67 protein-coding genes (2 of these 67 only partly in view) are annotated in these 57,671 nt (G+C 43.1%); 59 read left to right on the top strand and 8 right to left on the bottom strand.

The genetic code is table 11. The annotated features are described in order from the left end of the window. The 4 genes from cysI to V3851_RS08675 all read left to right on the top strand — a co-directional run. On the top strand, positions 1–540 hold the final stretch of the coding sequence (cysI, locus tag V3851_RS08690; protein WP_331846130.1) for an assimilatory sulfite reductase (NADPH) hemoprotein subunit. It extends 1,182 nt beyond the left edge of the window; only the last 540 of its 1,722 coding nucleotides appear in the window; its start codon lies beyond the left edge, outside the window; its stop codon occupies positions 538–540. A gap of 243 nt (positions 541–783) precedes the next feature. Next, complete coding sequence (locus V3851_RS08685) at positions 784–1,464, top strand: FHA domain-containing protein (RefSeq protein WP_331846129.1); 681 nt, start codon at positions 784–786, stop codon at positions 1,462–1,464. A gap of 49 nt (positions 1,465–1,513) precedes the next feature. Continuing rightward, positions 1,514–2,497 (top strand): glycerophosphodiester phosphodiesterase family protein, encoded by a 984-nt coding sequence (locus V3851_RS08680; protein WP_331846128.1) that lies wholly within the window; start codon positions 1,514–1,516, stop codon positions 2,495–2,497. A gap of 624 nt (positions 2,498–3,121) precedes the next feature. Beyond that, positions 3,122–4,873 carry a proline--tRNA ligase gene (locus V3851_RS08675; protein WP_331846127.1) on the top strand — a complete coding sequence of 584 codons (1,752 nt, stop codon included), beginning with the start codon at positions 3,122–3,124 and terminating at the stop codon, positions 4,871–4,873. Positions 4,874–4,893: 20 nt separating this feature from the next. Here the strand turns inward: V3851_RS08675 and V3851_RS08670 are convergent, their stop codons facing one another. Then, positions 4,894–5,754, bottom strand: a complete 861-nt coding sequence (locus V3851_RS08670) for a helix-turn-helix transcriptional regulator (RefSeq protein WP_331846126.1) — start codon at positions 5,752–5,754, stop codon at positions 4,894–4,896. Positions 5,755–5,870: 116 nt separating this feature from the next. Here V3851_RS08670 and V3851_RS08665 point away from each other — a divergent pair, with 116 nt between their 5' ends. From V3851_RS08665 to V3851_RS08650, 4 genes are all read left to right on the top strand, one after another. Continuing rightward, positions 5,871–6,713: an NAD-dependent epimerase/dehydratase family protein gene (locus V3851_RS08665; protein ID WP_331846125.1), complete on the top strand. Its 843-nt coding sequence runs from the start codon at positions 5,871–5,873 to the stop codon at positions 6,711–6,713. Positions 6,714–6,837: 124 nt separating this feature from the next. After that, positions 6,838–7,896, top strand: coding sequence for an ABC transporter ATP-binding protein (locus V3851_RS08660; protein ID WP_331846124.1), 1,059 nt, complete (start codon positions 6,838–6,840; stop codon positions 7,894–7,896). Further along, the gene (locus V3851_RS08655) at positions 7,889–8,692 is read left to right on the top strand and encodes an ABC transporter permease (protein ID WP_331846123.1); all 804 of its coding nucleotides are present in this window, start codon (positions 7,889–7,891) and stop codon (positions 8,690–8,692) included. Before V3851_RS08660 ends, V3851_RS08655 begins: the two co-directional genes overlap by 8 nt. Before the next feature lie 10 nt (positions 8,693–8,702). Then, positions 8,703–9,491, top strand: a complete 789-nt coding sequence (locus tag V3851_RS08650) for an ABC transporter permease (RefSeq protein WP_331846315.1) — start codon at positions 8,703–8,705, stop codon at positions 9,489–9,491. Positions 9,492–9,896: 405 nt separating this feature from the next. On the opposite strand, the gene V3851_RS08645 is transcribed toward V3851_RS08650, so the two are convergent. Beyond that, positions 9,897–10,271, bottom strand: a complete 375-nt coding sequence (locus V3851_RS08645; protein WP_331846122.1) for a hypothetical protein — start codon at positions 10,269–10,271, stop codon at positions 9,897–9,899. Positions 10,272–11,013: 742 nt separating this feature from the next. Here V3851_RS08645 and V3851_RS08640 point away from each other — a divergent pair. The 7 genes from V3851_RS08640 to V3851_RS08610 all read left to right on the top strand — a co-directional run bounded on the left by V3851_RS08640 (position 11,014) and on the right by V3851_RS08610 (position 16,268). Beyond that, positions 11,014–11,514, top strand: coding sequence for a DinB family protein (locus V3851_RS08640; RefSeq protein WP_331846121.1), 501 nt, complete (start codon positions 11,014–11,016; stop codon positions 11,512–11,514). 243 nt (positions 11,515–11,757) lie between these two features. After that, positions 11,758–12,789 carry a DUF4917 family protein gene (locus V3851_RS08635; RefSeq protein ID WP_331846120.1) on the top strand — a complete coding sequence of 344 codons (1,032 nt, stop codon included), beginning with the start codon at positions 11,758–11,760 and terminating at the stop codon, positions 12,787–12,789. Positions 12,790–13,000: 211 nt separating this feature from the next. Further along, complete coding sequence (locus V3851_RS08630) at positions 13,001–13,225, top strand: hypothetical protein (protein WP_331846119.1); 225 nt, start codon at positions 13,001–13,003, stop codon at positions 13,223–13,225. After that, entirely contained in the window at positions 13,204–13,689 is a 486-nt protein-coding gene (locus tag V3851_RS08625) for a hypothetical protein (RefSeq protein WP_331846118.1), read from the top strand. Before V3851_RS08630 ends, V3851_RS08625 begins: the two co-directional genes overlap by 22 nt. A 411-nt stretch (positions 13,690–14,100) precedes the next feature. Continuing rightward, positions 14,101–14,196, top strand: coding sequence for a putative holin-like toxin (locus V3851_RS08620; RefSeq protein WP_331846117.1), 96 nt, complete (start codon positions 14,101–14,103; stop codon positions 14,194–14,196). A gap of 495 nt (positions 14,197–14,691) precedes the next feature. Then, on the top strand, positions 14,692–15,372 hold the full coding sequence (locus tag V3851_RS08615; RefSeq protein ID WP_331846116.1) for a DUF4145 domain-containing protein: 681 nt from the start codon (positions 14,692–14,694) through the stop codon (positions 15,370–15,372). Positions 15,373–15,662: 290 nt separating this feature from the next. Next, complete coding sequence (locus V3851_RS08610) at positions 15,663–16,268, top strand: hypothetical protein (RefSeq protein WP_331846115.1); 606 nt, start codon at positions 15,663–15,665, stop codon at positions 16,266–16,268. 238 nt (positions 16,269–16,506) lie between these two features. On the opposite strand, the gene V3851_RS08605 is transcribed toward V3851_RS08610, so the two are convergent. Continuing rightward, positions 16,507–16,779, bottom strand: coding sequence for a hypothetical protein (locus V3851_RS08605; RefSeq protein ID WP_331846114.1), 273 nt, complete (start codon positions 16,777–16,779; stop codon positions 16,507–16,509). Between the two features lie 155 nt (positions 16,780–16,934). Between V3851_RS08605 and V3851_RS08600 the strand changes: the two genes are divergently transcribed. The 24 genes from V3851_RS08600 (at position 16,935) to V3851_RS08485 (ending at position 37,260) form a co-directional block, all read left to right on the top strand. Next, positions 16,935–17,147, top strand: coding sequence for a helix-turn-helix domain-containing protein (locus tag V3851_RS08600; protein ID WP_270407262.1), 213 nt, complete (start codon positions 16,935–16,937; stop codon positions 17,145–17,147). Positions 17,148–17,496: 349 nt separating this feature from the next. Further along, positions 17,497–18,024: a hypothetical protein gene (locus tag V3851_RS08595; RefSeq protein WP_331846113.1), complete on the top strand. Its 528-nt coding sequence runs from the start codon at positions 17,497–17,499 to the stop codon at positions 18,022–18,024. 489 nt (positions 18,025–18,513) lie between these two features. Further along, positions 18,514–18,906: a hypothetical protein gene (locus tag V3851_RS08590; RefSeq protein WP_331846112.1), complete on the top strand. Its 393-nt coding sequence runs from the start codon at positions 18,514–18,516 to the stop codon at positions 18,904–18,906. Between the two features lie 568 nt (positions 18,907–19,474). Continuing rightward, complete coding sequence (locus V3851_RS08585) at positions 19,475–20,275, top strand: CPBP family intramembrane glutamic endopeptidase (RefSeq protein WP_331846111.1); 801 nt, start codon at positions 19,475–19,477, stop codon at positions 20,273–20,275. Between the two features lie 449 nt (positions 20,276–20,724). After that, positions 20,725–21,156 (top strand): NUDIX hydrolase, encoded by a 432-nt coding sequence (locus V3851_RS08580; protein WP_331846110.1) that lies wholly within the window; start codon positions 20,725–20,727, stop codon positions 21,154–21,156. 180 nt (positions 21,157–21,336) lie between these two features. Continuing rightward, entirely contained in the window at positions 21,337–21,687 is a 351-nt protein-coding gene (locus tag V3851_RS08575) for a VOC family protein (protein WP_331846109.1), read from the top strand. A 278-nt stretch (positions 21,688–21,965) separates the two neighbouring features. Beyond that, on the top strand, positions 21,966–22,136 hold the full coding sequence (locus V3851_RS08570) for a DUF4240 domain-containing protein (RefSeq protein WP_331846108.1): 171 nt from the start codon (positions 21,966–21,968) through the stop codon (positions 22,134–22,136). A gap of 400 nt (positions 22,137–22,536) precedes the next feature. Then, positions 22,537–22,965, top strand: a complete 429-nt coding sequence (locus tag V3851_RS08565; RefSeq protein ID WP_331846107.1) for a hypothetical protein — start codon at positions 22,537–22,539, stop codon at positions 22,963–22,965. A 286-nt stretch (positions 22,966–23,251) separates the two neighbouring features. Continuing rightward, complete coding sequence (locus tag V3851_RS08560; protein ID WP_331846106.1) at positions 23,252–23,755, top strand: hypothetical protein; 504 nt, start codon at positions 23,252–23,254, stop codon at positions 23,753–23,755. Between the two features lie 492 nt (positions 23,756–24,247). Beyond that, complete coding sequence (locus V3851_RS08555; RefSeq protein WP_331846105.1) at positions 24,248–24,706, top strand: 8-oxo-dGTP diphosphatase; 459 nt, start codon at positions 24,248–24,250, stop codon at positions 24,704–24,706. A gap of 101 nt (positions 24,707–24,807) precedes the next feature. Beyond that, positions 24,808–25,233, top strand: coding sequence for an NUDIX hydrolase (locus V3851_RS08550; protein ID WP_331846104.1), 426 nt, complete (start codon positions 24,808–24,810; stop codon positions 25,231–25,233). 200 nt (positions 25,234–25,433) lie between these two features. Then, positions 25,434–25,919, top strand: a complete 486-nt coding sequence (locus tag V3851_RS08545; protein ID WP_331846103.1) for a GNAT family N-acetyltransferase — start codon at positions 25,434–25,436, stop codon at positions 25,917–25,919. A gap of 178 nt (positions 25,920–26,097) precedes the next feature. Beyond that, entirely contained in the window at positions 26,098–26,565 is a 468-nt protein-coding gene (locus V3851_RS08540; RefSeq protein ID WP_331846102.1) for a hypothetical protein, read from the top strand. Between the two features lie 128 nt (positions 26,566–26,693). Continuing rightward, a complete protein-coding gene (locus tag V3851_RS08535; RefSeq protein ID WP_331846101.1) occupies positions 26,694–27,374 on the top strand; it encodes an ornithine carbamoyltransferase in 681 nt (226 codons plus the stop codon). 242 nt (positions 27,375–27,616) lie between these two features. Further along, the gene (locus V3851_RS08530) at positions 27,617–27,979 is read left to right on the top strand and encodes a hypothetical protein (RefSeq protein ID WP_331846100.1); all 363 of its coding nucleotides are present in this window, start codon (positions 27,617–27,619) and stop codon (positions 27,977–27,979) included. Positions 27,980–28,919: 940 nt separating this feature from the next. Further along, on the top strand, positions 28,920–29,453 hold the full coding sequence (locus V3851_RS08525) for a gluzincin family metallopeptidase (RefSeq protein WP_331846099.1): 534 nt from the start codon (positions 28,920–28,922) through the stop codon (positions 29,451–29,453). Between the two features lie 120 nt (positions 29,454–29,573). Further along, entirely contained in the window at positions 29,574–30,506 is a 933-nt protein-coding gene (locus V3851_RS08520; RefSeq protein ID WP_331846098.1) for a sugar-binding transcriptional regulator, read from the top strand. A gap of 165 nt (positions 30,507–30,671) precedes the next feature. After that, positions 30,672–31,337, top strand: coding sequence for a deoxyribose-phosphate aldolase (gene deoC, locus V3851_RS08515; protein ID WP_331846097.1), 666 nt, complete (start codon positions 30,672–30,674; stop codon positions 31,335–31,337). 28 nt (positions 31,338–31,365) lie between these two features. Beyond that, a complete protein-coding gene (locus V3851_RS08510) occupies positions 31,366–31,761 on the top strand; it encodes a cytidine deaminase (protein WP_331846096.1) in 396 nt (131 codons plus the stop codon). A gap of 86 nt (positions 31,762–31,847) precedes the next feature. Then, positions 31,848–33,032 carry a NupC/NupG family nucleoside CNT transporter gene (locus V3851_RS08505; protein WP_331846095.1) on the top strand — a complete coding sequence of 395 codons (1,185 nt, stop codon included), beginning with the start codon at positions 31,848–31,850 and terminating at the stop codon, positions 33,030–33,032. 27 nt (positions 33,033–33,059) lie between these two features. Next, positions 33,060–34,241, top strand: coding sequence for a phosphopentomutase (gene deoB / locus V3851_RS08500; RefSeq protein ID WP_331846094.1), 1,182 nt, complete (start codon positions 33,060–33,062; stop codon positions 34,239–34,241). A gap of 107 nt (positions 34,242–34,348) precedes the next feature. Continuing rightward, on the top strand, positions 34,349–35,650 hold the full coding sequence (locus V3851_RS08495; protein ID WP_331846093.1) for a pyrimidine-nucleoside phosphorylase: 1,302 nt from the start codon (positions 34,349–34,351) through the stop codon (positions 35,648–35,650). 229 nt (positions 35,651–35,879) lie between these two features. Beyond that, positions 35,880–36,650 (top strand): class I SAM-dependent methyltransferase, encoded by a 771-nt coding sequence (locus tag V3851_RS08490; RefSeq protein ID WP_331846092.1) that lies wholly within the window; start codon positions 35,880–35,882, stop codon positions 36,648–36,650. 88 nt (positions 36,651–36,738) lie between these two features. Further along, positions 36,739–37,260 (top strand): GNAT family N-acetyltransferase, encoded by a 522-nt coding sequence (locus V3851_RS08485; RefSeq protein WP_331846091.1) that lies wholly within the window; start codon positions 36,739–36,741, stop codon positions 37,258–37,260. 244 nt (positions 37,261–37,504) lie between these two features. Here the strand turns inward: V3851_RS08485 and V3851_RS08480 are convergent, their stop codons facing one another. From V3851_RS08480 to V3851_RS08470, 3 genes are all read right to left on the bottom strand, one after another. Next, positions 37,505–37,618: a YjcZ family sporulation protein gene (locus tag V3851_RS08480; protein WP_331846090.1), complete on the bottom strand. Its 114-nt coding sequence runs from the start codon at positions 37,616–37,618 to the stop codon at positions 37,505–37,507. Positions 37,619–37,729: 111 nt separating this feature from the next. After that, positions 37,730–39,667, bottom strand: coding sequence for a TOMM precursor leader peptide-binding protein (locus V3851_RS08475; protein ID WP_331846089.1), 1,938 nt, complete (start codon positions 39,665–39,667; stop codon positions 37,730–37,732). Further along, positions 39,664–41,205 (bottom strand): hypothetical protein, encoded by a 1,542-nt coding sequence (locus tag V3851_RS08470; RefSeq protein ID WP_331846088.1) that lies wholly within the window; start codon positions 41,203–41,205, stop codon positions 39,664–39,666. The genes V3851_RS08475 and V3851_RS08470 overlap by 4 nt, the downstream gene beginning before the upstream one ends. Positions 41,206–41,468: 263 nt before the next feature. On the opposite strand from V3851_RS08470, the gene V3851_RS08465 reads away from it, so the two are divergent. The 10 genes from V3851_RS08465 to V3851_RS08420 all read left to right on the top strand — a co-directional run bounded on the left by V3851_RS08465 (position 41,469) and on the right by V3851_RS08420 (position 49,651). Further along, positions 41,469–41,990 carry a hypothetical protein gene (locus tag V3851_RS08465; RefSeq protein ID WP_331846087.1) on the top strand — a complete coding sequence of 174 codons (522 nt, stop codon included), beginning with the start codon at positions 41,469–41,471 and terminating at the stop codon, positions 41,988–41,990. Between the two features lie 546 nt (positions 41,991–42,536). Continuing rightward, positions 42,537–43,241, top strand: coding sequence for an ABC transporter ATP-binding protein (locus tag V3851_RS08460; RefSeq protein ID WP_331846086.1), 705 nt, complete (start codon positions 42,537–42,539; stop codon positions 43,239–43,241). 2 nt (positions 43,242–43,243) lie between these two features. Then, positions 43,244–45,568 carry an ABC transporter permease gene (locus V3851_RS08455; RefSeq protein WP_331846314.1) on the top strand — a complete coding sequence of 775 codons (2,325 nt, stop codon included), beginning with the start codon at positions 43,244–43,246 and terminating at the stop codon, positions 45,566–45,568. Positions 45,569–45,680: 112 nt separating this feature from the next. Beyond that, positions 45,681–46,145, top strand: a complete 465-nt coding sequence (locus V3851_RS08450) for a VOC family protein (protein ID WP_331846085.1) — start codon at positions 45,681–45,683, stop codon at positions 46,143–46,145. 6 nt (positions 46,146–46,151) lie between these two features. Beyond that, entirely contained in the window at positions 46,152–46,622 is a 471-nt protein-coding gene (locus V3851_RS08445) for a phosphotransferase (protein WP_331846084.1), read from the top strand. Then, on the top strand, positions 46,619–47,125 hold the full coding sequence (locus tag V3851_RS08440) for a phosphotransferase enzyme family protein (protein ID WP_331846083.1): 507 nt from the start codon (positions 46,619–46,621) through the stop codon (positions 47,123–47,125). The genes V3851_RS08445 and V3851_RS08440 overlap by 4 nt, the downstream gene beginning before the upstream one ends. Before the next feature lie 42 nt (positions 47,126–47,167). Continuing rightward, entirely contained in the window at positions 47,168–47,650 is a 483-nt protein-coding gene (locus V3851_RS08435; RefSeq protein WP_331846082.1) for a tetratricopeptide repeat protein, read from the top strand. A 59-nt stretch (positions 47,651–47,709) separates the two neighbouring features. After that, the gene (locus V3851_RS08430; RefSeq protein WP_331846081.1) at positions 47,710–48,234 is read left to right on the top strand and encodes a GNAT family N-acetyltransferase; all 525 of its coding nucleotides are present in this window, start codon (positions 47,710–47,712) and stop codon (positions 48,232–48,234) included. A 43-nt stretch (positions 48,235–48,277) separates the two neighbouring features. Then, entirely contained in the window at positions 48,278–49,075 is a 798-nt protein-coding gene (locus tag V3851_RS08425; protein ID WP_331846080.1) for an aminoglycoside phosphotransferase family protein, read from the top strand. A 48-nt stretch (positions 49,076–49,123) separates the two neighbouring features. After that, positions 49,124–49,651: an NUDIX hydrolase gene (locus tag V3851_RS08420; protein WP_331846079.1), complete on the top strand. Its 528-nt coding sequence runs from the start codon at positions 49,124–49,126 to the stop codon at positions 49,649–49,651. 123 nt (positions 49,652–49,774) lie between these two features. Here V3851_RS08420 and V3851_RS08415 read toward each other — a convergent pair whose 3' ends face one another. After that, positions 49,775–50,008 carry a hypothetical protein gene (locus tag V3851_RS08415; protein WP_331846078.1) on the bottom strand — a complete coding sequence of 78 codons (234 nt, stop codon included), beginning with the start codon at positions 50,006–50,008 and terminating at the stop codon, positions 49,775–49,777. A gap of 168 nt (positions 50,009–50,176) precedes the next feature. On the opposite strand from V3851_RS08415, the gene V3851_RS08410 reads away from it, so the two are divergent. After that, positions 50,177–51,160 carry a DUF4339 domain-containing protein gene (locus V3851_RS08410; RefSeq protein ID WP_331846077.1) on the top strand — a complete coding sequence of 328 codons (984 nt, stop codon included), beginning with the start codon at positions 50,177–50,179 and terminating at the stop codon, positions 51,158–51,160. Positions 51,161–51,236: 76 nt separating this feature from the next. Here V3851_RS08410 and V3851_RS08405 read toward each other — a convergent pair whose 3' ends face one another. Then, positions 51,237–51,986: an SDR family NAD(P)-dependent oxidoreductase gene (locus V3851_RS08405; protein ID WP_331846076.1), complete on the bottom strand. Its 750-nt coding sequence runs from the start codon at positions 51,984–51,986 to the stop codon at positions 51,237–51,239. Positions 51,987–52,203: 217 nt separating this feature from the next. Between V3851_RS08405 and V3851_RS08400 the strand changes: the two genes are divergently transcribed. The 9 genes from V3851_RS08400 to glpX all read left to right on the top strand — a co-directional run. Beyond that, positions 52,204–52,488: a GNAT family N-acetyltransferase gene (locus V3851_RS08400; RefSeq protein ID WP_331846075.1), complete on the top strand. Its 285-nt coding sequence runs from the start codon at positions 52,204–52,206 to the stop codon at positions 52,486–52,488. Between the two features lie 3 nt (positions 52,489–52,491). After that, on the top strand, positions 52,492–52,941 hold the full coding sequence (locus tag V3851_RS08395; protein ID WP_331846074.1) for a hypothetical protein: 450 nt from the start codon (positions 52,492–52,494) through the stop codon (positions 52,939–52,941). Between the two features lie 320 nt (positions 52,942–53,261). After that, positions 53,262–53,585 carry a DUF3139 domain-containing protein gene (locus V3851_RS08390; RefSeq protein ID WP_331846073.1) on the top strand — a complete coding sequence of 108 codons (324 nt, stop codon included), beginning with the start codon at positions 53,262–53,264 and terminating at the stop codon, positions 53,583–53,585. Between the two features lie 69 nt (positions 53,586–53,654). Beyond that, positions 53,655–54,188 (top strand): HAD-IIIA family hydrolase, encoded by a 534-nt coding sequence (locus V3851_RS08385; RefSeq protein WP_331846072.1) that lies wholly within the window; start codon positions 53,655–53,657, stop codon positions 54,186–54,188. A gap of 123 nt (positions 54,189–54,311) precedes the next feature. Then, positions 54,312–55,001: a DinB family protein gene (locus V3851_RS08380; protein ID WP_331846071.1), complete on the top strand. Its 690-nt coding sequence runs from the start codon at positions 54,312–54,314 to the stop codon at positions 54,999–55,001. A gap of 30 nt (positions 55,002–55,031) precedes the next feature. Next, complete coding sequence (locus tag V3851_RS08375; protein ID WP_331846070.1) at positions 55,032–55,466, top strand: GNAT family N-acetyltransferase; 435 nt, start codon at positions 55,032–55,034, stop codon at positions 55,464–55,466. Positions 55,467–55,773: 307 nt separating this feature from the next. Then, entirely contained in the window at positions 55,774–56,385 is a 612-nt protein-coding gene (locus tag V3851_RS08370; RefSeq protein WP_331846313.1) for a helix-turn-helix transcriptional regulator, read from the top strand. A 22-nt stretch (positions 56,386–56,407) separates the two neighbouring features. Next, positions 56,408–57,220 carry a pyruvate, water dikinase regulatory protein gene (locus tag V3851_RS08365; protein WP_331846069.1) on the top strand — a complete coding sequence of 271 codons (813 nt, stop codon included), beginning with the start codon at positions 56,408–56,410 and terminating at the stop codon, positions 57,218–57,220. A 14-nt stretch (positions 57,221–57,234) separates the two neighbouring features. Continuing rightward, positions 57,235–57,671 carry the start of a class II fructose-bisphosphatase gene (glpX, locus tag V3851_RS08360; protein ID WP_331846068.1) on the top strand. The gene runs 538 nt beyond the window's last position, so the window shows 437 of its 975 coding nt (coding positions 1–437); it begins with the start codon at positions 57,235–57,237; its stop codon lies beyond the right edge, outside the window.

Raw genomic sequence — 57,671 nt, 5'->3', positions numbered from 1 at the left:
ACCGCGAATCAGAACCTGATCATTGCCGGTGTGACGACCGCGAAGAAGAAAAAGATCGACGCGCTGATCGCGCAGTACGGCATCACTAGCGGGGAACGTTATACGGCGCTGCGGCGCAATTCGATGGCCTGCGTGGCGCTGCCGACCTGCGGGCTGGCGATGGCCGAGTCCGAACGGTATTTGCCGACTTTGCTGAACAAGATCGATCTGCTGCTCGGCGAGTCCGGGCTGCAGGACGAGGAGATCGTCATCCGCATGACCGGATGCCCGAACGGATGCGCCAGACCGGCGCTGGCCGAGCTGTCTTTCATCGGCAAGGCGCCGGGCAAGTACAATATGTATCTCGGCGGGGGCTTTGCCGGGCAGAGACTGAACAAGCTGTACAAGGAGAATATTGGGGAAACGGAAATACTGGACTCGTTACGGGTTATTTTTAACCGATATGCCCAAGAACGCCTGGAGGGCGAGCATTTCGGGGATTTTACGATCCGCGCCGGGTACGTGAAGGAAGTTAAGTCGGGGTTGGATTTTCACGCATAATTAACATGATCAATTACCGGGGAACAAGAGAGCCTGTGCCGCAATTCGCGGTGCGGGTTCTTTTGTATGCCGGAGGAGTCTTTTGTAGGAAATGCGGTAGATTCGGTAGCGGATGGTGCGGGCGCTTATCAGTGAATTATGAGGGTTTTATCATGTTGCGGCGATTTTGTTAAAATAGGAGTTAAGTTAAGATAAGTCAAGACAGGGAGTCTGGAGGGAACGAAGCTGGAAACATACGCTTGCTTGTATATTATCCGCGGGGAACCGTACCGCCCGGGCACATGCATCAACCTGAGCGAGCCGGATACCGAGGTGGGCAGGGCATCGAAAGACAATTCGCCGGATGTGGCGTTCAGCAATATTTTCATTTCCCGCAAGCATCTTCAAATCCGCCGAGAGGGAGAGAAGGCGGTGCTCTATGATTTGGGCAGCCGGCACGGGAGCGAGGTCAACGGAGTGCGGGTGATTCCGTACGCCCCTTATGTGCTGGAAACCAACGACCGGATCGAGCTGGCGCGGGGAACGGCGGTTCTGCATTTTTCGTATACGACGGGGGAGCAGACGCTGGAATTCGATGCGCTCAGAACGGAGCCCGAAAGGGTGGAGTCGGAAGCCGGGCATGTAACGATTCTGTGGGAAAAAAGGGAATGCCATATCGACGGACACAAGATTCCAATGTCGGAGAAGGAGTTCCTGCTCATCCAACTGCTGCATCAGCATATCAACCGGCTGGTGACGATGGCGGAGATCAAAAGCGTCGTCTGGCACGACCGGGCCCTCGGCAATGACGGGCTGCCCGATGTGACGGCCGATGAGATCAGCGCCTTGATCTACCGCATTCGCAAAAAATACGGCAAAGACGCTTTCCGGATTACCGCTGTCCGCGGAAACGGCTATATTCTCGAAGGGGATTCATATACATAAGACCAACGGGATAGCTTTCCGTCGTAATGAATGATGGAGGACGGCTGGTATGCAATTTTTAAAAAGGCTTGTGCGACGCAAACGATTCTGGATTATTTTGGGATTCATCCTGTTTATTTATTTGAACAATACTTCGCTGTTTGTCGGAGGGTCGGGTGAGGGGCCGAAGCTGCTGGCGCATCGGGGGCTGGCGCAAACCTTCCCGATGGAAGGGATCGAGAACGACACCTGCACGGCGCAGCGGATCTATAAGCCCGAGCATCCTTATCTGGAAAATACGATCCCGTCCATGGAAGCCGCGTTTGCGGCCGGGGCGGATATGGTCGAGTTCGACGTCAAGCCAACGAAGGACGGGCAATTCGCCGTGTTCCACGACTGGACGCTGGATTGCCGGACCGAGGCGCAAGGAACGACCAAGGATTACACGATGGCCGAGCTTAAGCTGTTGGATATCGGATACGGCTACACGGCTGACGGAGGAGCTACTTTTCCTTTTCGCGGCAAGGGGGTCAACATGATGCCTTCGCTGATGGAAGTGTTGAATAATTTTCCCGACCGATCGTTCCTGATTCATATTAAAAGCAATGACGCGGAGGAAGGGGTTCAACTGGCGCAGTATTTCACGGATATGCCTGCGGATAAGCTGAGGCAATACACGGTGTACGGCGGCGACGAGCCGATCGCGGCGCTCAAGGAACAGCTGCCGGACATGAAGGCGATGTCCAAAGCGAGCCTCAAAACATGCCTCATTTCCTACGAGGCTTCCGGCTGGACCGGCTATGTTCCGGCGGCTTGCCGGAATACGGAGCTGCATATCCCGGAGAAGATCGCCCCCTGGATCTGGGGCTGGCCGGAGAAATTCGTCGCCCGGATGGAGCGCGTGGGAACGCGCGTCATCGTCGTAGGGGGAGACGGGAGCGATTTCTCCAGCGGCTTTGACAGCCTGGAGGATGTGGAGCGGCTGCCGGACTCGTACAGCGGGTGGATCTGGACGAACCGGGTCGACCGGATCGGAGGCATTCAGCTGGAGTAGGGAGCGGGGAGCAGCTTAATTGAGAATGTTTATTTCTCCTTGACTAATTTTGGTTTTTCTTGTAAATTGGGCAATAAACTTATACTATAACGCTAAAAAGCTTTGACCAAGGCCCCATCGTTACAGGATTCGCCGTCCAGAGAGGAAGCCCTCGGGCTGAAAGGTTTCCCGCCGCGAAGTAACGTTGACCCTACCTTGCGAGCTGTGACGGAGATCGACACGAGATTCTCCGCCGACCGGCCCGCCGGCCGTTATCCGATGAAGGACCGCATAAGGGTATGGGTTTAGGTATGCCTGCATACTGCTGCGGTCGAAATAAGGGTGGTACCACGACACATTCGTCCCTGACGGATGTGTCTTTTTGTTTTGCTGGAGGGTTCGGCTCGTTGCCGATGGCAATTGGATAAATCCACTTAACGAGCGCGGGAAGGGGATCGTTTGCGATTGTGGTTGGAGAAATCCAATAAGAAATGCGACTTCTGGCTGTTTTGGGCGAAAATTTCGCCTGTTGATTGGAAATTTCCAATCAGGCTGGAGGGAGGAGCTTTTTAAGTCCGGTTTTATTGGAAATTTCCAATGGGACGAGCGAATACAATTTCCATATTTTAAAAGGAGAGATGAAGTATGCATCAAAGCCAGTTGTTATTAAACACCCTGCGCGAAGCGCCGGGGGATGCGGAAGCGGTCAGCCATCAGCTGCTGCTACGAACGGGGTTAATCCGCCAGCTTGCCGCCGGTATTTACACCTATCTGCCGCTGGGCAGAAGGGTGCTCCGCAAGGCGGAGCAAATTGTGCGGGAGGAAATGGACCGCGCCGGGGCGCAGGAGCTGCTTATGCCGGCGTTGCAGCCGGCGGAGTTATGGCAGGAATCCGGCCGTTACGAAGTATACGGGCCGGAGCTGATCCGCCTGTCGGACCGGCACGGCCGGGAATTTGCGTTGGGGCCGACCCATGAGGAGGTCATCACGACGCTGGTGAAGCAGGAGATCAGCTCCTACCGGAGGCTGCCGGTCACGCTGTACCAAATCCAGACGAAGTACCGCGACGAGCGGCGTCCCCGCTTCGGCCTGCTGCGCGGGCGGGAATTCCAGATGAAGGACGCGTACTCGTTTGACCCGGATTGGGAGGGGCTGGACCGCTCCTACTGGAGCATGTATCACGCGTATCACCGGATTTTTGAGCGGTGCGGGCTGAATTTCCGCCCGGTCGAAGCGGACGCCGGGGCCATCGGCGGCGAAGGAGGAACCCTCGAGTTCATGGCCCTGGCGGACATCGGCGAGGATACGATCGCGACTTGTACCTGCTGCGGCTATGCCGCGAACCTGGAGAAGGCCGAGTCGGGAACGGTCTTGGCTTCGGCCGGCGAAGCGGGTGTGGGCGCTGCCGGGGGGTACTCCGCGAATGAGAGCGGGAAGCCGCAGCCGGAAAAATTCCATACGCCGGGGATCAAAACGATCGGTCAGTTGACGGAGGCCTTCGGGATCCGGGCATCCGATATTCTGAAAACGGTCATGTTCATGGCGGACGGCGAGCCGGTGGCCGTGGTGATTCGGGGAGATCAGGAGATCAACGAGCTGAAGGTAAAAAATTACCTGGGCGCAAACGAGTTCGAAATCGCCGATCCCGAAGCCGTGCAGGCTTTGACCGGGGTTCCGGTCGGATTCGTCGGCCCTTACGGGTTGAACCTGCCCGTGTTGTTCGATCATACGGCCGCAGAGATGGAGCAGGGAATCGCCGGAGCCAATGAGCCGGATTATCATTACCGCTATCTCGTTCCCGGGCGGGATTTGGAGCTGACTCGGGTCGGCGATTTCCGTACCGTTCAGGAGGGCGATCCCTGCCCGCGCTGCGCGGAGGGCGTGTTGAAATTTCACCGGGGCATCGAGATCGGGCATGTTTTCAAGCTCGGCACGAAATACAGCGAGAAGTTGGGCGCGACTTATCTCGACGCTTCCGGCCGGGCGCAGCCGATGATTATGGGCTGCTATGGAATCGGCGTGTCGCGGATCTTGTCCGCGGCGATCGAGCAAAACCACGACGAGCACGGCATCATCTGGCCGCTCGCGCTGGCACCGTACCAGGTGCATGTGATCCCCGTCTCCGCCAAGGATGAGACGCAGATGGCGCTTGCACTGGACTTATATGAGAAGCTGCAGGCCGAAAGGGTCGAGGTGCTGCTCGACGACCGCAATGAGCGGGCCGGCGTTAAATTCAAGGACGCCGATCTGATCGGGCTGCCGCTGCGGATCGTGATCGGCAAGGATGCCGCGCAGGGCCGGATTGAATGGGCCGAGCGGCGCGATCCGGCCGCCAAAATGCTGCTTACGGCTGAAGAAGCGGTGGAGCGGGTTCTTGAGGCGGTGGCGGGGAAATAGAAGCATAAATGCTAGCTTTTCTATATAATACGGTTTTCCGAATTGTCTTTAACAGTCCGGGTGCCTATAAAACTTTGCAAACGGTCAGCCGTATCCTTTGAAGCGGTATAAATCATGAGCTTCAGCTCGGGATCGGTTGGCGGTTGCAAGGATACATGTTCAAATTCCATCTCCCCAATCCTCGGGTCGGACCAATGTTTGTGGCAATCCGTAACAACCTGAACGCCATGCTGCGGCCATATCTCGCGGAATAGCTCACTAATCTGCATAAACTCCTCAATAAGCTCCTTAAACCTCGCATCATTAGGAAAATGTGCGTAATCCGCACGAAAACGAGCGATCATGATTTGCGCTTTGGCTTCCCACTCCATATTTTTCGATTTAAGCGATATGTCCATTAAAAACCGTCTCAACCAATTGGGTTTCTGTTGTAAATCATTTGAGAATGCCGGTAATCCAAACACAATCTCTGCCGCTTGGTTCCAAAGCAACAAATCCCAACTTCTTCCCATAATGAATGCAGGATTCGGTTCAAGAGCCATAATCGTTCGCTCCAAACCGATATTCAGTTCTTGTTCTTCTACTTTTACCTGTTTTATCGGCTTCGCCAGTAGATGGAGATGACAACGTTCATCCTCAGTCAAACGCAGTGCTTTTGCTATATTATTCAGTACATCCTCTGATGGATTGATATTTCTGCCTTGTTCCAAAGAGGTATACCAGGATGTTCCAATATGAGCAAGCTGGGCTACTTCTTCCCGTCGAAGTCCGGGTGTACGACGTCTTCCATAGGATGGTAACCCGACTTCCTGTGGAGCGAGTCGTTCCCGACGCGAACGCAAAAATTCACTTAACGATATGCTAGAAGAGATAACTTCCATTGACTACCCTCCTTATCCTAACACTGTCAATCATACGATAAACACAGGAAGGAAGCCACGCGCACATTCTGTCAGACTGCCATTATAGATCTGAAGAACTCAGGAGGGATTTTAAAATGAACGTTTTCGTAACAGGAGCAACAGGCAAAATAGGAAGCCGCTTTGTTCCGCGTTTGTTACAACATGGTCATCACGTCAAACTTTTGATTCGGGACACTAGAAAAACGGAGTGGTTTCGCGAGCAAGGGGCTGAAGTTTTAGAAGGTGATCTTTTGCAGACAGACAGTTGGAAAGCCGCTCTCCGGGGTACGGATGTCGTAGTTCACTTGGCTGCGCAGTTCCGCGGTGTTGACGAGAACACTGCCAGAATGTCAAACATCGATGCCAGTATAGCATTAGCTCACGCTGCGTTGAAAGCGGAAGTGCCAAGGTTTGTTTTTACCAGCACCAATTTGGTATACGGTTCAGGAAATCAATCGAGACCTAGTCGTGAAGATGACGAATTAAGACCGGTTTTGCCATATCCTCAAACCAAAGCAGTTGCTGAAGATGCGCTGCTGAGGCTTCATCGCGATAAGGGTTTGGGACTGCGCATTTTGCGGCTTGCTTTTGTCTATGGTGAGCGTGATCCCCATATCAAGGAATTTCTACCGTTCATGAGTAAATGGAATCCTGCCAAACGACTCCATATGGTGCACCATGCGGATGTAAGTCAGGCCCTTCTGTTAGCTGCTTCCACACCAGGTATAGACGGCCGAATCTATAATGTTGCCGACGACGCACCGTTCTCCGTAGCAGAGTTGTACCAGCTTCATGACAACCCAATTTCGCCGGAAGCGCAACAGCAGGATTTTAATCCATGGGACATGATCGTAGATACAACGCGTATAAGAGACGAATTACATTATCGTCCAATTTTCCCGTCGTTCTATACGGCAAGAGATGCTGGAGCTATATAACAGTTATAATGATTGTTCGCGCCTACTGGCGCTTTTTTGTTAGCTGCTATATAATTTTTAAGCGGTCTTGTCTATAGGCTCACGCCGATCCGCCTATTTTAAGTATAGCGAGGTACAGCACAACATGAACGCAATTGAAGTGAAGGATCTACGCAAAACGTTCAAGGTCCAGAAGAACCGCGAAGGGTTGAAGGGTGCTTTTCAGGACTTGTTCAAGCGGGAATATAACGAAGTCGCCGCGGTCAAAGATATTTCGTTCAGCATCCCGCAAGGGGAAATCTGCGGATATATCGGCGAGAACGGCGCAGGCAAATCGACCACGATCAAAATGCTGACCGGGATTCTCGTGCCGACGTCGGGGAAATTGTCGGTAGGGGGTTTTGTTCCTTACGAGGAACGCGAGAAATTCGTACAGCATATCGGCGTGGTATTCGGACAGCGCAGTCAGCTCTGGTGGGATATCGGTGTAATCGAATCGTTCCAGCTGCTGCGCAAGGTGTATAAGGTATCCGAGCAGGATTACAAACGCCGGTTGGACGAGCTGGTGGAACGGCTGCAGTTGCAGGATCTGTTGAACCGCCCAGTCCGGAAGCTGAGTCTCGGGCAGCGGATGCGCTGCGAGCTGGTGGCGGCGCTGCTGCATAATCCGTCGATCGTGTTTCTGGACGAGCCGACGATCGGGCTGGATATCGTGGTGAAATCGGAGATACGCGAGTTTTTGAAGGATATGAACCGGGAACACGGCACGACGATTCTACTGACGACGCATGATCTCCAGGATATCGAGGCGCTGTGCTCGCGGGTCATTATGCTCGACGATGGCCGGATTATTTACGATGGCGGGCTCGAAGAGCTGAAAAACCGCTGGGGCACCGGACGCGAAGTGCAATTCCAATTCGGCACGGCCACGAAGCTGGCGCAGCTTCAGGGCTGGACGGCGGGGCTGCCGGTAGCGTGGTCGGCGGAGAACGAGCTCGGGGCGAAGGTGTGGATTCCGCTGGAGATCAACGTATCCGACGTGCTCGGGCAAGTGGTCGGCAAAGCGGACATCACCGACATCAAAATCATCGAAACGAATACGGACGATATCGTGCGCAGCATTTACCAATCCGGATCGGCGGAAAAGCAAGGTGACGCACCATCGGAGGTTCGCAACGACGAGGATGTGGTTGTCCATGTTTAGCGGGGCCGGGGCTTACCTCGATTTTATCCGGGTACGCTTTTTAACGATGCTGGCTTACCGGGTGAACTATTATACCGGCATTTTGATCTATACGCTCAATATCGGGGTTTACTATTTTACCTGGAAAGCGATTTACGGCGGCGGCGGAGAGCTCGGCGGGTTCACGGCGTCGCAAATGACGACTTATCTGGCCGTGTCGTGGATGGCGCGGGCGTTTTATTTTAATAATCTGGACCGGGAGATTTCCACCGATATTCGCGATGGAAGCATCGCGATCCAGTTTATCCGGCCTTATAACTATTTGATGGTGAAAATGATGCAGGGCTTCGGCGAGGGCTTGTTCCGGTTCATGCTGTTCATGATTCCCGGAATGGCGATCGCGATGCTGTTCTTTCCGGTGAAGCTGCCGACCGCGCCCGAGGCGTGGGCAGGGTTTCTGGTGATGCTGTTTTTCAGCTTCCTGATCAATTCGCAGCTCAATATGATCACCGGGCTGATGGCATTTTTTGTGGAAAATAATGAAGGCTTCATGCGCATGAAGCGGGTCGTGGTGGACCTTTTCTCCGGGTTGATCATTCCGATCAGTTTGTTCCCGGGCTGGCTTGCCGATATTATGGGCTTCCTGCCGTTCCAGGCGATCACTTACTTGCCGGGGTCCGTGTTTACGGGCCGGATTCAAGGGGTGGGCATTTGGAATGTGCTCGGCATCCAGGTGTTCTGGTTCCTGCTGCTGCTGATTCCGCTGTTCTGGCTGTACCGGCAGTCGCGCAAGCGCCTGTTCGTGCAGGGAGGTTGAGCCGATGAATATGGGATATTACTTGGGACTGATCGTCGAATATTTGAAAAACTATTTCAAAACCCGCATGACCTACCGGGCCGATTTCTGGGTCGAGGTCATTTCCGATCTGCTGTTTCAGGCGACGAACCTGATCTTTATCTTCGTCATCTTCATGCATACAGAAAGCCTTGGCGGTTGGAGCGAGGCGGAGGTCGTGTTTGTTTACGGGTTTTTCATGGTGCCGTACGGCGTGTTTAGCTGCTTCATCAACCTGTGGAACTTCAGCGAACGCTACATCGTCAAGGGCGAGATGGACCGGGTTATGACCCGGCCGGCGCACAACTTGTTCCAGATTTTCCTGGAAAATGTCGATCCCCCGGCGCTCGTCGGCTCCGTCATCGGGATCATTATTATGATCGTCAGCGGCGGGCAGCTCGGCCTGTCGTTCGAGTGGTGGACCATACCCGCGCTGATCTTGCTGACGCTGAGTGCGGTGGCGATTTACACCGGCATATACACGGCGCTCACGTCGCTGTCGTTCTACTCGGACGCGCCGACCGGCATTCTCCCGCTGATGTACAACGTCCAAGGTTACGGGCGCTACCCCGTCACCATCTACAACCGCGCCATCCAGGTGCTGCTCACCTGGATTCTGCCGTTCGCCTTCGTCGGCGTCTACCCGGCCGCGCTGTTCCTTGAGCGCGAGGACATGCGAACGATGGCGTTGATCACCCCGCTCATGGGCGCCGTCTTCCTCGCCATCGGCCTGACGCTCTGGAACTACGGCGTCCGGCGGTACCGCGGGGCGGGGTCGTAACAACGGGGTTAGGTTCAAACCCTGGAATGTAAGAGTTTGAAATGTTAAGCCCAAGAAGGGGAGCCTTCTTGGGCTTTTTGCTACTCTCGGAATTTTCGTTTCGGCTTGTTATTTCACACACAAGTACTGTTGAATTTCAAACGATAAATCAAATCACGACAGAACTACTTAAGAAAACGATTGAAGCTGGCGGGAATTATGATGGTCAGCGTTGAGAGGCTAAGAACGGCTTAGCCGCCCGGTAACCTTGTCGAGTAACTGGTAAATTAACCGAACACGATTAAACAAAGACTCAGGGCATAGAAAAAGCAACCCTGAGTCTTTGTTGTGTTCAATAATTTCGGCAACCTTTGTCGATTAATATGTCCTAGGCAGCCGATTATTCCAAAACCATATAATTTGGTGTTATTGTCTTATAATAAGAATGTCACGTGGTGGTACTCCAGTGCTTTGAATTTGAGATATTTGTGTGTTAGTAAGATTGCGGCCTACCAAAATGAACGAGGAGGTGACGTTATTGAAATTGAAATTACCCAAGTTAGCCACATTTTGACTGCCACGGAACACGCGGAAGGACCCCTGAAAATTAGTTCCCGAAAACAGTACAAGTGTTACTTGAGTGCTTTGCACAACATTTCTGAGTCGGAAGCTTGAAAGCGCATTGTTAAAGCGAAACGCTCCAAGATCACGAACCGCAACCCCTCCACGTCTGAAGAGAATCCGACGACCAGAAAAATTAGTACCTGACCAAAGTGCAAGACGTACATCACTGTTTGCCAACTATATCACTCCTTTTTTAAGGTTGATATAGTGTATTGCAGCTTTTAAAGATTGGTATAGACAATAAGAGCAGGGAAATAGTTTGATTTTACTAAAAGTAGGATAGATGTCGTATGAAGATAGCAACAAAGAAGTCGGGCGTATGGCATTAGAAGTTAATATGAACAATTGGATCTCAACCAAGTCATTACCAGTGGTTAGTTTTGAAGATCCCTTAAGTAATGCATAGTCTTTCGGTCGTTTTCTATTAAACAATTTTAAAGTGGAAATCGTTCGTCCAACTGCTACTTATGACTACAGGTTTATGGGAGAACGGTCCATTGATTTGGTCATATATAAAGCACTTTGTTCTTGAGGGCACGAGTAATCCAGTAGTACCCCTAGGAATTCAATTACATACAAATAAAAAGGAACCTTAAGGATAGGATCGAGGACATAATTAATGTTTTTAGGAGAGAAGGATACGATTCAGAATTACTTAAGTTATCACTTAGTGAAGAGAACCACCTGATAATAAAGAGGTACCTGTAGAAGGCGCTGACATTATATTCACATATCGGGCCTGACGGCCCTCGGTCAGCCAGAAGTATTTAACAAGGAAGAATATTCAGTTTACACATCCGCACCGACTAACCGCATCGCGGCCGGTTGCTGGGCAGACTTAAGTCTGTGGGACGTCGTGAATACAGGAACGTTATAAGAAATCCCGGCAAATATAAAAATAGAAGCAGGTGAACTCAAGGTGATAGACTTTTTTAAGTACAACTGGATGGTTAGAGAAGAATGGTTTAGTCTATGTTCCCAATTATCAGAAAACGAACTTGTTCAGGAGCGTCAAGGAGGACTTGGATCAATACTCAAAACTTTCTTTCATATAGTTGATGTTGAGTGTAGTTGGATACAAGCTATAAACGGTGATGTGGTTTCGGAACCGAATTACGAACATTACAAATCACTAGAACTGATTCGAGAATTATCAAGGGAAAGCCAGGATGTAGTAAATAAAAGCCTATTGAACTGGACTCCAAAAAATGAATATAAGTCTGTATCAGTGCCGTGGTCATCAAAAACTTATTATTATGGTGAAGTATTAAGACATGTAATCGTACACGAAATTCATCATATAGGCCAATTATCTATTTGGTCAAACGCTATGGGACTCAAAGCAGTAAATGTAAACTATATAGGAAGAGGATTCATGGATAATGATAAGCGAATCATAGAAGGCCGGGACATTATATAATACAGCATTCACGCTGCGGGGCTATCGTCCCTTGGTTGTTAAGATGTATAATCATGGAAGAGACACAGACAACAAGCGCCCCAGCCTAAGTATAAGAGCAATATAAGGCTGGGGCGTTTCGTGAATACAGCAACAATGGGAGATAGAGCGAATTCGATAATATTGAGAGTGAAGAGATATTGGTGAATTCGGGGAAAGGATGTTATATGCAATCGACAGAACATAATTAGGGGTGAACATATCATGGAGAATTTAAAAACGTTTGAAGATCTTATAAGTATAGATAAAATATATCTAACAAACCTATTGTTTGGAAACGGCTTTTCTATTAATTTTGGTACCAAGTTTATGTATAGTAATTTGTTTGAAGAAGCAAAAGAATTGTTTTTGAAAGAGGACATTGATTTATTTGAAAATCTAAATACAACCAATTTTGAGTATGTTCTCCGCATCTTAGGTATTTCAAGTAACACCAATAGAATTTTTAATATAGAATACAATCCAATTGAAAATAGCTACCAAAGAATTAAAGATGCCTTAATTGAAACAGTAAGGAAAGTTCATCCTGAACCTAATGAATTGACTTTTGAACAAGATAATGATCTTAAAGCAACATTCAGATTATTTCAAGAAAAAGTCTTTACTACAAATTATGATCTATTGGCATACTGGGCACTTAATAAAGTTAATGGTGTTAGGAAAGTTGCAGATGGTTTTGGTTATGATAAAGATTCTGAAATGATAATTTTTGGTGCCGGACCAGGAGTTACTCCTAAAGATAATCCAATAAGACTATATCACCTTCATGGTTCATTACATTTGTATATGAATAAAGGTGAAATAATTAAAATAACAATTAAAAGAAATCCAGTTGGTAGAACAGATTTACCTTTGCTACAGACTATTACAGAGACGTATGAGTCAGGATATTTTCCACTATATATATCAGAAGGCACTTGGAAACAAAAACTAAACAATATCTTGAATAATAAATATTTAAGTTTTTGTTACAGTGCGTTAACTACAGCTTCTAAAGGACTGACAATATACGGACAATCTCTAGATAAAGATAGCGATAAGCATATTATTGATGCAATCAAACACTCATCGGTACAAAAGATCGCATATGGTATATATGATGTGGATAATCACGAAAAAATTATACGTGAAGTTAGAGAGAATTTTGAAGGTAGTTCAATTGAATTAGCATTTTTTAATGCAAGATATTTTTTTGAATCCTTAAGAAATATTGAAATGGAAGAAGCATTTAAGTAGATCGTTAAGGCGTCGACAGCATATAACACAGTATTCACGCTTCAGGGCTATCGCCCCTCGGTTGTCAGACGTATAATCGTGGAAGAAGCTCAGACAACAAACGCCTCAGCCTAAGATAAGAGCTATCTAAGGCTAGGGCGTTTTGTGAATACAATAACGTTATGCGAAATGATTTCAAGACTTTTAGTATTGTATTTCTGGAGGTGACTTCATGAATGACTTAAGTGATTGTATTAGATTAGCGGAAATCGAATGGAGCTATGTAGAAATTAAAGTTGAACACTACGGAACTTTAAATACTATAACATTTCAAGTTTCACCTAGTAGATTTTTAGAGTTAGCCTATACTGACTTTAGACTGGGAACAGAAGATGGATTAATTAACTCTTTAACTAATGCAAAGAGGGCTATTGATTGTCAGATCGATACATATTAGCTAATCTTGGATATGATTTTAGAGCGTTTAACAATATCAACACATATAAAGGATTAAAAGGACTTATAAAACAGTATCAGGATCAGCATGGAAAATTCGATGGTGTGCCTTTGAAACTACAATTTCTCCAATCACTAAACATTGCACCTCACTTCATTATCTCAAAGATAAGAAAGTTAAGAAATAATTTGGAGCATGAGTATTCCCTGCCAACTTTTGATGAAGTTAAAGAGGCTATTGAGGTAGCAGATTTATTTATAAATGCAACGGAAAATAAAGTTTTTAATAAGTCTGCAAGCTTATTCCACTTCGGAACAAAGGTCAATAAGCATTTTTTTAAGAAATTCGTTTCAGTTAAATTTGATCATTTAACAGGATTCAAAGTATCAGTAAAAGACAAAGTCGATGCCTTTAAAACCCTAAGGGGGAATTGCTTGTACCAATTTCACACAGCAATTATATAGATTTTTTATTTTTGTTTATTAATAGCAATTGGTCTGGTTTGCCTTATCTTTTCGGTAATGAAGGAGAAAAAATTAATTATAATTTCTTTGTTAAGCAGTTCTAGAAGGGAATCACTTCGCATAACACCGTATTCACGCTGCGGCCCCTCAAGGGGCCTTGGTCTACAGAGGCTTTTTCGAGGAAGCGGAATCAGCAGACAACCCTGCACTAGCTAAGTCCGTCGGACCCGGGGCATTCGCCCCTTAAGCCAGTGAGGGTTTGTGAATACAAGAACGTTATAGGAAATTCCGGCATATTGAAACATAAAACACGAACAAACATTCTATTAATGAGTTATTATATGTGGTAGTATAAGGAAGTACAATTGAATCTTGGGTGGGCATGGTTTCCCTTCGAAAGGAGGTGAAGCCATGGAGGTTAAAGATGCATTGACAATAATGTTCCTTTTCGAAACGTTTTTCCTTGCCCTCTTAACATACATTAATTCTAACAACAAGAGAAAGTAAAAACCCACCCCAAGGTTGACGGCCGAAGGTGGGTTTTGTTCCTTAAATGACTTAGAGGGGAATAAACCATCCAAGCCAATTGTATAGCCGAGTGTTCTCAGCACTCGGTTTTCTTATACAAATGATACCATATCAAAAAGGCAATGAAAACTCTAGTTGTAATGAAATGATAAAGACCTGTATAAAGACCTGTATAAAGACCTGTATAAAGACCTGTATAAAGACCTGTATAAAGACCCTTACCTGTCTAAAACAGACAAGTAAGCAAATCGATGAAGGCCTGAACATCCTATAACACCGTATTCACGCTGCGGCCCCTGGCGGGGCCTTAGTCTGCAAGAGGGTTATCAGCGAAGTAGAATCACCAGACAACCCTGCACTAGCTATGTCCGTCGGCACCCGGGACTAGCGCCCCTTAAGCCAGTGAGGGTTCGTGAATACAAGAACGTTATCGGAAATTCATGTAAATATAAAAATTGGGAGGTACAGAATGTTATGATTTGCCCATATTGTAATATTGGAATTCAAGTCCAGTTCAAGAACCAAACAATAATTCCTTATATTTGGGATGATGAAGATTGTGACTATGGTAAAGGTTATGAACTTAAGAATGGTCTTTGTCCAGCTTGTGATGAACTGATTATTATATTAACAGATGGAAGAATTGCGAATACTAGAGATGGAATCGAAATATATGAACTTGGAGCAGAATTTATTATTTATCCAATGCATAGGAACACAAGAGATTTGCCTATTGAAGTACAAGGGATATATAGAAAAGATTTTCTTGAAGCTTGCCAAGTTCTAGAAATTAGTCCAAAGGCTAGTGCAGCAATTAGTAGAAGACTGCTGCAACATTTATTAAGGGAAGAATTTAATATTAAGAGAAAAAATCTAGTTCAGGAGATTGAAGAATTTATTTCTAAACATGATGTTCCAACATATTTAAAAGAATCAGTAGATGCTGTTCGACATATTGGTAATTTTGCAGCCCATCCTCAAAAAAGTATTACTACAGGTGAAATAATTGATGTTGAACATGGTGAAGCTGAGTGGTTACTTGAAGTTTTAGAAGCACTCTTTGATTTTTCAATAGTTCAACCTAAAAGGTTAGATATTAGGAGAAATAAATTAAATAAAAAGCTTAATGAATTGGGAAAACCAGAGATGAAGTAAGATTAGTCAGTGACTGAACATCCGATAACAATGTATCTACGGTGCGTCGCATTCGCTCCTTGGTCTACCCAATGGATTTCGGAGAAGTGGAATCAGGTAGACAACCCTTAAAGGCTAAGTATGCTAGACTTGGCGCGTACGTGCCTTAAGCCTCTCGGGTTCGTAGATATAACAACGTTATACGAAAATTCGCAATTACTTGTAGAATGGAGATTTCAATGAAGGGTAAATTTAAGACTTTTTTTCAGAAATCTAAAAAAGTAATATCCTGGTTAGAGAGTCCGGGCTTCATGGAAATGCAAAAAGCAGGTAATATTATATTTATAATGTTTTTGCTTATTGGAACCCTTATTTCTTTGTTGAATAATGTTAGTGAAGTAATTAGCAGTATACTTGTTGGTATCTTAATGATGGTGTTATACACACTATTTTTTATATTAAGCCTTAGATTTTTTTGGATTAAACCTCCTAAATTTATACGTAAATCTGCGCAGAATCCTGCGCAATTATTTGATGAATTCGGCCATTGGCCTTTTTTGTATGGTATTTTTGTTTATTCATTTTTTGCTTCAATATTTATTGGAGCTATTTTCTTGGCTGCCATAAAAAAAATTCTTAATTTGGATTATGATACTAGCGGATTATTTTATAATTTATTTTTTATAACAACAGCAATTTATTCAGTATTTTATTTTATGTATCATGTTGCTGAAAAGGATATCTCAACAAAAATAATAAAGGCTAGAATAAGACTTTACTTAGCAATAGCAACTACAATCACCGTCGGATTATTTGGAATTGCAACAAAGGAATTTTTGACACCACTGATAACCTATCTAGGAATGGGATTTGCTTGGTTATCCTTCTTCGTTGAAAAAATAGAAAGTGAAAGTTAATGAGGGGGATATCGATGAAGGCGAATCTTCGTATAACATCATATTCACGCATCGGAACCTGACGGTTCCTCGGTCCGCGAGAAGAGTTTGGCAGAGAAGCAATTTCAGCGGACACATCCGCACCGACTAACCGCATATCGGCCGGCTGCTGGCGCAGCCTTAAGTCGGTGGGACGTCGTGGATACAGGAACGTTATACGACAGGGTCTTAAGAGTAAAAGAAAGGGCCCATAGGGCCCTTAATTCATTTGAATATGTAGTTCATTAAAAAGATATAGTGCATCTTTAAATCCTTGCAAATACAATTTGCTTTCCAAAACAGTTTGTAATGAAGATAGAGCGTCTTCATAAAGAAATAGGGTGTGTTGAAGGTTATCGGGAAGCGATTCTCGAATGATTTTTAGATACTGCTCACATTTAGAAGAAAATTGTTCAAGTTCTGAGTTTGAGTATAACGGTTCTAAACGATGGCGAATTAAAGGCTCAGCTAAAACTTCTAAAGATTCAATCAATGACTTCCCTCCTTTTATTAACTCTATAAGGTTATTATATATCCCTATAGAGTTAATTGTAAAGATAATTATTAACTCTATAAGGTGAAATGATGACTTCTAATTGATAAAAATAATTTTGAGAGATAATATATTGATCATAGGAGGGAGTCTGTTTGATAAAGTGCAATATTAGAGTACTAATGGCTGAACACCGAATTGATGATATAACAGAATTAATGAACAGATCAGGACTGAGTAGAAATTCGATTAACAAACTGTATAAAGAAATAAATATTGAGACAACAAAATTAGAAACATTATTAAAGCTATGCGATACATTTGAGTGCAAATTATCAGATTTAATTGAATACACACCTGATAAATAATATCAGTAAACGATGTGGGTATACTCATAGAAGGACCCCGTCGTATAACAATGCATCTACGCTGCGGGGCATCCGCCCCTTGGTTGTCATATGTGAAATCAAAGAAGAATAATCAGACAACACACGACCCGGCCTAAGATAATAGCTATCTAAGGCCGGGTCGCGTCGTAGATGCGGAAACGTTATATGAAAGACTGCCTGCTAAACAAAATTTTAATCTGCAAGCTTGAGACAGTTATGAACAAAACATTACTGATGTATTAACAAATCTACATAATGATTTTTATGCATATGATGACGTATTTCAAAGATGAAAATGAATCTTAACTAAGGTAATAGGAGGTGTCATATGGCGAATAGAGGAGAGCGATATATTATTTTAATATTTTTAATTTTTTTATTTGTCCTATCAGCTTGTACGAGTACTAAATTTGATTTATACGAAGGAAAGTCTTTAAATATAGCAGTTATTGGAGAACCACCACAAGTAAGAGAAAAGGAAGTTAACTTCAATAAAATCTTATTTGATGATTTGAATAAAGTCGACCTAGAGGACTATGATGCTGTTTTTGTTATGAGAGAAAATCTTTATCAAGCATCTGAAAGCCATTATGCAGATATCTATTCAAATTCACCAATACCATTCTTTTTTATTTCAACTACAAGTCATATACCTTTTACTAATAAGGATATTGAATATGGGGAATCTTGGGGTTGGTCTCCAGGTAATAGCTATGCTGTCGGTGTTCATAAATCAAATGAAGAAGATACATTAAAAAGCTGGGGGTTCGGTTTGTATAATGATAAAAAAACCAACGAACACATAGAAGAAGTTTATTCAATAATTTTTATGACAATAGAAGAATTAGATAGTTAGTTACTAAACATGGGAGCAGAGATGTGTTCCCTTTTAGCGTAATTTAATTGCTGCCTTTTGGAAAAACTATATTAATCAACAATTATTATTAACAGAGCCAATTTACTAGATAACTCGAAGAAGGCAGGTACTGCATATAGCATTCACGCATCAGGGCTTTCGCCCTTCAGTTGCCAGAAGTATAATCATGGAAGAAGCTCAGACAACAAACGACCCAGCCTAAGATAAGAGCTATCTAGGGCTGGGTCGTTTCGTGAATACAAGAACGTTAGCTGAAATAACCGTGGATATTCAAAGAAAGCAGGTGAATACAACATTATATTTACATTCAAACTTAAAAGTATTGGATGGGCAGGTGTCCATCTTAAAATTGGAAATGCCGAAATATATATATTCCCAAGTTATCTGTCAGAACCATTAATTGATTTAGTTAGATCCAATGAACATATGCTTCCTGAATGTACTCCGTCGGATGAAGTGAGAACTGTTGTGCAATTTGAGTGGGATTCGGAACCAGCGATACATAATTGGAGAATCGAGAAGATCTCGGTAGAGAAAATTCGAATAGATATTACCTGTTATGAGGATGGGATAAAGACGAGCCCTGGGAATAAAGAGTTTAGTGAAGAATGTGAGTTCAATCAATTTATTACAGAGGTTGTTAATTCATTAGAAGCGTTATTAAAGGATCATGGGATTATTGGATATAGAAAACAATGGTATGCACAGGATTTTCCGCTTAGTAGTTATCTTCAACTAAACCATTATCTTTTGAATAGTTGTAGTTATCCAACCAAAATAAGCAATCCCGGTGAGTGGATAGAGAAAATTGAAACAAATCTTAATGATGAATTGGAACTAATCAAGAAAAACATTCTGTGAGTATTTCAAGATGTCGGTTACTTTAGCTAACATCTAACATAGCATTCACGCATCGGGCCGCTGTCGCGTCCCTCGGTCGCCCGAGGCGGAAGCAGAGGAGGTCAACTCAGACGACAATCCTGCACTGGCTAAGTCTTCGACCCGGCGGACTGATCGCTGAGCTGGATCGGCCGGCAGCATAAGCCAGTGAGGGTTCGTGAATACAATAACGTAAACTGAAATGCCCTAATGATTGTAAACCAATCTAAGAAGACCAAAGATAGTTCAACAAGAATCAAACCAATACTTGAGACGTTATTTTAAATGTAGGAAGATCGATTCCGTATCTTGAAACTCATGTTTGCAAGGGTTACCTGGATACGTTTTTTTTCTTTTGAAGGAATGTAGCTTGATAAGGTTGAATTATTTCAGGAATATATTGGATTATTGGATGAAGACGTATCTAATAAGGGACTAAAAACATGACTAGACGAAATTTGAAATGGCTGAAAGCAAACATTAGGTGATAAAAGTCAAAGCTTCCATCCGTCAAAATTAATGTAGATGCAAAACGTGAGGTGAAGAAGTCGTGACTGACAAAAAAATCATAGTACAATTTACGCTGCTGACATTTTGCATAGCCTATCTTGTGTCAGGTGCTATGATTACTCTTGGGCAATTCGGATTTTCGGTTCACTCTTCGGTTCAATCGTTACAGCAGTTTGGGACGAATATTCCTTTTGCAATCTATATTTTGTCGCCCGCTATTGCTTCATATATCGTTCTGAAGAAAAATAACAAAATAGCAGATTTTAAGGAATGGTTGAAAACTGTTTTTTACGCCAAAAACAACGCGTTTCTTTATTTGTTCGTTGTTGCAGGGCTTGCGCTGTATTTTTTGATACATCTTGCAGTTTCAGGCCGCACTGATACGGTTCTTCCACTTTATATGTTCTTCCTTGCCCTGCCTGGCAACCTTATTATCGGTGGCTTGGAGGAAACTGGATGGACGTACATATTGCAGCCAGGGTTTAACAAGAAATATGGTTATGTATTATCATCTCTTTATGTTGGAATCATTTGGCTTTTGTGGCATGTCCCTCTCTTCTTCATTCCAGGGACGGGTCACTACGAGGGCCTCATTGACTTCTGGATGTTTGCAGTTCAACTCATTGCGTTTCGGTTTTTATACGGGGCAATCTACAAAATATCAGGCAAAAGCCGAGTGTTTATGTGCGTATTATGCCATACCATGTTCAATGCGGCAAGCTCCGTCTTTGGCATCCTGCCTATGACTTGGGCGGGTACAATTGCCGCAAATGCTGTGGTTGTTCTTGTTTCAATTGTAACCGTTGTGATATACGACAAAAAGAGCAGGCGAATAGTATAAGTAATTTCTCCAGTATGCCTTAGTCCAACAATGTGAAAGTACAACTTGCAGAATTACTCGCAAATCAGACCGTTACCTATCCAGCCAATCAATAGACGAGTAGTATTTTGCTGACGTAACTAAGAAGGCATTCTCAAGAATTTATTGAAATGATATTTAGTAGGCTAATTGATAACTTTCAGATTACTTAGTTGATATTATAAGAGAGATATTACGGGTTAAACCTGAAATATTGATAAATAATCAACCAACAATTTCAATCTCTCAGGTACTTAAAGCTAATTCGATTGATTTTTGATTTCAAGAAGTTATTGAAAGTGGGAGCTTTATCAAATAAAGGATTTGGGCATTTTGTTTCGTGTATACAACAACGTTATCTGAAATTCATGTAAGAATTCATAAATAAAGTCACAAAGCAAGATTCAAAAAAAATTTAAAGGAGCACTATTATGTCTTCTAAATTGATTGGCGCTGCTTCAATTATCTTTGATTCAGAAGAAAGAGTACTATTAGTCAAACATAGTTATGGAAGAAATAATTGGGATCTCCCCGGAGGCAAAGCAGAATCAAATGAATCGGCTGAAGAGACTGCAATTAGAGAGGCATTAGAAGAAATTGGAGTACAAATTACTGTCGGTGAGATAACAGGCATTTATTACGACCCGACATACGATATGCATCATTTTGTATTTCTTGCTCAAATAGTACAAGATTTAGTACCAACTCCAAGTTCGCCAGAGATATTAGAATGTGGATTTTTCAATTTACATGATTTGCCTAAACCTATGAGTGACTTTACATATAATCGCATTCTTGACGCCCTGAACAATAACAGGAAGAAACAATTTCATGAAATTGGACCAAGAAAGTGGATTGAATAAAGTGAGGGCATCTTTGGCTGCAATTCATTCAAAGATAAACGAAATTATGGAGGTTTTGCAGAGTAGGCACAGGCATCAGATAACAAAGTAATCACGCATCAGTCTATACCAGAACATTAATTGAAATTCCCACAAAGTTGAAATGGAGAAACACAGATTTGTATTAAAGGAGGTTAAACCATGCAAGTCAAACGGATCGTAACAAACATCCATACAGATCAAATTGAAAAAGCAAAATGGTTTTACCATGATTTATTGGGACTCAATTTATTAATGGATCATGGATGGATTGTAACATATGGTTCAGATCAAGAGATGAACATACAAATATCTTTTGCTTCTCAGGGAGGTTCTGATACTCCTACGCCTGATTTGTCTATCGAAGTTGATGATTTAGATGTTGCATTTGAACGTATGAGGGAAGCGGGGATTCAAATAGAATATGGTCCAGTAGATGAGCCTTGGGGTGTCAAACGATTTTTTGTACGAGATCCATTTGGAAAGTTAGTAAATATTCTTGCTCATCAATGAGTAAGAAAAGAACGTTGATAATATGCATAAATCTGAAAGCTTTAGAAGGAGATCTAGTAAGAAATGCTTCGAAGGCGGGAACATCAGTTTATACGCATGGGGGCGACTGGCGTCGTCCCTTGGTCCGCCCGAGGCATTCAGGAAGCTGTATCTAGATCGATCAAAGGCTATTCACTTCGATGACTATGATTTTGAGAGCCTCCGAATGATATGTAACTGGGTAGGTAATGGGGGAATTTACAACCGCAAAGATAAATAAATCAAAGGAGAGTAAACCTATGACAAATGAATCCTTTTGGGAATTAATCTCTAATTCCAAAAAATACGGGGCAGAACAAGTAGAATGGTTAACCCAGGAATTAGTAAAGAGAAACACAGAAGATATCATTGAGTTCGAAATAATGTTTAGAAAGAATATGGAACAATCGAGCATATTAGAAATTCGATAATTGTACATTCCCTATTTGAACAGGATGAAATCAACTCAGAAGGAAACCAAATATTAATTTCGGAACTAATGAGGGACATTAAAGATGCATTTAATACACATTTATCGAATTTTCAAGAGAAACAAAAAGGAATTATTTAAAGAGCTTTTTGTAGGTTAATCATAACGGCTTCGCCTAATACCGCATTCACGCAGTGGGGCTATCGCCCCTCGGTTGTTGTCAGATGTATAATCGTGGAAGATGGTTCGGACAACACATGACCCGGCCTAAGATTAGAGCTATCTAAGGCCGGGTCATATCGTAGATGCGGAAACGCTATGTGCAACTCCTACTTAATTAATATAAAGTAGCTTATTCATAAGTTGTATAAGCAGAAAATTAGAGGGGACGTGGTGTAATATTGAGAAGAATTTCAATAATTTTTATTTCTTTTGTGGTTGTGATTATTGGAATCTTGTATTTTTTAGACAAAGCTAAATATACTTCATTTCAAAAAGAAGTTTTAAATGAAATACACAAAGATGATGTATTGAAAATTACTATTGAGAGATATTCAGACTATACAAGAATATCTATTACAGATAGGAGAATAATGGGAAAGATTTTTGATGAATTATCAAGTATTGAATTAAAAAAGGTGAAAGACTTTTCCTCTCAAAAGGAATATGCAGTAAGAATATATCAAAACGAAAGCCTTGGCTTTGAAGTTACGAAAGATATGAAGTACATTTCCATATTTAAGGGATCAGGCCATACTAAATACGAAGTACTTAATAACAACAACTATTTAGAAACAATTGAAAACTTAGAATTACAACTTCCAGAGTAACTAGAAAGTGGTTGATATTGGGGATTAAGTCGAGGAAAGAGGAACTGCACATAACACCGTATTCACGCTGCAAACCTGACGTCCCTTGGTATGCAAGGGACTTTCGAGGAAGTAGATTCGGCAGATAACCCTGCACTGGCTAAGTTCGCCGGACCTGGGGTTAAGCCAGCAAGGGTTTGTGAAACGAAAACGTTAGGAGAAATACAAGCGAATGCTTTAAAGTTGTGGGGTGGCTCATATTCCGATCACTTATAAAATGCCGGAAACATTAGGGAAGCTTGTACAATTGGATAGAGAACTTCAAAAAGAATATGGTCTTTCAGTCGATGATTATATAGGCTTTTATATCTCTTTTAATAGCGATATAGGTTTGTATGAATGTACTCCAGAAGATGCCGTAGTTTTTGGAAGGACGGGAGTAAATGGGGACCACTTTGCTTTTTATACTTTTAATAGATCGATTGTGGATTTAGAAGAAGCACCTATCCTATTTATTCAGCCAACGGCGTTTGGAAATGAAGTAAATTTAGTCGCAAAAAATCTAAAGGAGTTTTTAGCTTTATTCATTGCCCTTAAGGAACTTTATGTATTAGAACGTTTTCGATTTTATAAGAATAAGTCAGAATTTATCAAAGAATATAAAGAGATTTATTTGAAAGACATAGGAATGCGAGACAGTAATTATAACTATTTTATTAAACGATTAATGGAGAAAATTGAAGGAATTCCTGAAATCAATGATGTATATGAATACATAATCGAATTAAGAAAACAAAATAGATTGGAATAAAGAGTAACGACTTTTAGTATTGAGATTTGCCTAACGTTTTCCGATACTGCGTTACCTTCAATTGAATTTCGGGCAGGGAGTATTGGGCTGCCCATAATTATTTTTAATACTCATGAGAAGATTGATATGAATGTTGCTAATCTATCAATTTGTGATAAGAACTCAAAGAACATCGAATTGTCGGATACGATGTTAAAAGAGATTAATTTATTTGAGAATTCAGTTACACATGATAATTCAATTTCAAATCTTTAGAACCAGTTGAGAGGTAAATTGGTTGGAATAGATCACACCGGAATTAACCCATCGGGCCAGCGGAGCTATCACTTGGTCACCAGAGAGCAGAGTCTGGGAAATGGACTCATGGCACAAGCGCACCGCCTAACCGTAATGCAGCCGACGAGCAAGCCGTTTTGAGGTGGTGAGACGTCGGGAATGTCCGAATGTTATAAGAAATAACCCGAGATAAAAATACTCTGGGAGGACTCAAAAGTGGAAGAAATTATCAAAATGTATACCATTTGTTTAATTGTAAATGGCAATAGAATCTTATTATTAAACAGGCAACATGATTCTTACAAGGGCTATATTGCTCCAGGAGGACGAATTGAATTTCCGGAAAGTCCTATGGAGTGCGCAATTCGTGAGGTCAAAGAAGAAACGGGACTCATTGTAAGAAACTTAAAATTCAAAGGATTGGCGGAATATATGAATCCCAATAAAGAAAGATATATGATTTTTAATTATATTACATACGAATTTGAAGGGGATTTAATTGCAGACAGCAGGGAAGGCAAGCCGGAATGGGTACAAATACAAGATATTTCTAAGATCGAAATGCAAGAAAATTTTAGAAGAAGAATATCCTTGTTTTTTGAAGAAGGAACATTTGAAACGCATATGAACAGATACGAAGAAGGAATGAAAGAAGAACACATTATAAAGACATAATTGATATTTCATGAAGTCGACTACTTCCTTTAACACCTTATTCACGCATCGGGCATACGTCCGCTAGATTAAAACCACTATAAAGAAATGAAGGTATAAAGATGGGGATTAAGATCAAATGTGTTGTAGGTGTAATTATACTTGATAATCAAAATAAAGTTTTATTGCAGCGAAGAGGGGACGATAATAACTGGTGCATACCAGGTGGAGGTATGGATTTAGGAGAAACCGTAGAAGAAACAGCGAAGCGAGAAGTGTTTGAAGAAACAGGACTTATTATCGATGATATGACTTTGTTCAATGTATATTCAGGGAAAACGCAGCATCATATTTATCCAGATGGCAATGAATTTTATTTTGTTAATGTTGTCTTTCTAACTAGAAAATATCATGGGCATATGGTAATAGATGGGGACGAAACGAAAGAATTAAAGTATTTTGAATTGAATAATTTACCTAGCAGATTATCAGCTACTAATATTCCGATTTTTCAAGACCTAAGCAGAAGGATAAATAAATATGACTGAAAAAAATATTGTAAGATTATTTCTAAGACGAGCCGACATCAGCTAACACCACATTCACGCTTCTGCCGGCTGCTCCGATCGTGGTTTGCCAGAGGCATCAGGTAGTCAACCCTGCGAACCTAACTGCCGCTAAGTCGCAGCCTGTCCTATGGGACTATTAGGTTCTCAGCTTCGTGACTCCCGAAAGTTAGATGAAAGACATGCAGCAAAAACATAATAAATCTTCGAAAGAGTTGATTGAAGTTATGGAACTTAAATTATTCGAGAGAAACGACCTCTTAAAATGTGTAAATACTTTTATAAATGTTTTTAATGAAGAACCATGGAATGATGAATGGTCTGCAGAAACGGCATATCGATACTTAATTGATTTTACAAATACACCTGGATTTATAGGTGTTGTCGCCATAGAAGGGGAAGAAATAATTGGTTTCACCTTTGGTGTTTGTAAGCGTTGGTGGAGTGGAGAAGAGTTTTTTATAAATGAAATGTGTGTAAGTATAAAGAAACAAAAATCTGGAATAGGATCAGCACTGATGGGATTTTTAATGAAGAAGCTTGAGGCAGCAGGGATAAGCAACATAACGTTGTTAACTGATAGGGGTATTCCTGCTGAAGCATTTTATAAGAAAATTGGGTTTACAGAGATAGACAGACTGGTGTTTTTGAATAAGAACATGAAATAAATAAATTTCGAAGGTAATTTTGGAGGGCATACCCAACATCTAAACACCATATTCACGCTGTAGTGCTATCGCCCCTTGGTTGACAACAAACGCCCCAGCTCAGAGAAGAGCTATTTAAGGCTGTCACGTTTCATGAATATACAAAAGTTATCAGAAATAACCTGGAAGGATTGATTAAATGCCTTATCATGAATTCATTGTTAGTGAAGAACAGGCTTCTTTAGATAATGTGACATGGAATAAGCATAGGGTTGAAATTAACGGACTTGAGGTTTCGCCACAGGCCTCTATTGACGATGAACTCATAAATTATATTAGTGATTCTCTGGAATGGATTAAATCTAAAGGCCCAAGTAAATCTTTTTCAGGTTATGGTTTAGATCGATATGGATATACAGTTATCCGAGATAAAGATAGTTTGGTTACTTTTAAGAATATTATCTCATCATGGAAGGATCTATTTAATAACGCACCCACACAACTTGTTATTACTGGAGACTACGGTTGGGAAGCAGGTACAGATAAAGGCCAATATGAAAAGATTTCATTTAATAAATATGAAGTAATTGAATCACTTAACAACTTAATAGAAGTAATAGACACTGCACTAGAAAGAAATCAATGTGTAATGCATTTTGGGATTTAAATAAAACTATATGGGGAGCTGTTTTGGCACGAAGTAAGAAGTGAAATCGGAAATGCATTCCCAGTAGCCGGGATGCGGATTCAGCCGGATAACTCGATAACCATAATAGTTCAAACTAGGTGATCAATATGAATCTACTTAATATCTCAGAATTATCGCAAAAGCGAATAATGGATCTTTTCACTATTACGGATAATCTCAAAAACAAAAAACATAAGAAGAAAATCCTTAAAGGGAAAACTTTCGTATTGTTTTTTCCGGAATCAAGTATTAGAACAAGAGTTACATTTGAGAGAGGGATCCATGATCTAGGCGGTGAATGTATCCTTTTTCCGCCTGATTCTCTGAATAAAAAAGAAGAGGTTTCGGATGTCATCAGATACTTAAACAATTGGGTTGATGGGGTAATAATTAGGCACCCTGATTTCAATAAGATGATCAGCCTGTCTCAACATTCCATGATTCCAATTATTAATGCAATGTCGTCACAAAATCACCCTTGTGAAATTCTCTCGGATTTATATTCTATTCGTGAAATGCGATCAAATTATAGAGAACTGACCTATACTTTTGTGGGGCCGAGAGGAAATATTGTTAATACATGGGTGGAGATCGCTAAAGTTCTAAATCTGAAGTTTCAACACTTGTGTATTCCTGGGAATAGGATTTGTAATGAAGATGAGTATTACCATTTTTCAACAGAGCTTGAAAGCAATTTAATGGGGAGTGATGTGGTATTGACAGATTCGCTTCCTACTGAATATCAGACAGATGAATACATTTCAAAATATCAAATTGAATGGCGATAGGGGTCAATTCAAAGAAGGACCCCGTCGTATAACACTGCATTTACGCTGCAGGCCATCGCCCCTTGGTTGTAAGGTGTGAAAGCAAAGAAGAAGATTCAGACACAACGACCCGGCCGAAGATAAGAGCTATCTAAGTCCGGGTTGCGTTATGGATGCTGAACGTTATCCGAAACCGACGAGCTATATAGGAATAAGAATAAAAGTAACAAGCAAATGATAATCCTGTAATAAGGGTGTATTATATGAAGATAATTCAAATAATTTGTATTGTAGGATTAATGATACTTTCTGGATGCGATACCTTAAAAAGTGAAGCCATTCCTTCATCGATACCATCATCCATGTATTCCGATGAGGATGGGAAATATTATATTGTGGCATTGGGAACAACAGATATAGAAAACCTTGAATTTCAACAAGTGTTTGACCAAAATATAAAAATCATAACCGGTTATTATCAAAACGGAACGCCAAGTAATATGGAAATGAAGTCGCTCGAAATAGAGGAATTACCGGAATACATCGTTTTCGATGTAGATAAAGCAATTTATAGAACAGATAGCATTAATGAGCTTAACCAATTTCTTATTAAACTGCAAAAATAAAAACATAGAAGGATAACACCGTATTCACGCGGCGGGGCCGATTTCTCCGCCCCTTGGTCCGCCAGAGGAGTTCGGCAGGGAAGAGGCATCAGACGAAAAATTCTGTGAACCTAATCGCGGTCGCAGCGGCAACTGAAGCTGCCTTAAAGTTCTCGGGTTCGTGAATACAACGTTATACGTAATTACTGTTAAACAATATAGTGAGGATGATTTTCAAAGATGGTAAAGAAAAAAAACGGTGTTTTACCTATTTCCTTTATTTAGTGAGTATGAGTTAACCGTTGCATTATCCATTTTGAAACAAGGAAATAAACCATTTACAACCATTGGGATAACTGCATAACCGATCTATGGAGAGACTGATTTGAAGTGTCTGTCCGATTGTACTATTTATGATTCTGCATATTTTAATGCTCCTTGGTGGGGAGTGGTGTCAAATTTATGTATCCATAATGCATATCATATTGGTCAAATAATGATACTAAAAGAACAAATAAGAGATAAATAATCTAACACCCTCGGTTTGCAGATAAAATTTCGAAGATATATAGGCAGCAAACGCATCCATATCCCTATGATAGACAAATGTAAATCATGGTGGAAGCTCAGACAACAAACGCCCCAACCTAGATAAGAGCTATCTAAGGCTGGGGCGTTTCGCGAATATACGAGACGTTATAGGAAAACAGCGGTAAACAATAAACGAAAGAGAGGAAGGCTCATGAAAATTAAAATAGCAGTACTTAATATCTTTACTTTAATGCTCTTAAGCTCTTGTAACTCAAATGATCAAGGGAATTTTGCATATAAAAACGGACTTTACTTAATTCAAGAATCTAACAATGGACAATTCTACTCACCAAGTAAGGATAACGATACATAAAAGGTTGTTGAAGAGCTTGCTCTAAATTTTGAGTCAAACTATGATCGATTAACTAATATGTTTGAGTACACTCCTTCTGAGAAAACGATTGTTCATGTATATACTAACAGGGAGCAGTTTTATAAGATAATCGGTCGAAAAACTGAGGGCACTTATGATGCAAAGGATAATATTATAAAGGTTTTCACGCCGCTGCAATTATCTGATCCTAAAGTACATTCGGAATATACTTTTCAGCTAGTTCATGAATTCGTACACGCAATTATTCAACGAATAAACCCGGAAGTTGGGAACATTAAATGGCTTGATGAAGGCATAGCTTATTATGCTTCTTTGCAACTTGAGGCAGAACAATACGAGAAAAACCATTTAATGGGCATTCCAACATTGGAGCAACTAGAGAGTCCCGACTTCTTTGATGAATTTGGAAATTCAGCATATGTCTATAGTGGATTAATTATTAAATTCATAGTTGGGAAGTATGGAATGGAATCATTAAATGAGATTATTAGAAATCCTTTAGAATTAGAAACTATTCTTAATAGCACTATTGATAAATTGTATCTCGAGTGGAAAGCAAATCTGGAGTGAACTGTTTTCCCGCATTGGAGCATTCCGTCCTTGGTTCGCCAAGATACGCTTGTACTTCCTAACTTTACGCTTATAATATAGAATAATACAAAAAACTTAAGAATAAGCGGGTTGTAACAGATGGATGATAGACAGAGATTAAGCATCGAGGCGGCCAGATTATACTACTTACACGATTACAGTCAGCAGGAAATCGCAGTCAAGTTGGAGGTTTCACGTCCCACAGTTTCCAGGCTTCTTCAATATGCGAAAGAACGCGGTTATGTCCGGATCGAACTTGTTGATCCTCTTGAGGATCTCGTCGTGCTTGGTGAGGAATTGAAAAGAAAATACTCGCTGGATACGGTATTCGTATGCTATTCGCCGGTAAACGAATATACAGAAATTCAAAAACATATCGGCAAGAAAGCTGCGGAATATATCCATGAGACGGTAAAGGATTCCGATATCATCGGGGTGACTTGGGGAACCACGATGTATTCGGTTGCGCGGCAGTTGCAGCCGAAGCAGGTGAAAGGCGTTGAAGTCGTCCAATTGAAGGGCGGAGTCAGCCACTCGCACGTCAATACGTATGCTGCGGAAATCGTCAATTTGTTTGCCGAAGCGTTTCATACGGCGCCGCGGTATTTGCCGCTGCCCGTCATATTCGACAGCATCGAGGTCAAGCAATTGGTTGAGAAAGACCGCCACATCAAGCGAATCATTGAACTCGGCCGGCAAGCCAATATTGCCGTCTTTACGGTTGGGACCATCAAGGATGATCCGTTGTTATTCCGTCTTGGCTATTTTTCGGATGAAGAACGGGAACTGCTTCAGCGCAAAGGTGCCGGGGATATTTGCTCCAGAATTTTCGACGCGGGCGGAAATATTTGTATTGAAGAAATTAACAACCGGACCGTAGGGATTGAACTTGCGGAGCTGCGAAATAAGGAAAAGGCGATTCTCGTTGCCGGAGGACAGCAGAAACATGATGCGATTCACGCCGCGCTAACCGGAAAATTCGCCAACATCCTGGTCACGGACCAATATACCGCGAAGGCTCTCTTAACTTAAACGAGCCATGTAGAAAAAGCGGAAACGGAAGACTGTCCTTGCGACGGTCTTCTTTTTTATTACAACATGAACATATTTTCAACATATATTTTACATTTGTTCAGTCGTGTGCTATCATATGCGAAGAGTCATTATCATTTTCAAAAACATAAGGGAGTGAACGGCATGAATTTAGCGGGGATGATCGATCATACGCTGCTGCGGGCCGATGCAACCAAAGCCGAAATCACGAAGCTGACGCTCGAAGCAAAAACATACCAATTCGCTTCGGTTTGCGTGAATCCGACCTGGGTATCTTATGCGGCCGAACAACTGAAAGGAACGGAAGTCAAAGTTTGTACTGTCATCGGGTTCCCGCTCGGGGCTTCGACATCGGCTGTCAAGGCGTTCGAAACGAAGGACGCAATTGTAAGCGGTGCCACTGAAATCGATATGGTCATCAACATAGCCGCCTTGAAAGATGGGAACAATGAGCTTGTTGAGAGTGATATTCGGGCGGTCGTCCAGGCTGCTGCGAATCAAGCGCTCGTCAAGGTCATTATTGAAACGTGTCTATTAACCGACGAGGAGAAAGTAAAGGCATGCGAACTGGCCGTCAAAGCGGGTGCCGACTTTGTAAAAACCTCTACAGGCTTTTCTACGGGCGGCGCGACAGCGGAGGATGTCGCACTAATGCGCAAGACCGTCGGTAACCGTGCGGGCGTGAAAGCTTCCGGAGGCGTTCGGAGTCTGGACGACATGAAGAAAATGATCGAAGCGGGAGCAAACCGGATCGGCGCAAGCTCCGGCGTAAAAATCATGGAAGGCGGCCAATCTACGGCAAATTATTAACATTCCAAGTGTCAAGGGGGAAAACAGCATGAAAGATCAGCTCATTCAAGAGGCAATTGAAGCTCGTAAATTTGCGTATACTCCTTACTCCCATTTTCAAGTGGGAGCCGCCTTGTTGGCGGATGGGAAAGTACACAACGGTTGCAACATCGAAAATGCTTCTTACGGCTTAACCAATTGCGCTGAACGCACGGCGATTTTCAAGGCGGTATCCGAAGGCATCACCCGCATTGAAGCGATCGCCGTCGTGGCGGATACCGAAGGGCCGGTTTCCCCTTGCGGAGCTTGCCGGCAGGTGCTTGCGGAATTCTGCGATCGCGAAACGAAGGTGTACTTGACGAACCTTCGCGGCAATACCGAAGAGTGGACCATGGAACAATTGCTGCCGGGAGCTTTCCAAGCGGGGGATATGAAAAAGAAATAAACGGTACGCCGCTGCTTTTTATTTTTGGGATTGAAAGCGCTCGCTAAATGGATATCATAATCAAAACAACAATGGGGGAACAACAGGTGAACATTTTGATTGCCATTCTTGGCGTGCTCATTGTATTTGGACTAACGTTTGCGGCAAGCAGCGACCGGAGAAGGATCCGTTATCGGCCGCTCCTTGTCATGATCGTGCTGCAAGTGCTGCTTGCGTTTGTGCTTTTGTATACCGGTGCCGGAAATTTTCTGATCGAAGGCTTTGCATCGGTGTTTGATACACTTCTGTCTTATGCGGCGGAGGGAGTCAATTTCGTATTCGGCGGGATCGCGAATGAGGGACAAGCTCCATTCTTCTTAACGGTGCTTCTTCCCATTGTGTTTATTTCTGCGCTGATCGGCATTTTGCAGTATACGCGGATATTGCCGTTCATCATTAAATATATCGGGCTTGTTCTGAGCAAAGTAAACGGAATGGGCAAGCTGGAGTCTTACAACGCGGTCGCATCGGCGATTCTGGGGCAATCCGAAGTATTCATTTCCGTTAAAAAGCAGATTGGAGCGCTGCCGAAGCATCGGCTCTATACGCTTTGCGCTTCGGCCATGTCTACGGTATCGATGTCGATCGTCGGGTCTTATATGCAAATGATCGACCCCAAGTATGTCGTTGCTGCCCTTGTACTAAACTTATTCGGGGGCTTCATCATTGCTTCGATTCTGAACCCGTATTCGGTGTCAAAGGAAGAAGATATTCTGGAAGTGCAAGAGGAGAAGGATGAGAAGCAGTCGTTCTTCGAGATGCTCGGCGAGTATATTATGGACGGGTTTAAGGTCGCCATTGTCGTCGCAGCCATGCTGATCGGCTTCGTCGCGTTGATCGCGCTGATCAACGGCATCTTCAGCGGTATCTTCGGAATTTCGTTCCAAGAGCTTCTCGGTTATGTCTTTGCACCTTTCGCATTCGTCATGGGTGTGCCGTGGAACGAAGCAGTGGACGCGGGAAGCATTATGGCCATCAAGATGGTATCGAACGAGTTTGTGGCCATGCTTGAGCTCGGCAATCACACCGGATTGTCCGCAAGAACGATCGGCATCGTCTCGGTGTTCCTCGTATCGTTTGCGAATTTCTCGTCGATCGGCATTATCGCCGGAGCGGTCAAGGGCTTGAATGAGAAACAGGGCAACGTCGTCGCACGCTTCGGGCTGAAGCTGCTCTTCGGCGCCACGATGGTCAGCATACTGTCGGCAACGATTGCCGGCTTGTTCATCTAAATATTCAGCGCGAGAGGAGTGCGTAAGATGGCTGTATTTTCAAGAGTTCACCTCATTGTAATGGATTCGGTGGGGATCGGGGAAGCACCCGATGCCGCCAGGTTTGATGACTTCGGCGTGGATACGTTCGGGCATATTGCCCGTGAGTGCGGCGGGCTCACCATGCCCAATATGGCTCGGCTCGGGTTATCCAACATTCGGGAAATTCAAGGCATTCCAAAGGCGGAGCAGCCGATGGCGTATTTCACCAAAATGCAGGAAGCTTCGAGCGGCAAGGACACGATGACCGGACATTGGGAGATCATGGGCCTTCGCATCGATACGCCGTTCCGGGTATTCCCGGAAGGATTCCCGCAGGAGCTGATTACCCGCATCGAGGAAAAAACGGGCCGCCGCGTCATTGGAAACAAACCGGCCAGTGGAACGGAAATTATCGACGAGCTCGGGGAAGAGCATATGAACACCGGCGCTTTGATCGTCTACACATCTGCGGATTCCGTGCTGCAAATTGCGGCGCATGAGCAAGTTGTGCCGCTTGATGAGCTGTATGAGATTTGCGAATTTTGCCGGAAAATCACGCTTGAGGATCCTTATATGATCGGCAGGATCATCGCTCGTCCGTTCGTCGGGGAGCCGGGATCGTTCCGGCGGACGGCGAATCGCCATGATTACGCGTTGAAACCGTTCGGCCCTACAACAATGAACGCGCTTCAGGATGCAGGGTTCGAAGTGATCGCAATCGGGAAGATTTATGATATTTACGACGGGGAAGGGGTCACGAAAGCGGTTCGTACGGTCAGCAATATGGACGGCATGGATCAGCTTGTCGGCGTGATGCGGGAGCCCTTCACCGGCCTCAGCTTCATCAATCTCGTCGATTTCGATGCCCTGTACGGCCATCGCCGCGATCCGCAAGGATACGGGAAAGCGCTGGAAGAGTACGACAGCCGTCTGCCTGAAGTGCTCGGCCTCATGACGGAGGACGATCTCTTGATCATTACGGCCGATCACGGCAACGATCCGACTTACCGCGGTACGGACCATACCCGGGAGTACGTTCCGCTTCTCGTCTATTCTCCGCGTTTTGCCGGCGGCGGGCGGGAGCTTCCGCTTCGCAGCACGTTCGCGGATATCGGCGCAACGATCGCGGATAATTTCGGGGTTCGGATGCCCGAGCACGGGACGAGCTTTTTGGCGGAATTAAAATAGCCGGAGAAGAATAAGAAGAGCGTTCATATTGGAGCGAGTCAAGGCGAACCGGCGATATCGTTATAACGAGGAAGCGCATATTTTTTCATAAAGAGGAGAGATCAGCAATGAGAATGGTGGATTTGATCGAGAAAAAACGCGACGGCAAGGAATTGACGACTGAAGAAATCAATTTCATTATTGAAGGTTATACGAAAGGCGAGATTCCCGACTATCAAGTCAGCGCTTTTGCGATGGCGGTTTTTTTCCGGGACATGACCGAGCGGGAACGCGCCGACCTCACGATGGCGATGGTAAATTCCGGAGATACGATCGACTTGTCCGGAATCGAAGGCGTGAAGGTGGATAAGCATTCGACAGGCGGTGTGGGCGATACGACGACGCTCGTCTTGGCGCCGCTCGTTGCAGCGCTGGATATTCCCGTAGCGAAAATGTCCGGCCGCGGGCTTGGACATACCGGCGGAACGATCGACAAGCTGGAAGCGATCGCCGGTTTCCATGTAGAGATCAGCAAGGAGCAATTCGTGGATCTTGTCAACCGTCATAAGATCGCGGTTATCGGCCAATCCGGCAATTTGACGCCGGCCGACAAGAAGCTGTATGCTCTGCGCGATGTAACGGCGACGGTCAATTCGATTCCGCTGATCGCAAGTTCCATCATGAGCAAGAAAATCGCTGCCGGCTCCGATGCCATCGTGCTCGACGTGAAGACGGGAGCGGGCGCATTCATGAAGACGGCGGAGGACGCCAAGGAATTGGCCGAGGCGATGGTCCGCATCGGCAACAATGTCGGCCGCAAGACGATGGCGGTCATTTCCGATATGAGCCAACCGCTCGGGTATGCGATCGGGAACGCGCTGGAAGTCAAGGAAGCCATTGATACGCTGAAAGGAAATGGGCCGAAAGATTTGGAAGAGCTTTGCTTCGCGCTCGGGCGGCAGATGGTATTTCTGGCGAACAAAGCCGCATCGCTTGAAGAAGCTGAAGACATGCTGAAAGAAGTCATTCGAAACGGCAAAGCGCTGGAAAAGTTCAAAGAATTTATCGCGAGCCAAGGCGGCGATCCGTCGGTGGTGGATCATCCGGAGAAGCTGCCCCAGGCTGCCTATCAAATCGAAGTGCCGGCGAAAGCGGACGGCGTCGTCGCCGAAATCGTCGCCGATGAAATCGGTACGGCCGCCATGTGGCTCGGCGCGGGAAGAGCGACGAAGGAATCCGATATCGATCTCGCCGTCGGCTTGATGCTGAATAAGAAAATCGGCGATCCGGTCAAAGTTGGGGAATCGCTCGTGACTATTCATGCGAACCGGGAAAATGTTGAAGATGTGATGGCGAAAATTTATGACGGCATCCGAATTGCGGATCATGCGGAAGCCCCGGTCCTGGTCCACAACATTGTAACAAAATAATGGATAAGCAGAAGAAACCCATGAAAGAAGCATTGCTCGCTCTTCCGCGGGTGTAACACCATTATCGCGCTCGGGGCTATCGCCCCTTGTTTGTCAGATGTATAATCGTAGGAGAAGCTCAGACAACTAATGCCCCAGCCTAAGATAAGAGCTATCTAAGGCTGGGGCGTTTCATGTATACAGCGGTAAGCTTAGCGATTTGGTTCAAATTTTTAGAGGAGGGTAATAGATGGATTTGCGCCTGACGTTTAATGAAGATGTAATTAATTATGACAAAATGCGCCCGACATATGTAGAAGAACTGTTTCATGATGTGATTCAGTTTTCAAACTTAGATAATAGTAAAAAGGCCCTTGAAATAGGGATTGGGACAGGCCAAGCCACTGTACCTTTTTTGAATACCGGATGCAAGGTTACTGCAATAGAACTTGGTGAAGATTTAGCCGAATTTTCAAATCGGAAGTTTTCCAAATATGCTAATTTCAATGTCATAAATAATGATTTCGAAAGTGTTGTTCTTGATAACCAGAACTTTGACTTAATTTATTCTGCAACCGCTTTTCATTGGATACCGGAAGAAATAGGATATACAAAAGCCTATCAACTTTTGAGAAATGGTGGAGTTTTGGCATTGTTTTGGAATCGTCCGATTCCTGCCGAAGAAAATGGCCTTCATTTTGCAATGCAAAAAATCTATGACAAATATAGACCGTCATTTAAAAGCTTACCGGTAGCATATAACGAAGAACACTGTTTGAAAATAGTCAATACAATTAAACGATACGGTTTTATTGATGTGAATTATAAGCTGTATCATCAAACAAGAACATTTGATGCTCAAAACTACATTTCACTTCTTAATACTTACTCAGACCATAGGGCATTACCGGAAGATAAACGAATACTTTTTGAAGAAGAAATGATAGAAACAATTAACGATTACGGTGGACAGATTCATTTAAATGATACTATAGATTTATACTTGGCAAGAAAGTCTTAATCCATTGAAATAAGTAGTTCGAAGAAGTCGCTAACATCCGATAAAACAGTTATAAATTGATTTAATTAATCTCCTGGAGGAATACATTATGATTAACAATATTGAAGAATTGAAAGAGCCTCATATTGAAGGTCGTAATATTTACTTGAGAAAAGCTCGGGAATCCGACCTTGATGATTTCTACTCATATATACAAGATTCTGAGTCTACATATCTGACTGGCACACAAAGAGAATTTACTCTTGAAGAAATTGCTGCTTGGATCAAGATCATCAGTGGAAGTAACAGCGACCGAATCGATTTAATGATATGTCTTAAACAAACTAACGAACTTCTGGGCGAGGTCGTTTTAAACGAAATCAATTCAATAAATCGGAGCGCGAATATTCGAATTGGAATATCCGGAGCTCAGCATCGCGGTAAAGGATACGGGTCAGAGGCAATTATTCTAATGCTCGAGTATGGTTTTAACAAATTAAACCTGCATCGAATTGAGTTGAGTGTGTATGATTTTAACCCAAGAGCGATTCATGTTTATGAAAAGATTGGATTTAAACGGGAAGGGCTACATAGAGATGTTCTGTATTTAAACGGAAAATTCATAATATGATCACTATGGCAATTCTCGAAGAGGAGTTCCGGATCTTGCATGAGCAGTATATTGATAAGTCTGAAGAGAATTTGTAATTAAATGCTCATCTCACTAAACGAAAAAGCTCAAGCGGAATTTTCCGCTTAAGCTTTAACCGACTAGATAAAAATCGAGAACGGCTACCAAGGACGTCACAAGGATTACTGCCGTTGTCTTTTCATTTATCAACAAAGGAACGACAGTCTTCTGTATGCCGCAAACTTTAAATGAATGTACGAGAAACAATAACCAGCAGAATGAACAGTACGAGGATTACACCTGTGCTTGTAAACAAGCCAGCGCAGCTACAGCTTCCGATTCCACCCAGTTCTCCCATTGCAAACTCCTCCCCTCGCCGTTTATTCTAAATTGTATGAATGTAAACGACCTAAGGATTGGACTCTTGTTTATAAAAATCGGTGAATACCTTAAGAATATTTGTCCTTGGCTACGGGAATGGATGCGGATAAGGATTAAGCTCCTGCCGAGTCAGCCTGCGATTGGCGTAACCCAGCTTCATCGGTACATCGAGTACCCTATCCAGGCCATTGAGCCGGGTAAGATGATGTCCGAATGTCATGGGTAACATACCCGGTATGAGCACCTTCACACAATGTAGTCCGTTACGAAGCGTCTCGCTTGATGACTGGTCAACTACAATGACATCCATATGGAGACTAAGGAAAGTTTGCAGTATTTGTTTTAAATCCTCGGTTAAATCTTCTTGCCACGGCATAGAATGAAACTCTTCCTCAAAAGTACGGACGGGGTTCCGTTCGTCCATTAAGAAATGAAGCCGTTCCTTTGCCTGCGGCAAGCTATAGAGCAGGGAATGATCCTCCATATACTCCACAAGGGACGAGTCATCAAGCATAGCCTCGGCTTCAAGTCTTCGTTCCTTCAATCTCTTTTCAACTGTCGGGATCATGCCCGCCAGCTCATGTATGGCGCTCTTGGCCGCCCGAATCGGATCGAGATGAGCTCCGGCAGAACAGATGAGGCTTGCGCTGTGTTCCGCTTCTCCTTTTGCCAGTGCCCATATGCTGGGAATTCCGTTTTCCATTGTAGTATTGTATAAGCTCACTTCATAACCGGTAACCGCTCGTAAACGTTGAATCATCAGGATCATCTCCGAATCTCCTGATGAATTATAGTCCAGCCGCGGAACCCGTAACTTTGCATACCAGGTAAGGAGAAAGGAATCTCTCTCAACCACTTCGAAAATCCCGTACAAGATGGCCTCCTCTAAGCTTCCTCCTACCGCGCATCCATTGGAGTTCTCATATACAAATCCCTCTCCTTCGCCCAGACTGTAATAAGCCAACAGTTTGGGTACCAGAATTGGACGTTCCTGTAGAAACGAATATCCCCAGACCCATTCCATTGGAGCATCCGGATCATACGGGATGAAGGGGAAATCCGGTTGTTTGTATTGCGCCTCTGCATGAAGCCCTACCGTAGACGGATCCAGCGCAGCAGCCTTAAGATGGGAGTAACTGTCCTGCACGATCGTCCGTTTGCCGCGTGGAGTCACACCGCAATAGCGCTCCAGACCCTCTAATATCCCCGCGAGCTCGCTATCTACAAATGAGTGTGAACGCCCCCCCGTAATCTCATCGTAAAAACCTAAAGGAAGGTTTAGACCGGCCATGGCAAAGACAGAGTCGAGACCCCACTTCTTATCATTAAAGATTCCGGTACGACTGTCCCAATAATCTCTGAGCAGGACCTTCTTCAAATCACTCATCGAGCGGCAGCGGTAGCTGTTACTCTGTTTAAGGCACTTCTGTAGATATATCTCCGCCAACTCTGCGGAATCATCCGGCAATTGCCCGCAAACCGGGCAAGTCCCAAGCGGCATGACATAATGGATGGTGCTGCTCAAATTACTCAAGTTGATCAAATAGAGATGTTCTTCCGTATTCGCTCTGTCGCCCCGCAATACCTTATCCGTTTCCTCTGAGATAATGTGCGCCATATAACTGGCTCCCGCCGGAGATAATTCAGCAGAATGACGGGGGACATAATCATCATCAGATACAAGCTTCATAAGTAAATCCTGAACTTCTATGCGATTGCTCCCCGCTAAAGATAACCGTGCTTCCGAACAATGGAAGCATCCGGTCGTTCCCGGACCAATCAGCGGCCCTATGATTCCTTCACCTAAGGATATATAGGCACATAACCAAGGAATGCCTCGCGGTCGCAATTTCTGTTCAGCTTCATAATAATAGGAGGAATTATCCTCATCATTCAGCACCAATACCAAGTCTACAGCGGGTAGATCTTCACTGAAGTCCTTTCTTCGGACGAGCAAAAATCGGGACAGACGCTTGCACACGGTGTCGGCAAGCATTCCCTCCCCAATGATAGCGACAGTATTCAAGGGGATTCCTCCTCTCCGAGAAATACACCATAGGCAACAAACGGTCCATTGCCCCACAAAGATTCGCTGTGTAATTCAAACAGCTCAAGACTTTTATGACACTGCTTCAGAGTCTCATTGGCTGATAACATCAAAGAACTATAGCTTAAAGATTCACCATCGGAAATTGTAATATTTTGCTCCTCATGATCCTTCCGAAGGATAGGAGGGACCGCAGCGGGTTCGGTCTTACTCAGCGCTTTCTGCAGAGATTGGCGAAGTGCAAGCGTGAAACTAAAATCTACACTGCCATACCACGAGGAATCCGAATAAACCCACACGGTCGGAAAACCGAACAACGGCTCACCTACAGCTATAAGAGCATCCCTCTCCAGGGTGGTTAGCGCCTGCGAAAAATACAGGCAACGGACGTCTTCAATTTGCTGGCAAGTTATAGACTGAACAACAGCCGGTTCATCAGACAAAATCCGCTGGCCTAACTCTTTAGTTAAACGAGCCCTGAGTCCCCGCAGAGCGGCTTCAGTGATATCGCACCCTGCTCCAATGCTGATTCCTTCCTGCTGATGTGGAAGCAAGTCAGCAAACAGCAGCGGAATCATGCGGGTGGCATAGGCTTCCAGCCCTGCCAATCCCGACTCTCGCCGTGCCTCCACATGCGTTAATCCACTTCGGATCATGGTTGGCAGAAGATGTACAGGTTCTTTTGACAAGGGATCTGCGGGTTGAACAAGACACTGTGCCAGCGGCAGCTGGATTAAGTCCGCCTCTTCCCATGCATGAAAGATGCCTGTTGCCTTCGATGTCAGTTGGCTGAACGCAGAAAACCATACCTCCGGGCTTATCTGTTCATGATTTGTATTTAGGCTAAGCGCCATATTCTTCACTGGACGGGTCGCGTCATACCCGGATATTAAAGGATGAGATAGGACAGGATGCCAGCCTCCGGTTAACGTGATAGGGTCAAGTAAGAAGCATTGATTTCTGCAATCCAAATCATGTTCACTCGTAATCGCTTTATGCCATTCATGAACCACAAGATCCGATAAGATTCCTGCGGCCGCAGTGGAGAAGACCTCCGGCGTTTGCGGTTCGGGAAAGACGGACGAATGAATTCTCATCCATGCCGAATCCCAAAGTACGTGCCCGCCAGGATGGAGCAGCGGGCCTGCCATTCCTATTCCTCTAATCGCGATGGCAGGGAGCATTTGCTTTCCTTCCGCTATACAAGCACGCTGAACACTCCGGAGTTCCTCCAGTTCGCCATGCTCCGAAACATACAAAATAAATTGAAAAGGCTGAACGATTGCCCTCCAATCCGGCTCCTCATTTTCTTCTGCAGCAATCCAATTTAACGTGGTCTCGCGCCCGCTGTTAAGAGTATGTTCGTAGAGTTCCTTAAGTTTCACCATGTCTGTCGGCTCCTTGTTTGTTACATAAACCGTGAGTTTCGACAAACCGGATTCATACCATGATTCGGCAAGCGAGAGTAAGATTTGGCCAGAACCGACTGTAAGTGCGCCTTCCTCCTGAAGAGACATCCGGCACAACTCCTTCCCCAACTTTGTGAAACGTAAATGAACTGTTCAAGCTGCTCAAAGCCCTGATTCTCTCGAACGACAAAATTCATTTTAATGATATGTGGCTTGATGTTTTACTATGACTTTCTTGGCGGACAATGGAAAGCTTTACACCGTATTTACGCAGTAGGGCTATCGCCCATTGATTGCCAGATGTATAATCATGGAAGAAGCTCAGACATAACGTTTATGCAATTGGAGCGAGTATTGGAAGGAGAATTGCGATGAACCATCAAGTACTATTTCCAATCATTGAACTATTAGAAAAAAATAATATTAAATATGCACTTGGTGGTAGTGGATTATTGTACTACTTGAATTTAATTGGGTCAGTGAACGATTGGGATATTACTGTCGAATGCCCAAAAGACAAGTTAGTCAAGGCAATAAATGGATATGATTGGGAAGAACAAAGGAGTGGAGACTACCCGTTTGCAAGTCAATATCGACTAAGTATTGGTTCACATAACATAGATTTTATTGGAAGCTTTGCTTTCTATGCTGAAGATGAAGTTCTTAAGCTGCCTGTATCCGTTTATGGAAACTGGGACGGAATAAATCTATCAAGCCCTGAAATCTGGTATATAGCCTATTTTTTAATGGGTAGGAAAGAGAAGGCCCGTCTAATCCTGAGTTATCTTAAAGAAAATAAAGTAAAAGTGAATGAGCTATTAATAAGGGATCTATTAAAAAAAGATAGCCTCAATAATGAAATTAGACAAGAATTTAAATTGCTAATTCAATGATTAGCCCTGTCGCTTTTCCAAAGCAAAATCTGTTTATTAATAACGAGACAAGGAAGGTGTTTTGAATTACTTTTGCAATATCTATTGGTTGGAGCTATCTTAGCATTAATTCTATGGTTCCTTTCAATGGTGTTGTTTATTTATGAAATAATAAAGCTGGTAAGCAAATCGTCAATAAAAGGGGTATGAAATGCAAAATATCCCCGCTTACTCTGTCATTCATGGGAATTTTCCAGGAGGGATATTTGTTCATATTACATGAACCAAGTTTAGTAGTATACAAACAAACCGATCCAATTACGGGTCGGTTTTTGCATTTAGAGCAGAACAAACGGGCGTCAGATGGAGCCCGACTATGGTCCAGTTTTTGGCAGGGCCGAAGTCGGTTGTTTCCCTTCTTTGGCCTTCGTATGATTAACATGATTGCGGGGATAAATGGACCCAGAGCTGGGAGGATTGGGAAGAGGGAGGATTCATCCGCAGCCGAAGGACTGCCAGACGACTCAAAACCAAGTTTTCAAAATACTTTACGGGGAGATGTAATCAGTGAAAAAGTTAATCGAATTTAAAAAAGTAACGAAAGAATACCAAATCGGCGAAGTGCCGATTAAGGCTCTTGATGGCGTTGATTTTTCCATATCGGAGGGAGAATTCGTCGTTATTCTGGGTGCAAGCGGCGCCGGGAAAAGTACAATACTGAATATTCTCGGCGGTATGGATACTGCTACTTCGGGCCAAGTGGTTGTAGGCGAACAAGAAATAACAAGCTTCAACGAAAAAAAATTAACGCAATATCGCGGCGAGAAAGTCGGCTTTGTGTTTCAATTCTACAACTTAATTTCGAATTTAAACGCGCTGGAGAATGTTGAATTTGCGACCGAAGTATGCAAGGACCATCTGGATGCAAAGGATATTTTACATAAAGTCGGATTAACGGAACGGATCCATAACTTCCCTTCCCAACTCTCCGGGGGAGAACAACAAAGGGTCGCCATAGCCAGAGCGGTAGCCAAAAATCCTTTGCTTTTACTCTGTGACGAACCAACCGGGGCTTTGGATTATGTGACGGGCAAGTCCGTTTTAAAGCTGCTTCAGGATTTGAACAAGGAAACGAAAAAGTGCGTCGTCTTGGTCACGCATAATTCCGCCATTGCCCCGATGGCGGACAAGATCATTAAGGTGAAAAGCGGGACCATCGAAAGCGTCACGATCAATGACAATAAACAAAGCGTCGAAGGGATTGAGTGGTGATCATGAAATTACTTTTAAAACTCATTAGGGATATAAGGCAATCGATCGGGCAATTTATCGCCTTTGTTTTGGTAATTGCGGTAGGGGCTTTTTTCTATGCCGGGCTGATCACGTTAAGCGATAATCTCAGCGAGTATTCGAAGGCTTACTTTAAGGAACATAATATTAGCGACTTGAATGTATATTACAGTCGAATTTCCAAAGAGGATCTGGCTGCTTTAAGCGAAATTGAAGGGATTAGTAAAATAGAAGGACGTTATACCTTCGATGCCACGCAAGCATTTGATGATAACAAAGCCACATTGAAAATTCATTCGCTTCCCGCTGACAATGAAATCAATACGCCTACGTTGATTGAGGGAAGTATCCCGTCAAAAAAGAGCGAAATCTTATTGGATTCCCATTATGCCAAAGAACATCATTATCGTGTCGGCGATCAAATCAATATAAGCACGGATGAAAGTAATTTTACTTTCACCATTAGCGGCTTGGGTGAAAATGTCGAATACGCAAAAAAGAACGAAACCCAAGACCATAAAAATTACGGATTTGCTTATATTACCGAAGAAACGATACCTGAGGTTGCAAACGGTTTTTACTATAATGAAATTATGATCGATGCCGAAGAGGGTTATGATATCGACGAATTAGGCCGATCCATTGAGGCGGGGTCTCAACATTTCCCTTATTTAAGCCAGGTAAGCAAAGAACGGTCTTTCAGTTATTCCAAATTAAATGAAACGGTACAAAACAACAAATTGATGAGCAGGGTCATCCCTTTGGTTCTCTTTATGGTTGAAGCGATTATTCTGTATCTAACCATGTCGAGGATTATAGATTCACAAAGAAATCAAGTAGGTATTATGAAGGCATTGGGCGTAAAAAACAGAAATATCATGCTTCATTATATGGGGTACCCTGTGCTTGTGGGGATAGCGGGTTCCATCCTTGGCTGTGTCATTGCCGCTTTTGTGTTTGTTCCATTCGTAACGGCATCAAACGCAAGGTCATACTCTCTGCCTGATATTACATTTCAACTTTCGTTATTTTCAGTAATTCCCCCCATCCTTGTCTCCAGTGCGTTTGGCATCCTGTCCTGTTACTTAAGCGGCAGAACCATATTAAAAGAACGTGCGGCGCAAGCTATGCGTCCGAAACCTCCAAAAAAGATGAAAAAGATATTATTGGAACGAGTTCCGGGGATCTGGAGTCACAGCTCTTACAGCCGCAAGCTCATTTTGCGAAATATATTTTTAAATAAACAGAAAGCCTTAGCGAGCTCAGTTGGTGTTATTGTAAGCACTGTTTTATTGATTACCGCTTTTGGCACGCAGACCTCTTTGCTAAAAGTAGCTGACCAAATTGAAGAGGTTCATACCTATGATTTTAGAGTGGATTATGCAATGGGAGTATCTTCCGATACGCTAGAATTGCCCTCCGGCATTAAGAATAGTGATCTTTTATCCACTTTTCCTGTGGAATTCATCAAAGAGGATAACAAAGAAAATGCCACATTAGTTGTTACCGGTAAAGAGAATAATCTCATTCATTTCTTTGATGAAAATGATGAACGGATAGCTTTGCAAGACAATGGTGTGATTGTACCCAAATCGTACGCCGACGAATATGAAATCGCAGAAGGGGACATTATTTCGATGAAGTTCACCGCATCGGAGCTTAACGATAAAGCGATCGATATGAAGGTTTTGCAAATATCCAACCAGTATTCGAATCCGTCGTTTTATTGTACACCGACCTATTTAGAGAGCTTTGGCATCGACTACAATCCAACCTCGCTCTTAGTGGAAGCCAACAGCGCCGCGGATCTTACAAGCGTTCGCAGCTTCTTTGAACAAGATCAAAATGTGGAGACCATTGCCGATAAGAATGATTTGAAGCAGTCGGCTCAGTTTATTTTGAAGCAAAACAGCTTTGTTTTTATCATGTTCATCGTCTGTGCCGTCATCCTCTCCTTTGGTGCCATTTATACGATATCCTCCATTAACATTTATGAAAGAAATCGTGAGCTTGCGACACTTAAGGTATTAGGGTATCAAAAAAATAAAATAAACCGGCTTATCTTTCTTGAAAATATCATACTCACCAGCTTTGCGGTCATTATAGCTTTACCGATTAGCGGCTACATGTATTCTATTGTTATTGAGGCACTGTCGAGTACCCATCAGCAAATCCCGGATCAAATAAATCTGTTTGTCATGTTGATCTCTGTCGCTCTTGCATTCCTGCTCACCATAGTCTCCAACCTGCTGCTGCGGAGAAAAGTAACCAAAATCAATATGATTGAATCGCTAAAAAATGTAGAATAGTAACTACAAACACGACCCGGCCTAAGATAAGAGTTATCTAAGGTCGGGTCGTGTTGTAGATGTGGAAGCGTTAAGTGAGTTTCTACAGAACTATAATTAGGAGTTGAAAGGTATGATTTTGGGCCTTTATGAAGCGCATTTGCCTGTAAGCAATAAAAATAGATCCATAGAATTTTATTCAAAGTTGGGACTAGAGCTTGCTTGGCAAGATGAAGATACGGCGTTCTTTTGGATTGAGAAAGAGAAGAGCTGGTTAGGTCTTTGGGCAGGAGAGGAATATAAAATGCACTATCACCCCTCTGTAAGACATGTAGCCTTTAGAGTAAGTTTTGAAAAACTCAAAGAAAGTATAACCTGGTTGAAATCCATTGGTATAGAGCCAGTACCTTTTGGAAGAAGGAGTTCATCTGAACCTTTCATACGGCCAAACCAAGGAAATGCTTCTGTATATTTCAATGATCCGGATGGGAACAGCCTGGAATTGATGTGTTATGTTCCGGTTCCTGAAGGAATGAAAACCATAACGGAAAAATTATCATTTGAGGACTGGGAAAAGATGATTGAAAAAGAGAGGTGAAAGATATTGAAAATATATAATTTTGGAAGGGAAGCAAGAACAGTATTAATCCATATTCTCGATTTATTAGGCTACTCTTCTTCATCAGAGATTCGTTTGCTCGGTGGATATTCCGGTAATGTGTACGAAATCATTGCTAAAGAACCAATCGTAATTAAGATCTTTAATAAAGAAGTAGACAGTGAAGAACGGGTTATGTCTGAAGTGGAATGGACTAATTTTCTCAGTGAACATGGTCTTAACGTAATTGTGCCAATATTAATAAAAGGCTCATACATAAACAACTTGTCCGAAACTTTGTTTTTTATTGCATACAAGAAGGCAAGGGGAAGTCACATTGATGTCAATAATAAGGATGTATGGAATAATAAATTATTTAATCGTTGGGGACAGGGAATGGGTACGATGCATGCTCTGTCGAAGTTGTACAAAGGTAAAAGAGACCAGAATGGCATGAACAAGATATTTATCATATGAATTTAAAGGATTTAGACCCTAACATTAAAGAGAAATGGGACTACTATCTTGCTGAATTAAACTCTATGGGCAGAACTAAGGATACTTATGGAATCATACATGGTGATCTTCACAATCAAAATTTGATCTATGACGAAGGTGATTTAACATTTATCGATTTTGGAGATAGTGAAAATGGCTGGTTCGCTTATGATATTGCAATTTCAATATATCATGCTTCACAATCCATTAAAGAAACAGAAGAGAGAGGCAAGTTTGCAAATTTATTCTGTCAATCGTTTGTCGATGGATATTCAAAGGTAAACCCAGTGAATGAAATAATCAACAAGATAGACTATTTTATTAATTTTAGACATCTGTACTCATATGTATATCACAATCAATATTTAGATACAGCAAATTTAAACAAGAAGCAATTGGATTATTTAGAAGAAATGAAGCGGACACTAATATATCAAAATTCATATTTTGGGATATCGCTGGTGTCTCAGGAAGGCATATGATATCAGCAATAAGGCCGGGGCTTTTCGGAAGGAATGATGAACATGAAAGTATTGGAAGAGGCCATACAATTGAGAGAATCAGGCCATTTAGAAGAGGCAAGATTTATATTGCTTGAATTAGTGGAACAAGAACCAATGAATCCATCCGTTTGGTATCAATGTGCATGGGTCCATGACGTGATGGGGGCGGAAGGAGCGGCAGTACCTTATTATAAAAAGGCATTGGAGCTTGGATTAACGGGTGAAGAAAGGCAAGGTGCCTATTTAGGATTAGGCAGTACTTACCGGACTTTAGGGATGTATAATGAGGCTCAATTTATTCTGGAGGAAGCAATTAACGAATATCCTGATCGAAGAGAATTCCAAGTATTTTACGCAATGGTGCGATTTAATCAGAAAGAGTATGGGGAATCGATTGAAATTTTATTAAAGCAATTAGCGGAAACAAGTAATGATATCGGTATTCAAACGTATAAGAAGGCAATTTTATTTTATTCGGATAAGTTGAATCAGACATGGAATTAACATCTATCGCCATATTTACGTGTACACAATCAAAAATTCCATCAAAGGACTAGAATCTAATGGACAATTTAAGATTGGTAAAACCTCAAGCTGAACTTAAGACGGAGTATTTATCCTTTTATCGAGAATGGAAAAAATCTGGTGAAGATATGGTTCCTTGGGTCATTAGTAAGGATCCAAGTGATTTTCAAGCGATGTTGACTTCACTATCCGATAATGAAGCAGGGATTGGCCTACCTGATGGATGGGTCTCAGACTCAACATTTTGGTTGATAGATAATAACAACAGAGTAGTAGGTGCCGTTAATATAAGACATCAGCTAAGCGAATATTTATATCATGCCGGTGGGCACATTGGTTATGGAATCCGCCCATCTGAAAGACGTAAAGGATATGCAACCAAGCTCTTGGAATTATCTTTGGTTGAGGCCAAGAAACTTGGAATAGAAGAGGTATTAGTTGTCTGTGATGCAGACAATGTGGGATCGGAAAAAACCATAATTAAAAATGGGGGGGAACCGGATTCGGATTACGTTGAGGGGAATGGAAATGTAATTAAAAGGTACTGGATAAAGAAATCTTAAAGACGCTCGTGGAAGAGAGTTGTGCACAGAAGGAGGAAGGACAGTGTCAGCACGCGAAGAAGCCCTTTCCGGGGGAAATATAAATAACGTGGTTAGGGTGGGAGAGACAGTACGCCGTAATGCTAAACCTAATCCTTTTGTACATGAATTGCTAAAATACCTAGAGAAGATCGGCTATCCCTATTCGCCTAGATACATGGGTACGGATGAGAAGGGGAGAGAAATCCTATCATTTATTGACGGTGTTGTTTCAGGAAACGATTATCCTGAAATTGATAGATATATGTGGTCGGACGAAGTCTTAGCCGAACTGGCTAAACTTTTAAGAAGTTACCACGATGCAACTTTAGGATTTAAAACATCTATAAAGTCAATTAATGAGTATCCGGAGCCGTCATTACATGAGATTGTCTGTCACAATGATGCTGCATTGTATAACATTGTGTTTAAAGAACAACGTCCTATAGGTATTATAGATTTTGATATGGCGGGGCCAGGGCCGCGTATTTGGGATATCGCTTACACATTGTATACATGCGTTCCACTTTCGAGTTTTTCTCCAGGAGAAAATGATCGAGTAGTTGTTGATTACAGTAGAGAAAGTCATGCAGCCAGCCGAAGGAAACGTATCGAGATATTTTTCAATTCTTATGGTATTCAAGCACCAAGTGATCTGAAGCAGTGGGTAATTTCACGAATTAATTATATGTGCACAACCCTGTCCGACCGCGCTGCAACTGGTGAAGCAGCGTTTATAAGACTAGTTGAAGAAGGGCATTTAGCTCATTACGAGAATGAGGTTCGGTTTCTTGAACAGCATTTTAATGATTGGTGGTACTGAACGAAAGAAATAAAAATTGATCTTTAAGAAGATGAAGGTGATTCATAAATGTTTTATGTCAATGCGAGAGCATTTATCGAACGGCAAAGGAACAATTCTACGGAAATAATTATTCAAACCCGGAATAAAAAGAACGAACAAGCACTGGAGCTACCCGGCGGTAGATTAGAATTGTTCGAACCGATATTAGAGGGACTCCGGCGTGAGGTATATGAAGAAACGGGATTAATAGTGGTAGAAGTAGAGGGGAGTCAAAAATACATAGATACCCGTGGAATTAACCCGGAATTTGAAGTGGAGTGCGTAGAACCCTATTGTGTATATCAGACTATAAAAGGGCCAGTGGATTCTGTGGGAATGTATTTTATTTGTAAGGCAGAAGGGAATCCATTAGCAGCCGGGGACGAAACCAAAGACATCAGATGGGAAACCATTGATGAAATATATAAATTAATGCTTGAAGATCCCAGGCAGTTCTCAGACGTGGACCGAGCAGGAATTATGTATTACTTAAAGCATAGATTCGGGATGCTATTCGGAGAAACTCGAAGTCTATACATCGAGGATTCGCCTTGAATTTTCTTTATATCTAGTTCGGGATTACGGGGGTTTTCGGTGAGAAGTAGTAAGTAGTTTGAAATTCGTTGTTTGCTCTTCTTGTCGAGTTTCTCTAGGTATTTGTATGACCGCTTAGATAACTCAATTTTGTAATTCATCTAGAATATCCTCGAACTTTATAGTTTTCCCCTCAAGATATTCCTTTTTTGCTTCTCTTATTGCCTGAAGGTCATCGTCTGTCAATGGCTCATCATCAAATGGAATATGATAGTCAGATGGGTGAATAAGTCGTTTCACTAAATCAGCTACAAGTGGAACATCTTCTTCGGATAGTTTATCAATTAAGTCAGCAAGCTCTTTTTTGCTCACGGCCATAGGATTCAACTCCTTACTAAGGATATTGACAGGAACATTGGATTTAATACATTATAACATATTTTGAAGGAATGGCTCCGATGTCAGTGGCGAGACAGCTAGTATAATAATTCAAACAAAAGGAGTGAAAATATGTTTTGTGCCAAGTGCGGGCAGGAACAGGAGAACATGAAAAGTACAATTTGCCCTAATTGCGGGAATATCGTTTTTACACCGTATAAACTTAAGGGCTTGAAATGGGACAAAAGCAAAGAAAGTAAGAATTTGTATAATTCGATAGATATCGGATTAACAGATCAAGGACATCAAGGAACAAAAGAATGGTTCTATGCATTAAGAGGGGAAAGACTCGGACCGGTTTCAAGGCACGAGTTGCTCGACCTTTATAAAAGTGAAAAAGTATTTCTAACCACGAAAGTCTGGAAATCCGGGATGTCAGAGTGGGCGGACATAAGCCAGACGGATTTGATTGATCTAAGTAGTGAACCACCCCCGTTGAAAGCTGAGGACATTAATAATACATTAGTTTGGATATTAGCGTTCACGCCAATTTTAGGAACTTTATTAGAATATATTATTTCCGGAGCAATCGGCGCAGCCAGCGGTTCATTATGGTTTATTACGCTCGTGCTCAATACCATATTGTGTGTAAATGATAAAAGAAAGCTAAAAAAAGCCGGCTATAACACTAAAGCAATGTTGTTTTGGGCCATATTCCTTGTCCCCGTTTATCTTTTTAGAAGAGCACATTTATTGAAACAGAAAAATGTATATGCCATAGTTTGGTGTATAACGTTTGTTATCATGACCTTTACTCCGACTTGGGTTTCCGGTATTACAGGTATTGTAGACCCAAGCTCGGTTGATCTGGTTAAAGACGGGACACTGAATTCGTATCCGAATAAAACGGTGAGTCAAATGGTTGATAACTATTTTCTAAACTCGAAATGGGAGGCTTTTGTAGCGGACGATAGAAATACATATATTAATGTGACCGGTGAAATTACATATCAAGGGGAAAATACACAGGTACTTATGCAATTCAAGCTAAATAATGATGACTCATTTGAGTTATATGCATTGGAGTTTAATGACGTACCACAAGATATGACAACGTATACTGTGTTGATGAATAGCATGTATGATGAGTAGATAGATTATTAGTCGGTATATAAAATGCAAAGCCGCTCGTCCTTGGAAAGAACGAGCGGCTAATGTGCTATGAAGATTATTTGGTATTTGTAAACCCGCCGTCGATCCGGATCACTTCGCCGTTTATGTACTGCGCTTTAGAAGTCAGCAGGAACGTAACCAGTTCGGCTACTTCCTCCGGTGTTCCCAGCCTTTTTTGCGGAATGCCGCTTGTCGCATTGGCCTTCATTTCCGGATTCGCTTCATAGAAAGCTTTGACCATTGGCGTTTCGGTAGGTCCCGGAGCAATAGCGTTTACGCGCAAACCATCTTTGGCATATTCGGCGACCATGCTTTTGGTTAAACCGACAATACCGTGTTTGGTGGCGGAATAGGTGACGACGGAGTCCTGGCCGATTACCCCCGCACTGGATGACGTATTAACAATGGAACCACCACCATTTTTCAGCATAACTTCGGCTACATAGCGGACGCCATACAAAGCTCCCAATAAATTGATGCCGACATTTCGGTTAATCTCTTCGATCGAGGAGTCGAGGAAAAATGCACCGCTGCCGGAAATTCCGGCGTTATTGAAAAAATAATCGATTGTGCCGAAACGATCCACGGCCTGATCAACATAATTTTTCACTTCTTCGGGCTTGGAAACGTCGGCCTTAACGAAAATAGCGTCTACGCCCAAGCTCTTAACCATTTCAACCGTTTCGTTTCCGCCTTTCTCGCTAATGTCTACCGCTACAATATTGACGCCTTCTTTGGCTAACCGGACTGCGGTTGCTTGTCCCAGTCCGCTGCCGGCGCCGGTAATAATTGCCGTGTTGCTCATGAGTTTAACCCTCCCTAATAAAGATGGAATTCCTGCATCGTAGTATAACCAGAATCAAAATGGATCTATGCAAAAACAAGGAATCCGCAGTTAGATGTCTAATTATGAATAAGCTCAGACATATTGAAGCCCCTTGAATACGTGAACATTAAAGGAGCGTATAAGTATATGCTTGCACTCAACTTTTATTTAATGACAGGAGAGTATGCTAACTTAATTGCCAACTGGACTTATGAAGAGGCCTATTCGATCTATAATATGGAAAGGTTTAAATCCTTCACTTACCGGCAAAGGGAAGGGAGTAGACTTCTTAGCTAGCTGCATTCAATTTGTTCAAGAAAATTATCAAACATCAAATCTTCAACTGGTGGTAGCTGAATTTAACAAACGAGCGATTAAAGTATATGAACGTGTTGGTTTTGTAAGCAAACAATCGTTTAAAAGCAAAGTTGGGGATGAAGAAATGGATTTTATAGTCATGCAGCGGCAAAGGGGGATTTAGAATATGGGTCCGTTATCCAACAAGGCAAAATATAATATTTTGTCTATTTTATTTATATTCATTGTTGTTATTTCCTGGTTTATGAATATTGGATGGATCCGGGTGTTTTTAGCGATACCGATGATTTTTCACGCTATTATTTTTTACTTTTCAAACAGCTTCTACCATCATAATAACTATAAAAATTCAAAATTCATGAAGGTTGTCAATATTTCATTCTATTGCACTTATTTACTCTGCAATATTTTATTGCCTGATGGCGGCGATGTGGGTGATCCCGTTGTATTCTTCGGGCTTATCAATAATAAGAAACTGACAGATGCGGCGGGGATCGCTGCAGGATTATGTCTGTTTGCCAACGTTGTTTTAATGATTGTTCAAATTTTATATACTATCACAATTAAAGAAAGGCTTAAGGATGAGAGCACTCAAAATAGAGAAGGAGCTATCTAAGTGATCGACTTTGAAAAAACAAATAGATTATCGAACCTTTTAATTGGCATTTCAGTTATTTTGCTACTTATTTCATTAATTACTTTCTTTAGTAGTCGTAGTATGGAGGTGTTTCGATATAATTTTACAAATGATTTGAGAGGATTGATTATCTGTTCAATTAGTTTTGTATTCTCGGTGTTCTCCCTAGTTCTAGGTATAACATTAAAGTATATCGTACATGAGGGGAATGAAGGAATGCGGTCGCTTGAACAAAGATTTAAGAAAGAAGGTAAAGAGAAGAGGGATTAACGATCAGCCGATTTAGGAAAGCAAAAATAATGGGAATTATAGCTGCTTTAGTAACGATATTAGTAGCAACGCCCATAATTTATGTGCAAGCCAACAAGCAAATATATGCAAATAGAGTAACCGATTATTTGGTTGAAGAACAAAATTATAACAAGGACGATTTAAAGTCCGTTAAAGGAGTGTGGGGAGTCAAATTACCGTCTTTTTTTGTAACGGTCACTTTTAAGGATGAGCCTAATGTTGAATATATCTACTTTGCCCATAATGAAGTAATACAGTTTAGTTATCGACCTGCGCAGGGAGACAATGACATAGAAGAAGCGGAACTAAAACATTTTGATCCATTCGAATAAAAGTCGTTATCAGTCGGCAAGAAACAACAAGTTATTAAAATGTATGGCAAATCAAAAGGAGGAATAAGTTTGGCCTATTGGCAGGCAGTATTTATCGATCGGGACGGGACTATTGGAGGTACTGGCCGCTTTCTTCACCCCAGAGACTTCGTTTTATTCCCGGGTGCTCAAGAATCAATAAATAGCTTAAAGAGAGCCGGGCTGAAGGTATTTGCTTTTACGAATCAGAACAGGATCTCTAGAGGAGCAGCCACAGTAGAAGAGTTTATATCGCAATTTAACACCTATGGCTTTGATGATTCCTTCATATGTCCGCACGGAAAATACGAAGGTTGCAATTGCCGTAAACCAAAACCAGGAATGCTATTTGCGGCAGCAGAGAAGTATGGTTTGGATTTATCCAGGTGCGTCGTGATTGGCGATGTGGGAGATACGGACATGCTGGCTGCACATTTTGCCGGAGCTAAGAAAGTGTTGGTCAGAACAGGGTGGGGTGAAGGTTCACTGAGTGTAGACAGAGATAAATGGAAAGAAGTTGAACCTGACTTTATAGCTAGTGATATTAATGAAGCGGTGAAATGGGTTCTGGAAAGAAACTCGTAGCTGGCGGAAACATCACCTAATGATAATCCGCATACTTTTGTCTTTTATACGTGACATTTGATGAATTAAAGTTCTGGTTAGCCGAGCGAATCTTCTCCTAAATAACAATATTGGAGGCTCACCATGGATATGGACCAAAGAAAACAGTGGAATGAAAATCACAAAACACTAACAAATATCATATTAAAACCACACCATCATAAGAATGCGGTCAATTTATTTTTGAATCAACATAGTTTATTGCATTCATTCCAAATGAGCGATTTGGGGATACATACTTTAGAAGATGAATTAGTCAAAGACATAAATGAGGAAACACTTCGCAGATACCCTGTGGCCGCTCCGGATACGAAAAACTCTATTGCCTGGCATTTATGGCATGTTACAAGAATAGAAGATATGACGATGAATGTTCTGATCAATAATGATAAACAAGTTTTCTATTTCGGTAATTGGGATAAGAAACTTCGGATCGACTACTCCCATTCCGGGAACGAAATGACAGATGATGAAATTGCCGATTTAAGCGATCATATTGATATTCCAGCGTTATTCGCCTACCGCATTGAAGTTGGGCGCAAAACGCGTGAGATTGTTTCATCTTTAAAACCGGGCGATTTTAAATTGAAGGTGGAAGCCGAAAGAATACACAAGCTAAAAGAGCAGCATGCTGTTAAAGATGAAGCTTCGTGGTTACTTGAATATTGGAGCAAAAAGAATATTGCCGGATTAATACTCATGCCGGCGACAAGGCATATTTTTGTGCACTTAAATAAATCTATTCGTATAAAACATAGGATACAAAAGATGTGATTTCTCAGATAAGAGGATAGGGGAGTATATATGATCGCACTTAGGGAAGTAGATCGTAATAATTTTTTCGAGGTCATTAAGCTGGGGGTGGCCGATGAACAAAAAGGGTTCGTAGCAACGAATTTATTCTCGCTTGCTCAGGCCAAGGCCTTCCCGGAATGTGTTTGCTTGGCGATATATCATGATGATGTTCTGGTGGGATTTACGATGTATTGTATAGATGCGGAGGACCAAGAATATTGGATTTATCGCTTAATGATAGATGCCGAGCATCAGTCAAAAGGCTATGGAAAGGCTGCTATGGAGGCACTTATTGACTTAATTAAAGAAGATACACGGCACCGAGTCATTTACATAAGCTTTGAGCCGGAGAATGTTTTGGCGAAGCATTTGTATGAAAAATTAGGCTTTCAACCGGATGGGCGAGTGATCGATGGGGAAGTCGTTTATAAATTTGAACATTAAGTTTAGTTTAGTCACTCATAGACGACGCCCGAGCTTAAACCGTTGCAACCCGTATCCTTTCACTGAAAGGGGCGGGTTGTTTTTTTACCTAATTCACCACTCGACTTTGGTTAAATAAAACCACTTTAATCTAAAATAGTATGTATTATATATTGCATTATAAATAATTATGACGTACTATATATCCAGAATAGTTTTCCAACTCGGGAAAAAGAGAGGGGGAAGCCGTTGACACAAGCGCTCGACAGGAGCGCGTAAATCCGGAAACGGAGGGATTGATATCAAGCTAACGCCACGCCAAACGGAAATTGTGGAAATCGTAAAAAAACATGCCCCCATCACCGGCGAGCAGATCGCGGAAATGCTGAATCTGACGCGTCCGACGATTCGGTCGGATCTGTCCGTTCTGGTGATGCTCGATTATATCGATGCCAAACCGAAGGTAGGGTATTTTCTGGGGAAAAGAGCCCAGTCGGAAAACGGAAGCAAGCTTCGTTTACTGGAAATGAAGGTCGGCGACGTTCATGGCGTACCGGTTGTCGTGCGCGAAACGACGACGATTCAGGAAGCGGTCGTGACCCTGTTTCTTGAAAATGTCGGGCATTTGATCGTAACGGATGATAACGGCTTACTTGCCGGGATCGTTTCCCGCAAAGATCTGCTTAAAGTCACGCTCGGGAATGCTTCGGCTTCCGCGATGCCGGTGAGCTTTATTATGACGCGAAAGGCCAACATGATTACCGTTTCGCCCGATGACACGGTGCTGGAGGCGGCACGTAAGATCATCGCCTACCAGATCGACAGCCTGCCTGTCGTGGTCCCGGCGCCAAACGGCGAAGCAGGGGAATGGAAGGTCGTCGGACGGATTTCCAAGACGAATATCATTAAAATGCTGCTCGAAATGCTGGCAGAGGAATAGACAAATCAACAGGAGGAATGGGATGAACCGGGAGCAGGCGCACTTCATAGCAATTTGCTCGGACTCGGTCGGGGAAACCGCGGAAGCGGTCGTCCGGGCCACGCTTCGGCAGTTTGAGCTGCAGGATACGGAAATCAAGCGTGTGATGAACGTCCGCACGGAAGACGAGATCAGCGAGGTGATGGAGGAAGTTCACCGGCGCGGCGGATTCGTCGCTTATACGCTTGTCCAGCCGGAGCTCAGGGAGGCCATTCGAGAAGAGGCGGTCCGGCTGAACGTTCGGGCCGTCGATGTTATGGGGCCGATGATGCAGGCTTTTATCGATACGTTCAACGATACGCCGAAGCGGCTGCCCGGTTTGCTGCACCGGCTGGACGAGGATTATTTTCGCAGGGTGGAAGCGGTGGAATTCGCCGTCAACAATGACGATGGCAAAGATGTAGGCGCCATCTTGAAAGCCGATCTTGTTTTGCTCGGGGTATCGAGGGTATCCAAAACACCGCTGTCGATTTTTTTGGCGCATAAAGGACTCAAGGTAATGAATTACCCTGTCGTCCCCGAACTGGCGCCGCCGACGCAGCTCCGGGAAATCGGCAGCACGAAGCTCGTCGGTTTGACGATCGACGCCGAGCAGCTGGTGAACATCCGAGCCGAGCGGCTCAAATCGATGGGACTGCCCGATCAGGCCCACTACGCTTCTTTGGATCGGGTGAAGCAGGAACTGGACTATGCCCGGAACCTGTACGAATCGCTGGGCTGCCCGATGATTGACGTCACGGGAAGAGCGATCGAGGAAACGGCCGTGTTGATCATGAAGCAGATAAAACAGAGATAATTGGAGGGAGAACGATGGAACGTCATATTGCTTTGGAATTAGCTCGAATTACGGAGGCAGCCGCGCTGGAGGCGGCTTGCTGGACCGGGAGAGGCGACAAGCACAGCGCGGACGAGGCCGCAACGGCCGCGATCCGGAGGCTGTTTCATTCCGTGGACATGGACGGTACCGTCGTCATTGGCGAAGGGGAGATGGACGAGGCGCCGATGCTGTATATCGGAGAAAAAGTCGGCAACCGCCGCGGTCCGAGAATCGATATCGCCGTCGACCCGCTGGAAGGCACCGAAACGGTGGCGAACGGGCTCAACAATGCCATCTCCGTAATCGCCGCCGCTCCCGAAGGGAATTTGCTCCATGCGCCGGATATCTACATGGCGAAGCTGGCGGTCGGCCCGGCGCTGGCCGGCCGTCTTTCCCTGAACGATACGATCGGGGTGACGCTCTCCAAAGC

Source organism: Paenibacillus haidiansis, from assembly GCF_036553665.1.
Lineage (GTDB): Bacteria > Bacillota > Bacilli > Paenibacillales > Paenibacillaceae > Fontibacillus > Fontibacillus haidiansis.
The sequence above is the reverse complement of the archived record's forward strand: the minus strand, read 5'-3'. Positions and strand labels throughout refer to the sequence as shown.

Excerpts from the sequence above, each read along its gene's own strand:
- V3851_RS08415 (WP_331846078.1), bottom strand. The coding sequence starts at position 50,008 with ATGGCCGTGAGCAAAAAAGAGCTTGCTGACTTAATTGATAAACTATCC.
- V3851_RS08490 (WP_331846092.1), top strand. The coding sequence starts at position 35,880 with ATGGATTTGCGCCTGACGTTTAATGAAGATGTAATTAATTATGACAAA.
- V3851_RS08480 (WP_331846090.1), bottom strand. The coding sequence starts at position 37,618 with ATGGGAGAACTGGGTGGAATCGGAAGCTGTAGCTGCGCTGGCTTGTTT.
- V3851_RS08380 (WP_331846071.1), top strand. The coding sequence starts at position 54,312 with ATGGATATGGACCAAAGAAAACAGTGGAATGAAAATCACAAAACACTA.
- V3851_RS08450 (WP_331846085.1), top strand. The coding sequence starts at position 45,681 with ATGATTTTGGGCCTTTATGAAGCGCATTTGCCTGTAAGCAATAAAAAT.
- V3851_RS08455 (WP_331846314.1), top strand. The coding sequence starts at position 43,244 with ATGAAATTACTTTTAAAACTCATTAGGGATATAAGGCAATCGATCGGG.
- V3851_RS08410 (WP_331846077.1), top strand. The coding sequence starts at position 50,177 with ATGAAAAGTACAATTTGCCCTAATTGCGGGAATATCGTTTTTACACCG.
- V3851_RS08580 (WP_331846110.1), top strand. The coding sequence starts at position 20,725 with ATGTCTTCTAAATTGATTGGCGCTGCTTCAATTATCTTTGATTCAGAA.
- V3851_RS08550 (WP_331846104.1), top strand. The coding sequence starts at position 24,808 with ATGGGGATTAAGATCAAATGTGTTGTAGGTGTAATTATACTTGATAAT.
- V3851_RS08405 (WP_331846076.1), bottom strand. The coding sequence starts at position 51,986 with ATGAGCAACACGGCAATTATTACCGGCGCCGGCAGCGGACTGGGACAA.
- V3851_RS08615 (WP_331846116.1), top strand. The coding sequence starts at position 14,692 with ATGATTTGCCCATATTGTAATATTGGAATTCAAGTCCAGTTCAAGAAC.
- deoC (WP_331846097.1), top strand. The coding sequence starts at position 30,672 with ATGAATTTAGCGGGGATGATCGATCATACGCTGCTGCGGGCCGATGCA.
- V3851_RS08545 (WP_331846103.1), top strand. The coding sequence starts at position 25,434 with ATGCAGCAAAAACATAATAAATCTTCGAAAGAGTTGATTGAAGTTATG.
- V3851_RS08680 (WP_331846128.1), top strand. The coding sequence starts at position 1,514 with ATGCAATTTTTAAAAAGGCTTGTGCGACGCAAACGATTCTGGATTATT.
- V3851_RS08430 (WP_331846081.1), top strand. The coding sequence starts at position 47,710 with ATGGACAATTTAAGATTGGTAAAACCTCAAGCTGAACTTAAGACGGAG.
- V3851_RS08620 (WP_331846117.1), top strand. The coding sequence starts at position 14,101 with ATGGAGGTTAAAGATGCATTGACAATAATGTTCCTTTTCGAAACGTTT.
- V3851_RS08540 (WP_331846102.1), top strand. The coding sequence starts at position 26,098 with ATGCCTTATCATGAATTCATTGTTAGTGAAGAACAGGCTTCTTTAGAT.
- V3851_RS08595 (WP_331846113.1), top strand. The coding sequence starts at position 17,497 with ATGGCGAATAGAGGAGAGCGATATATTATTTTAATATTTTTAATTTTT.
- V3851_RS08465 (WP_331846087.1), top strand. The coding sequence starts at position 41,469 with ATGAACCATCAAGTACTATTTCCAATCATTGAACTATTAGAAAAAAAT.
- V3851_RS08510 (WP_331846096.1), top strand. The coding sequence starts at position 31,366 with ATGAAAGATCAGCTCATTCAAGAGGCAATTGAAGCTCGTAAATTTGCG.
- V3851_RS08535 (WP_331846101.1), top strand. The coding sequence starts at position 26,694 with ATGAATCTACTTAATATCTCAGAATTATCGCAAAAGCGAATAATGGAT.
- V3851_RS08495 (WP_331846093.1), top strand. The coding sequence starts at position 34,349 with ATGAGAATGGTGGATTTGATCGAGAAAAAACGCGACGGCAAGGAATTG.
- V3851_RS08520 (WP_331846098.1), top strand. The coding sequence starts at position 29,574 with ATGGATGATAGACAGAGATTAAGCATCGAGGCGGCCAGATTATACTAC.
- V3851_RS08365 (WP_331846069.1), top strand. The coding sequence starts at position 56,408 with ATGAACCGGGAGCAGGCGCACTTCATAGCAATTTGCTCGGACTCGGTC.
- V3851_RS08650 (WP_331846315.1), top strand. The coding sequence starts at position 8,703 with ATGGGATATTACTTGGGACTGATCGTCGAATATTTGAAAAACTATTTC.
- V3851_RS08675 (WP_331846127.1), top strand. The coding sequence starts at position 3,122 with ATGCATCAAAGCCAGTTGTTATTAAACACCCTGCGCGAAGCGCCGGGG.
- V3851_RS08390 (WP_331846073.1), top strand. The coding sequence starts at position 53,262 with ATGGGAATTATAGCTGCTTTAGTAACGATATTAGTAGCAACGCCCATA.
- V3851_RS08420 (WP_331846079.1), top strand. The coding sequence starts at position 49,124 with ATGTTTTATGTCAATGCGAGAGCATTTATCGAACGGCAAAGGAACAAT.
- V3851_RS08470 (WP_331846088.1), bottom strand. The coding sequence starts at position 41,205 with ATGTCTCTTCAGGAGGAAGGCGCACTTACAGTCGGTTCTGGCCAAATC.
- V3851_RS08530 (WP_331846100.1), top strand. The coding sequence starts at position 27,617 with ATGAAGATAATTCAAATAATTTGTATTGTAGGATTAATGATACTTTCT.
- V3851_RS08525 (WP_331846099.1), top strand. The coding sequence starts at position 28,920 with ATGTTTGAGTACACTCCTTCTGAGAAAACGATTGTTCATGTATATACT.
- V3851_RS08670 (WP_331846126.1), bottom strand. The coding sequence starts at position 5,754 with ATGGAAGTTATCTCTTCTAGCATATCGTTAAGTGAATTTTTGCGTTCG.
- V3851_RS08610 (WP_331846115.1), top strand. The coding sequence starts at position 15,663 with ATGGAAATGCAAAAAGCAGGTAATATTATATTTATAATGTTTTTGCTT.
- V3851_RS08655 (WP_331846123.1), top strand. The coding sequence starts at position 7,889 with ATGTTTAGCGGGGCCGGGGCTTACCTCGATTTTATCCGGGTACGCTTT.
- deoB (WP_331846094.1), top strand. The coding sequence starts at position 33,060 with ATGGCTGTATTTTCAAGAGTTCACCTCATTGTAATGGATTCGGTGGGG.
- V3851_RS08630 (WP_331846119.1), top strand. The coding sequence starts at position 13,001 with ATGAATGACTTAAGTGATTGTATTAGATTAGCGGAAATCGAATGGAGC.
- V3851_RS08575 (WP_331846109.1), top strand. The coding sequence starts at position 21,337 with ATGCAAGTCAAACGGATCGTAACAAACATCCATACAGATCAAATTGAA.
- V3851_RS08570 (WP_331846108.1), top strand. The coding sequence starts at position 21,966 with ATGACAAATGAATCCTTTTGGGAATTAATCTCTAATTCCAAAAAATAC.
- V3851_RS08395 (WP_331846074.1), top strand. The coding sequence starts at position 52,492 with ATGGGTCCGTTATCCAACAAGGCAAAATATAATATTTTGTCTATTTTA.
- V3851_RS08440 (WP_331846083.1), top strand. The coding sequence starts at position 46,619 with ATGAATTTAAAGGATTTAGACCCTAACATTAAAGAGAAATGGGACTAC.
- V3851_RS08665 (WP_331846125.1), top strand. The coding sequence starts at position 5,871 with ATGAACGTTTTCGTAACAGGAGCAACAGGCAAAATAGGAAGCCGCTTT.
- V3851_RS08435 (WP_331846082.1), top strand. The coding sequence starts at position 47,168 with ATGAAAGTATTGGAAGAGGCCATACAATTGAGAGAATCAGGCCATTTA.
- V3851_RS08635 (WP_331846120.1), top strand. The coding sequence starts at position 11,758 with ATGGAGAATTTAAAAACGTTTGAAGATCTTATAAGTATAGATAAAATA.
- V3851_RS08375 (WP_331846070.1), top strand. The coding sequence starts at position 55,032 with ATGATCGCACTTAGGGAAGTAGATCGTAATAATTTTTTCGAGGTCATT.
- V3851_RS08660 (WP_331846124.1), top strand. The coding sequence starts at position 6,838 with ATGAACGCAATTGAAGTGAAGGATCTACGCAAAACGTTCAAGGTCCAG.
- V3851_RS08485 (WP_331846091.1), top strand. The coding sequence starts at position 36,739 with ATGATTAACAATATTGAAGAATTGAAAGAGCCTCATATTGAAGGTCGT.